The organism is Arsenicicoccus bolidensis DSM 15745 (genome assembly GCF_000426385.1).
Lineage (GTDB): Bacteria > Actinomycetota > Actinomycetes > Actinomycetales > Dermatophilaceae > Arsenicicoccus > Arsenicicoccus bolidensis.
Map to the genome: position 1 here is coordinate 1 of NZ_AUFG01000017.1, position 56907 is coordinate 56907.

Below are 56907 nucleotides of genomic sequence, written 5' to 3' on the forward strand. Positions count from 1 at the left end.
CGCGGTAGTTCTTGTCGAGCGTGGCTTGGCGCTGGGCGTGGATGGTCTCGACCTGGCCGGTGTAGACCTGCTCGGGCGTGAAGTTGGCCAGGCCACTGTGGTGGTGCTCGGCGGCGTAGCGACGCAGGTAGGCCTCGATCCAGGCGCGGGCCTCCTCGACGGTGGCGAAGAACTCGGGCATGTCCAGGTCGTACTTGATGGTCTTGAACAGGGCCTCGCTGAACGGATTGTCGTCCGATACGTGCGGGCGACTGAACGAGGCCTGTACGACCTGCTCGACGTCGTCCAGCAGCTCGGCCAGGTCCCTCGAACGCATCTGTGCCCCGTTGTCCGAGTGCAGGACTTTCGGGCGCCCGAACGCGGTGAACGCCTGCGCGAACATGTCCACCGCGTGATGACGTGACCCGTCTAGCTCGACCCTGAACCCGATCGGGAACCGGGAGTACACGTCCATCACCAAGAACAGCTGGTAGCAGGACCGGCCAGGGCCGGGCAGGGCGCTGATGTCCCAGGACCACAGCTGGTTCACCGCGGTCGCCGCGACCACCGGCGCCGGACGCCCCGACCCGCTGGCCCCGCCGTGCTGGGTACTGTGCTTGCCGCGGCGCCGGTCACCGGTCAACCCGGCCGCCGCGGCGACCCGGTAGAAGGTGCGTTCGCTGCACGCGACCAGGTCGGCGTCGAACGCCGTCCAGTACACCTGTTGCACCGACAGGTCCTGCCACTGCTCGCATCCCAGCAGGTCCAGGATGTTCTGGCGCTCTTCCTGACTCAACGCGGCCGGCTGTTCGCTGTCGACCCGGCTGCGGGCCGCCGCGTGGGCCTGCTCGTCCTCGACCCGGCCCTGCTGCTGCAGCTGGTGATACCAAGACGAGCGTGGCTGCGCGACCAGCTCGCACGCCCGGGCGGTGGGATACCCGCCCGCAATCAAGGCCGCGACCGCGTCATGGCACAACCCGCTCAGGTCACGTTGTACCTGGTCAACCACTTCTGATACTCGCTGACGCTCATCAGCGAGGGCGGGATCTGCGGGCCGGGCTCCTCGGGGGCGGCGCTGTTGAGCGTCTGCTCCAACAGCTCGTGCGCTTTTCCCATGATCACCAGACTCGCCTCAGCCGCAGCCAACCGACGACGCAGCTGTTCGTTCTCTCGCTCAGCGGCCAACAGCCTGGCCCGTTCCTCGTTGCCCATGCTCAACCTTCCAGGCTTGGATCCAGGACCCAGTCTGCCGTCCCGATACGCCTGCTCCCAGGCCCTAGCCGACCGATCATCCAGACGCCACTGCCGCAGCAGAGCCGCCCGCGCACCTCGCACTCCCGCAGCATCCAGCCACGCCCGCACGAACTGACGCTTCTCATCATTCGACCAAGACCGCTTACCCGTCGGAGTCCGACCCGGCATCCCATCACCCTCCTCGCCCAGAAACTGTCCAAGACGAGGCTGGCAGCCAACGCGTTCCCCAGGCTGATGCCTTTACCCCCGGCGGGTCTCAGCGGCGCAGGCGGCCGACGACCGGCATCGACTGCAGCTTGTCCCTCGCGTGCCCCGACTTCACGAAGGCCTCCGTGGCGTCCGTGCCCGCCTCGATCCCGTGGTGGCGACCCCGCTTCATCCACGACGGGAACCCACTCATGTCGTAGACGACGCCGTCCACGGCCAGGTAGCAGGCGGCGCCATCCGCGCAGGTCGCCGCCGTGAGCTGGTCGCCGGTGATGGTCACCGTGTCCAGGGTGTGCTGCTCGGTGCTGCTGACGGTGCGCTGCAGCTTGGTGGTGTCCCCGGCGTTCGGGTTGGGCTTGGAATAGGCATAGACGACCGCTGCCGCCACCGCGATCACGACGGCCAGGGTGATCCACATCCAGAGCTTCATGAGTGTCCTCTCCGCGATGAGACATGATGTCGCATCGCTGTCGTGAGACACTATGTCACATGACTCGCGTTCCGGCATCAGGGGGATCCCCGACCCGTCCCCGACGTCGTGGGGAGGACCCCGTCGCGGACCGCATGCTCGACGCGGCCCTCGCCCGCATCGAGGCCCAGGGCATGACGGTGAGCCTCGCCGATGTCGGCATGGAGGCCGTGATCGCCGAGGCCGGCGTCTCCCGCGCGACGGCATACCGCCGCTGGCCGAGCCGTGAGGCCTTCCTGGCCGACGTGCTCGTGGAGACCGTGCGGCGCACCTCCCTGATCCCCGAGACCGAGCAGGACCTCGTCCGCCTCCTCGAGGTCGTCGACGACCACCGGGCCGGCCTCGGCAGCGAGCAGGGGCGCCGGGACCTCGTCGTGGAGGCGCTCCGGGTCTCGGTCGACCTGGACGTACGACGCATCGTCGCCTCCCCGCGCTGGCGGACCTTCGTGTCGTTGGCGGCGACCTACCAGGGGCTGCCCGAGGGGGCCGTCCGTGAGGCGGTGGGGTCGGCGCTCGCCGAGGCGGAGGAGGCGTTCGTCGCCCGGCGGGCCGAGATTTACGCCAACCTCGTCGGGCTGATCGGTTATCGCCTGGCGCCGCCCCTGCAGGGGGACGACGGCTTCCGTGCGCTGTCCGGCGCGACCGGGGCGATGATGACCGGCGTGGTCCTGCGGGCCCTGCCGCGACCGGCGTGGCTGGACGAGCGGCATACGGCCCGCTTGCTCGGCGCGTCTCGAGAGGCGCCCTGGTCAGAGCCCGAGCGGCTGCTGGTGGGGCTGCTGCTCAGCCATCTCGAGCCGGACCCCGACCTGGCCTGGGACGACGCGACGATCGAGGGCCTCCTGGCCAGGCTCGAGGGTCAGGTCGCGGAGCTGCTGTCCCGTCCGTCACGGCCTGCAGCCCCCCGGTGAGACCCGCCCGCCGACCGCCCAGGACCGGCCGGCGGTAGAGGCATCAGCCTGGGGGACGACGGCCGGTCGATGCCTCTACCGCCGGCGGGACGGGGCGGAGGGCCACCAGACGCGGTCGCCGAGCTCGCGCACCAGCGCCGGCACGAGCAGCGAGCGCACCACGAAGGTGTCCAGCAGCACCCCGAACGCCACGATGAACGCGATCTGCACCAGGAAGCTCAGCGGCAGCACCCCGAGCGCCGAGAAGGTCGCGGCCAGCACGATCCCGGCACTGGTGATGACACCGCCGGTGACCGCCAGCCCGACGAGCACGCCCTCGCGGGTCCCGCGCTTGCGGCTCTCCTCGCGCACCCGGGTCATGAGGAAGATCGAGTAGTCGATCCCCAGCGCGATCAGGAACACGAAGCCGTACAGCGGCACGGTCGGGTCGAAGCCGGGGTAGTCGAGCACCCAGGTGAACAGCACCGCGAAGACCCCCATCGTCGCGGCGAAGCTCAGCACGTTGGCGAGGGTCAGCAGCACCGGCGCGACGATCGAGCGCAGCAGGATCACGAGCACCACGAAGACGACGAGCAGGATGGCCGGCCCGACCGTCCGCAGGTCGTGCACCCCGGCGTCGCGGGAGTCCAGGCCCTGGGCGGCGACGCCTCCCACGAGGGCCCCGTCGTCGATCGGGTGCACGACGGACCGTATGCCGCGCACGACGTCCTGCGCCTCCGGCGTGTCGGCGGCCGGTGTCGTCGTGGCCTGGAGCAGCACACGACCGTCGACCACCTTGGGCGGCGCGCCCTGACCGGGCCGTCCGCCACCCGTGCTCCCGGCCTGCTCGGTGAGCGGCACGACCGACGCCACCCCGTCGACGCCCTGGAGGGCGGTGGTGACCTGGGCGGCCTTGGCGGAGGGCACGATGACCTGCACCGGCGAGCCGGACCCGCCGGGGAAGTGCCGGGCCAGGGCCTTGTTGCCCGTGACGGACTCGACCTCGGTGGTGAAGTAGGTCGACTGGGGCGCACCGTCCGCGCGCAGCACGGGCACGAACGCCGCGCACACGGCGAGCCCCAGCGCCGACAGCACCCAGGCGCGACGCGGGTGGCGCCCGACCAGGCCGGCGACGCGGCCCCAGACGCCCCGCTTCGCACCCGCCGAGGTCGTGGCAGCAGAGCCGGCCTCGCCCGCCGGAGCCGCCGCGACCGCGTCCTCGGAGTGCACGTGGTCCACGCGGGGGATGGCCGGCCAGAAGATGCGCCGACCGGCGAGCAGCAGCACCGCGGGCAGGAAGGTGAGGGCGGCGAGCATGGCGCCCACGATGCCCAGGGCGCCGATGGGGCCGAGGCTGGCGTTGTTGCCGAGGTCGGACAGCAGCAGGCAGAGCAGCCCGAGGATGACGGTGCCGCCGGAGGCGACGATGGGCTCGACCGTGCCGCGCCAGGCGCGCCGCATGGCCACGCGGTGGTCCTCGTCGTCGTGCAGCTCCTCCTTGTAGCGCGCGACCAGCAGCAGCGCGTAGTCGGTCGCCGCGCCGACCACGAGGATCGACAGGATGCCCTGGCTCTGCCCGGACAGGGTGAGGTGGCCGCCCTCGGCGAGGGGATAGATGACCAGCCCCGCGGCGGCGAGCCCGAAGACCGCGGTGGCGAGGACGGCGAACGGCAGGACGGGGCTGCGGTAGACGACGAGCAGGATCACCAGCACCACGCCCAGCGCCACGAGCAGCAGGACCCCGTCGATCCCGCCGAAGGCCTTGACCAGGTCGGCCGTGAAGCCGCCGGGCCCGGCGACGTACGCCTGCAGGCCGCTCCCGGCGAGGACGGCGTCCCGCTGGGTGCGGAGCGCCTCGGCCACCGCGCCGACGGGCTTGACCCCGTCGATCTCGGTGTCGGTCTTGGTCGAGTCCACGCTGACGGGGACGAGCAGCGCCTTGCCGTCCGGGGAAGGGATCGCGACGGTGGGCCCAGCGAGCAGGGACTGCAGCCTGACCTGTGGAGCGCCGGGGAGGGTGAGCGAGGGGATCGAGTCGACATAGCTCTTGGCCGCGGCCCGGTCGGCGGCGGTGAGCCCGGTCTCGCGCTCGACCACGACGAAGAACGGCAGCGTCGACTGCTCCTGGAAGCGCTCGGCCACCTCGCGGGCCTTGGTCGACTCGGCGCTGGCGGGCAGGAAGGCCGCCTGGTCGTTCTTCTGCACCGAGGACAGGCCGCCGATCTTGGGGCCGCCGAGCCCACCGACGGCGAGCCAGGCGACGACCATCACCAGCGCGGCGAGCAGCCACCGGCCTGGTCGCCGTCCTCCGGTCCCGGATCGATGGGGGCGGTGGCGACCAGGCTGCGGGCTCATTCCACCAGTGAAACAAATGTCGCGTGGCGGCGCGCGCCGCCACGCGATCCTTGGATCCACCTGGGACGAGCCTGTATGCCGTCCGCGGCCCGGATGCCGTACGTCGCGAGCGGGCGGGCCCGGCATACGGGCTCGATAGGGTGAGGTCCATGACTGCACGCCACGACGGGCGCACGCCCGACCAGCTCCGCGACGTCCGCATCAGCCGCAACTGGCTCGACCACGCCGAGGGGTCGGTGCTCGTGGAGTTCGGGCGCACGCGGGTCCTGTGCGCCGCGAGCTTCACCGAGGGCGTGCCGCGCTGGATGAAGGGGCAGGGCCGCGGCTGGGTCACGGCGGAGTACTCCATGCTGCCGCGCTCGACCAACACCCGCTCGGACCGCGAGTCGGTCAAGGGCAAGATCGGCGGGCGCACGCACGAGATCTCGCGCCTGGTGGGGCGTTCGCTGCGGGCCGTGGTCGACCTGGACCAGCTGGGGGAGAACACCATCGTCCTGGACTGCGACGTGCTGCAGGCCGACGGCGGGACCCGGACGGCCGCGATCACCGGCGCGTATGTCGCCCTCGCCGACGCCATCGCCGGTGGGGTCACGAGCGGCGCGATCGCCAAGGGCGCCAAGCCCCTGCGCGACTCGGTCGCCGCCATCTCGGTGGGCGTGGTCAAGGGGGTGCCGGTGCTCGACCTGGACTACCCCGAGGACTCGACCGCCGACACCGACATGAACGTCGTCATGACCGGCGACGGGCGCTTCGTCGAGGTGCAGGGGACCGCCGAGGCCGAGCCGTTCGACAAGGCCGCGCTGGACGCCCTGCTCGCGCTGGCGGCCACGGGCTGCGAGCGGCTGACCGAGCTGCAGCAGTCGGCGCTCGACGCCACGCCGCGGGAGCGCGTGCAGTGAGCCGGATCGTCCTCGCCACCCGTAACGCCGGCAAGATCCGCGAGCTCGAGACGATCCTGCGCGCCTCGCTGCCGGACGTCGAGGTCGTGGGTCTGGGGGAGTTCCCCGACCTGGAGGACGTCGTCGAGTCCGGCGTGACCTTCGAGGCCAACGCGACGCTCAAGGCTTCCTACGCCGCGCGCATGACGAATCTGCCTGCCGTGGCGGACGACTCGGGGCTGGCCGTCGACGTGCTCGGCGGTGCCCCTGGCGTGTTCTCGGCCCGCTGGTCGGGCCGGCACGGCGACGACGCCGCCAACCTGCGGCTGCTGCTGGACCAGCTCGCCGACGTGCCCGACGAGCATCGTGGGGCACGCTTCCGGTGCGCCGCGGTGCTCGCCCTGCCGGGCGGCACGACCGTGTGCCGCGAGGGCGACTTCCCGGGAACGCTGACCCGAGAGCCGCGCGGCACCAACGGTTTCGGCTACGACCCGATCCTGCAGGTCGAGGGCCGCACCCGCACCGCAGCCGAGCTCTCCGCCGAGGACAAGAACGCGATCTCCCACCGCGGCAAGGCCTTTCGCGCGCTCGCGCCCGAGATCGCCCGCCTGCTGGCCTGAATCCTGCTGCGGCGTCGCAGGGCTCGGATCCCAGGGCTCGGGGCGCAGGTGTCGGGTCGCAGTCCAGGGGCGCAGGTGTCGGGCCCGGCCCCGCGTCGCGCGAGACGTCAGTCGTCGGCGCGGGTCACGCGCCCTCGACCGGACTTCACGTCCGCACGGCGCGACTTGGCGGCGAGGCGCCGGCGCTGAGATCCCTTGGTGGGCTTGGTCGCCCGCCTCGGTGGTGGTGGGGGAGCCAGGGCCGCGCGGATGCCCTCCGCCAGCCGGTGCCGCGCCGCCTGGCGGTTCTGGCGCTGGGACCGGTGCTCCGAGGCGTCGATCGTGATCACCCCGTCGACGAGCCGCGGCTCCAGGGCCGCGACCACCCGCGCCCGCTGCGCCTCGCTGAGGGCGGTCGAGGTGGCGGGCGCCCACGAGAGCTGCACGCGCGAGTCCGTCGTGTTGACGCCCTGGCCGCCGGGGCCGGACGCGCGCGAGAACCGCTCCGTCAGCTCCGACGCCGGCACCACGATCCCGCGGGGGATGCCCGGGCCGGAGGGGACGCGGAGGTCGGCGGTCGGCATACGACCACTCTCTCAGAGGTGCGCACGGCGGGACTCGAACCCGCACGCCGGAGCACAGGAACCTAAATCCTGCGTGTCTGCCAGTTCCACCACGTGCGCGGGGCCCGGTGCACGACGGCGGCCGGGCGGGAGGCCAAGGCTACTCGGCGAGGCTCAGGGCCTTGGACAGCGAGGCGACGTGCCCCTTGGCCTTGATGTTGTACTTCGCCAGCTCGACGCGGCCCTGCTCGTCCAGCACGATCGTGGAGCGGATCACGCCCTCGATCGTCTTGCCGTAGTTCTTCTTCTCGCCGTAGGCGCCGTAGGCCTTGAGCACGTCCAGGCCCGGGTCGCCGAGCAGGGGATAGGTGAGCCCCTCCTTCTCGCGGAAGGTCGCGAGCTTCTCCGGCTTGTCCTTGGAGATGCCGACGACCTCGTAGCCCGCCGCCTGCAGCGACCCCAGCGAGTCCCGGAAGTCGCAGGCCTCGGCGGTGCACCCGGGCGTCATGGCCGCGGGGTAGAAGAAGATCACGAGCTTGCGCCCGCGCAGGTCGCTCAGGGACACCTGCTCGCCCGTGTCGGAGGGGAGGGTGAAGTCGGGGGCCTGGTCACCGGGGTCGAGGCGGGGCATGGCGGATCCTTCCGGGCGGGCTGGTCGGGATGCAGCACGAGCCTACGGGGTATGCCGAACCCCAGCCGCGCAGGCGGATGCTCCGACGAGGGGCGCCCCACCTGCGTTATCGTCGACGCAAGACCTGCGTCCGCGCATCCCCCCACGCTAGGAGAGCATCGTGACCGAGCAGCCCAACAAGTCCGTGTCCGACCTCGAGTCCGACATCGCCAAGAGCCGTGAGCGCCTGGCCGCCACGATCGACGAGCTGGCCTTCCGCGCCCAGCCCAAGAACATCGTGGCCGACCAGAAGCGCCAGCTGCGCGAGACGGTCATGGCCAAGTACCACTCGCTGATGGGGACCTCCGCCGGCGCGACCACGGGGCCGAGCCGCTACTCCGCGACCACCACCACCACCCACGCCGACGCCTCCGTGGCCGACCAGGCCAAGGCCAAGGCCGAGGAGCTCAAGGCGACGGCGACGCTCAAGGCCGAGGAGCTCAAGGCCACCGCCACCGCCAAGATCGACGAGCTGAAGTCCCGGTCCGAGAGCCAGGGCCAGCACGCCGACCCGTCGTCGCAGACCTCCTTCGCGGACCTGAAGTCCCGCGCCCAGGTCAAGGCCGACCAGGCCCGGCTCAAGGTCGACGAGGCCACCCACGACGCCGACGGCGAGCTGCGCCTGGAGCGCGTCGCCACCGGGCTGGCCGCCGTGGGCGCCGTCCTGATCAGCCTGGGCGTCGCGCGCCGCAACCACGGCTGAGCCCGCACGTTTCCACTGTCGAGGTGACCCCGTCGCGACGGGGTCACCTCGATTTCATGTCGGCCCGCTGACCTGGTAAGGTCTTACCTCGTTGCGCCGCTAGCTCAATGGCAGAGCAAGTGACTCTTAATCACTGGGTTCGGGGTTCGAATCCCTGGCGGCGCACCAGAATGAACGAAGGCCCTGGTCATCCGACCAGGGCCTTCGTCGTGCCCGGCCAGTGACAGTCCTTCCTGGCGAGGATGACGCACGCCGCGATTGCACCCGATGTTGCACGCATGGAGACGGCGCATCACTGGCCCTCCCAATCGATGAAGGCAATCCACGCGAACTCACCGAGGGCGGCCGCCACGGCACCGTCCACCGCCCGCCGGCCGAGGTAGAAGTCCTGCGTCATTGACACGCGCGAATGCCCGAGCTGATCGGCGATGAACCGCGCGGACAGGCCCGACCCGTCGATCAGGGTGGCGACCGTCTTGCGGTAGGTGTGCGGCACGACCCAGTCGAAGCCGGCCCACGCGCGGACGGTCCGAAGTTTCACTCGACGTTGTTGCGGGCCCGCCAGCCGCCCCGAGCATCCGGGAAGACCGGACCATCACCCGTCAGGCGCCGGCGACGCTCACGCAGCAGGACGACGCACCACGGCGGCATGAGCAGGGTCCGCGCGGACGTGGTCGACTTCGGCGCCTTGGACACCAGGCCCTGACCCTTGACCCGATCCGCAGCACGCCCCGGTCGAGGTCCACGTCATCCCACGTGACCCCCAACGCCTCACCGATCCGCACACCGTCGCGAGCAGGAACCGCACGAGGTCCGGAAGGTCCTTCCGCCGGGCGAAGTCATCGCCGTCGAGGCAGCCAACCACCGGCGCAGCTCGCCCTGGGTCAACGCCCGGGCGCGCCCGTCCGAGGCACCCTCCAACGGCGTCGTCTCGCGCACCGGGTTGGCGCGCAGCGCGTCCTACCGCACCAGCCACGAGTAGATGCCCGAGACAACCGTGCGGCACCGCTTCGCCACGGCGTAGGAGTCCCGACGCAGCCGGTCCTGCATGAAGGTGTCCACCGTCGCCGACGAGAGCTCCGCCAGCCGCAGGGCACAGAGGTAGGGCAGCACGTGCAGCCGGAGCACCCGCCGATACAGATCCACAGTCGTCGCCGACCGGCGACCACGCGCCACGAGCTCGTCCACCGTGACCAGCCAGCCGGCGGCAGCCACGTGGAACGTGGTGTGCGCGGTGAACATGCCACCGCCCGCCTCCTACGCCTCCTGATAGGCGCGCAGGACACGACGGCGCATCTGCCTTGGACCGGCCCTTGGCGGTGACGCGCTTGCGCCTGCCCGTGCGGTCCCGGTAGTTCACCAAGGCCTGAATGCCCCCGTTCACGTCCCGGAAGAAGACCTCACCGCGCCCACCGAGGCCGAGACGAGGGCGGCTCACGCGCCCACGAGCTCAGCCGCCAGGGCAGCGACCCAGGCGCGCACGTCCTCGGGCCGATAACGCAGGTAGCGACCGACGCGGCGACCAGCCGGGCCACGGTCGAGGGTCCGCCACTGGTGGAGCGTCTGCTTCGGGATGCCCAAGTAGTACGAGACCTCGTCGATCGTCCACAGACGATCGTTAGGAAGGCCGGTCTTGGTGCTCACAATCAGTCCTTTCATCGGGTGGGGGAGTGGGTGCGGGTCTGGGCACGCCATTGGTCGTACTCGCGGGCGCGTGCGGCTGCGGCGGTGGCGAGGGTGGCGTCTCCGGGGCGTGGCCATCCGGTGCCGACGTAGGTCCACGACCCGACCACGAGGGTGGTTTCGTCCTCGTCGTCGGAGAGTAGCCGTGCTTCGAGGTCGCGGGTGTCCTGGGGACGGCCTTCGCGGGCGGTCTGGGCGGTGAGGCGTTGGAAGCGTTGCCGTGCGCGTCGTAGCCGGCCCAACGTCACGGAGTAGCGCCGGGGCTTGGTGGCGAAGTGGCCGCGGAAGCCGAGCATGTGGGCCCACTTCCCCATGAACGCGTAGGTGTCCCGGTCCGTCTTGGGATTGACGGCTCCGGCGGCGGATGTCTTGCCGAGGCGTCGTCGGGCGTCGCAGATGGCGGCGAGGAGGCCGAGGTGTCGGGCGTGCTCGGCGAGTCGGGTGAGGTGGGGTCGGTGGCCGTGGGCGCACAGGTCGGTGGCGTCTTTGGTGGCGTACTTGGCGAGGTAGCCGGCGACCTGCCCGGGGCTCAGCTCGTCCGAGGTCCGTAGGTGGTCCGGTCCTTTTGGGTGACGATGCGCACGTCGAGCTGCGAGCCCCCGGCGAGCGTCCGGGGGGTGTCCCAGGTAGCGGCCGGCGGGGCGGGGTACGTCACGCCGCCTGCGGCGTCGCGGACGACGTGGGGGAGCATGTCGCCGGTGATGGGCGCGGCCGAGCCGGGGCCGTCGGGTCCGTCGAGGCGGATGAGGGCGTGGAAGTGGACGGCGCCTCGTGCTTGGTACTCGGCGCGCTTGGCGAACTGCAACGACGCCACGTCCCCCAGGCGCGAGGGCGCGACGCCGAGGGCCGCGGCGAGGCGTCGCCGTATGGCGATGGCGGTGCCGCGCCACAGCTCGTGGGCGCGCCACTGCCACACCACGGCCGTGGTCCAGTCACAGCAGTCGACGCACAGGGGTGCGCCGACGGCGGGGTCTTCCTCGTCGTGCGCCACGTCGCACGCGAGGCGGTGGCCGTGGGGGCAGCGTTCGACCCGGTCGGACGAGCGGGGCCGGCACTTCCCACCGCCGGGGCGGGTGCCGTGGACGAGCCCGAACGACGGCGCGGTGAAGGTCGCGAAGATCAGGGGAGAGCGGGCGACGTCGGCGGGGAGGGTCTTGCCGCCGACGACGCCGGGGCGGATCAGCTCGAACGTGTCCCGGGCGTAGACGCGGGAGCAGGCGGGGCACCAGGAGGCGCGTCGGTTCCCACACGGCAGGAACACCTGCCCGAGCGGCGCGTCCGACGAGGAGAACGTCGAGAGGACCTCACCCGTCGCCTTGTTGACGGTCGAGGACGTGCCCGTGAGCGCCCGCACCGTCGACATCGTCCGGCGACTCATGCCGGTGCTGTACGTCCCGAAGCGGGGGATGGCGTCAGGGGCTCGGTCAGGCTAAGGGGCGCCATACCACGGTGATTCGCTCGGCGATGTGGTCGCCGGCCGGAGTTGGCATCAGCGTTCTGGGGTTACGCCCCGACGTTTGCAAGCACGGGCGCGGAACGCCCTAAGCCATTTCAGGGCGTGAGTTCCCTCAAGCGCGACCCGAGGCGCGAAAATCCTTCAACTGCAAAATGGCTCGTCGAATGGATCGGTAGTCGTCGGCCGGAACCTCCACGTAGGCCTCATCCTCGCTCTCCTCCTCTTCGGAGAGAACGGAGAATAGGCCTTCCGGTGCGCGGGCGGTGCTGATGAGCTCGACGTAGCACCCATAGTCCAAGGCGTAGACGTCGAAGCGGATGCCGGGCTGATCGTGAGCAGCCACCCCACGCTTGATGACGTGAAGGACCCGTGCATCGTACAGTGCATTGATCAGCGAGTCGGTACCCTCATCCTGTCGCAGAAGAAACGCCCTAGCCCGACGGGCGCCGATTACCTCGTCGATAACCCAATGGAGCAGCGCCCGGGCGGCCGGGTTCGAATTGATCGGGCGGTCTTTGTCCCGCAGGTACCATTTCCTGGCCGCGCCGCGAACGATAGGAACGCTCAGCAAGTCGTCGTCCGCTGTCTGTGCCGCAATCCGGATGATATTGATAGCGTCTCGGGGGACGCCTTCGGCGGCCCGCACTAACTCGTCGAATGCGTTTATCTGCGTGAAGGCTTCGCGGACAAATGCTTCAGCGTTTCGTGGCCCTCCCTCTAACTCTGGGAACTCAAGGCGCACATGTCGATAAAACAGTTCCCGGAAGAAGGCCGCGGCCTTGCTTGAATCGTTCCCAAAGACCATGAAATCGTCTAGGTCGACGTCTGCCGCAATATCTGGACCTAGCTCAAACCCGATGTAGCCAACGTTGCCGTCCATTTCGATGAAGTTGGACCGCTGCTCGATGGCGGCGACCTTAACGGTCACCCCGTTGACGACCATTAGCGAGCGCCGAAGCAGGTCGGCCAATAGTGGCTGAAGATCCATCGGCACGTCGCTCCACTCGTCCATGAGAACCCAGAGCCGACCGGGCAGCGCGGTCACCAGCGCGCCCACAGTCTGCGAGATTGCACCAAAGTGCACACGGTGGCGGATGGGGCCTCGCGCGGCGCTCCGCAGGTTGGTCGAGTCCTCGTGACTGGCGGTCGACTTGAAGTTGAGGGTTGCGGAGGGTGAGTCGGACAAGGAAAGGTTTACCCCACCCTCATTCGCTGTCCTTCCAACCGTCGAAGTCTTGGCCTCTACCTCGTGGTCCCCGGTCACCCGAACGTCGGTGAGAGCGTCGCCTAGTCGGTCAAGGTGCGTCATCGCGGCCGTGAAGTCTGCGTCTGACTCGTAACTCGCCTCCAACATTTCGTTTTGGAGGGTGTTGTAAACGTGTGACATGGTGTCGGCCAGAAGGCGCGTACCCCGCTCCGTCAGCGGAATGCTCGGATCGGCGTAAATACCCCCGCTTGAGCCGATCGTGCGCATGTCAACATAGGCGACCATGTCTCCCTGGGCCCGCACGCTCTGCGCTAGGTACTGCAGGACGTGCGTCTTCCCGGTCCCGCGACGCCCGTACATCACCTGATGGTCAAGGGACGAGAGGATCGTGAACAGCGAACCAGCGTCGACGAAAGTATTGACAAGAGTGGCGGGATCGTTCGCTTCAGCGCGCCGAACCAGTTGCAGGATGGCGTTGTTCATCGAACTCGTCATGGGATGACCCTAGGGGCAGGTATGCCCCCTTGCATCCCGAGCGCGCTGTCCGTTCACCTGCGGTGCTGCCCCTGACATGGAAACCTGGGTGCGGTCGGCTACAACTTACTGTTCTGGCTCAAGGCGACGCTTCGCGGCGCGGCGCCGGCCGCGCCAGCTCGCCGGCCCTAAGCACGACGAAGGGCGCCCCGTCCAGTCAGAACGAGGCGCCCTCACCCAGGACCGCTACAGCGGACGCCGCAGGAACGCCGTAAGCGCGATCATGCCGACGACGAACGTGACCATCACGACGAGGGCGGCCACCACGAACCCGGTCGCGTGTTCAAACCGAATGCCGGACACGAGGCAGACCGACAGCCAGCACAGCCCCATGACCAGAGCAACGGGCGACCTCAGCGGGGCCTTGCCGTCATCCATGCGCCCATCTTGCCCCGGGCTTCGCAGCCCGGACCCGCGACCCGACGCGATCCGCCGAAGTTGAAGCCACGCCGCACCGGCACGAAAAGCCGGCGGATCCCGCCGGACTGGGTGCGAGCTGACGCCGACTCTGCCAGCCAGTCGGCCGAGATCCGCGACGGGACACTTTCGGGGACACTTTGACGCGAAAACCAGCCACAACTGCCGACAACCGAGCATCGATCGACGGCCGCCCCTGAGCACGAAATCGCGCCTCTGAGACCAGTTCGACTGGCCCCCGATGGATATCACTGGCTTCGAGGTTCGAATCCCTGGCGGCGCACCAGATCCGAAGGGCCCGGTCCACTGGACCGGGCCCTTCGTCGTGTCCGGGGCGCCGCCGTCGCGCGGGTGCCCCTTCCCCGAGCGCGACGGCAGGGCTACCATGGCCAGATGTGACGCGGGTCACATGCTCGAGGCCGGGGAGGATCTCATGGACCGCAGCTCGCCCCAGGGATGGCGTCCGATGCTGTGCGCGTTGGTGGCCGCCGTCCTCGCCGCCGCGGTCCTGGTGCAGCTCCCGACCGTCACGGCGGGGGCGGCCACCACCCCCACGGTCGTGACCCTCACCTTCGACGACGGCGACGCGGACCAGCTGGCGGCTCAGCGGACCATGCGCGCTGCGGGCCTCGCCGGCACCTTCTACGTGGTGTCGGGGTGGGTCGGGGCGCCCGGCTACCTGTCGCGAGCGGACCTGACGGCGATGGCGGCCGACGGCAACGAGATCGGGGGTCACACGGTGACCCACCCGGACCTCGTCCAGATTCCGGCCCAGGAGGTCCGTCGGCAGATCTGCAACGACCGGGCCACGCTCGACGAGTGGGGGTTCCGTCCGGTGAGCTTCGCCTACCCGTTCAGCGACGCCAACCCCGCCGTGGAGCAGGCCGCCAAGGACTGCGGCTACACCACCGCCCGTGGCCTCGGCGACGTGCGGAGCCCCTTCGGCTGCTCCGGCTGCGTCCGGGCCGAGACGTCCCCGCCGCCCGACCCCTACTACCTTCGCGCGCCGGACCAGGTCGACGCCCGCTGGACGCTCGCCGCCCTCAAGAGCCAGGTCACGGCCGCGGGCACGCGGTCGGGAGGATGGGTGATCCTGACCTTCCACCGCGTCTGCGCTCCGCTGGGCACCGCGGATTGCCCGGCCGACCGCTCGGTCACCCCGCAGGTCTTCGGCCAGTTCACCACCTGGCTCGCGGCCTACGCGCGGACGGCCTCCAACAACACCACGGTCCGCACCGTCGACCAGCAGGTGCGGGCCTACCTCGGTGCCGCATACCCCGCCTACTCCGTCCCCGTCCCCGTGCCGGGGACACCACCGACGCAGCCGGGGGTCAACGCCCTGACCAACCCCTCGCTCGAGGCCGTCGACGGGTTCACCGGCTTCCCCTCGTGCTTCCAGCCCGGCGGCTGGGGGACCAACACCCCGAGCTGGGCCCGCAGCACGGCGAGCCGCACCGGCGCGGCCGCCGAGCAGCTGACGATGACGGGGTACCAGGACGGGGACGCCAAGCTGCTGCCCACGCTCGACCTGGGCACCTGCTCGCCGTCGGTGGTGCCGGGTCGCACCTACGAGGTCAGCACGTGGTTCACGTCGACGGCCGTGTCCCAGATCGCGCTCTACTACCGCGACGGGTCCGGCGCCTGGCGCTACTGGACGTCCAGCCCCTGGATCGCGGCCGCCCCCACCTGGCAGCGCGCGGCCTTCACCACCCCGCCCGCACCGGCGGGGGCGACCGGCCTGAGCTTCGGTCTCGCGCTCATCGCGAACGGCGTGCTCACGACGGACGACTACGCCCTGACCGAGGTCCCGGCCACGTCCCCGACAGCGACCCCGTCCGCGCGCCGGCTCGTCGTCAACGCCCCCAGCCTCGGCGCCACCCCCGGCCGTCGCCCGACGCGGGCGAGACCGGCGCAGGCCACCCCGCAGGGCGCCACCACCTTGCGACGTCAGGACGCGGCAGCCAGCACCTACGTGCCGGGACCGGGTGAGGTGCCCGAGGGCACGCGCATCGCACCGGCCACCCCCCTCGCGCGTCGGTGAGGGTGGGCCGTCACCTCGCGGCGGGCAGGGTCGGCATCCGCACGGCCACCGTCCTGATCGCGATCGCGTGCGTCGGGCTGCTGGCTGTGGCGCTCGCGCGGATGGCCGTGGAGCGGCCCCCGAGCTCCGGAGCCTCGGCGCCCCCGACTCGGGCGTCCAGCGCAGGCACCCCCACCGCAGCCACCCCCACCCCTCGCGGGCCGGGCACCAGCGCCGCGGCCGGCATCGGCAGCACACCGCCCGGGTCGGCGGCCCCCTCTCGTCCGGTGGCGCCCAGGCGCAACGTCGCGCCGCCGCCCCGACGCACCTACCCCTGGCACACGGGGATCACCTCGACCACCTTCTGGGTCGGCGAGATCTTCGACCCGACGGCGCCGGACGGGTCGCAACGCATCTCGACCTACGACGCGCGCTGGTTCGAGCACTACGGCGGCTGCGACGGCGTGGTCGTCGCCGGGGAGTGCCGCACCGAGCGCCGGACGGCGGCGGCGGGGTGGTTCCCGACCCGGATGACGCCGCGGGAGAACCCCTTCTACCTCGACGTGCCGTTCGACGACCTCAACGGCCCCGTCGGGTGGGAGAGCCGGTGCCGGGTCGTGCCCTGGGCCGACAACCCGGGGTACGCCGGGCGGTGCACCGACCGGTCGTTCTCCTACCTCAAGAACCGCTGGGTGCGGCTCGTGGGACCGAACGGCGCCACGTGCTACGGGCAGGTGCAGGACGCCGGACCGGGTGAGTACCACGACGCCGCCTACGTCTTCGGGCACGCCGATGCCCGCCCGGCCAACCGTCGCTACGGCGGGGCGGGGATGGACGTGTCGCCGGCGCTCAACGGCTGCCTGGGCTTCGCCGAGCTCGACGGCGACACGGACCGGATCCGGTGGCAGTTCGTGGAGGCCTCGGAGGTGCCTCGTGGTCCCTGGACGCGTCTGGTGACCACGTCCGGGGTCACGACGGACTGAGCGCGTATGGCGTCGCGCGGGTCACCGACTCGCGTCGGTCCGCCATACGGTCTGCGGCAGGTCCCAGATCGACGGGTCCTCGCGCCCGAGCCGCCACAGAGCGACCCCCGACACCTGGTGGGCGGAGGCGAGCCGCAGCTTCTCTCGCACGCTGCGGGCGTTCTCGTACCACACCTCGTGCCGGGCACCGCCCTGCTCGTAGGCCAGGTGCGGCGACTGGCTGGCGACGTCCCACAGCTCGTCGCTGCGGCGCACCTGCGCCTGCTCCGTGATCTGCCGCCACGTCAGCACCTGCGTCCTCGGCCCTCCCCAGTCGTAGCCGAACAGCCCGACACCGAGCACCAGCTTGTCGCGAGGCACCTGCGTGACGGCATACCTGATCACCCGGTCCACCCAGTCCGCCGGCCCGATGGGCCCGGCGGGCCCGGTCTCCCAGTGCCAGTCGTAGGCCATGAGGACGACCCGGTCGGCGCTGGCGCCCAGCGCCCGGTAGTCCTGGGCGAGGTTGCGCACGTCGTAGCCGGCGTCGGTCTCCTTGGCGTGCACCGTCACCCACAGCACCCGGCCCCGGTCGTGCAGCCGCTCGGCGAGGGCGCGGACGGTGGCGACGTAGGCGTCCCGCCGCCGCGGCGGGACGTTCTCGTAGTCCAGCTGCAGCCCGTCGTAGCCCTGGTCCTCCACCAGACGGACCAGGGCCTCCACGTGCGCACCCCGGCGGCTCGGGTCGGCCATCACGGCGCCGATGGTGGCCTCGTCCCACAGCCCCGCGGTGGTGTTGGCGACGGTCGGGATGATCTGCAGGTCCAGGTCACGCAGGCGCTGGTTCAGCGCTCGCTCGGAGTCCGTGCTGAGCCCGGGTTGCAGGACGGGGCGACCGTCCTCGCTCACCCCGTAGGACCAGGGCGAGGCCACGGTGACCGTCCCGGGGTGCCTGGCCAACGTGTCGAGGGCGTCCGCCTGGTCCCAGTGCGGGATGGCCCCCATGACGAGGGGCCGGTCGCCGCCGAGCCACCCCCGGGGGCGCCACGGGCTCACGGCCGCCACCAGCACACCGACGGCGAGGACGACCAGGGCCACGGCGGCCAGCACGTGGGCGCGCGGACGCCGGCGAGGCCGCCGTGTGGCACGGCTGCGGTCCCCGTCGGCCATCCGTCCCTCAGCGCGTCCGACCGGAGTCGGCGGGCCCGGCCAGCGCGACCTCCTCCGCGCGACCGGCGGTCATCGGCGCTGGGGAGGGCGCCGGCGCCGGGGCGGTGGACCGCCGTCGCTGGTCGGCCGCGACGAGCCGGATGATCTCGTCGATCCCGGTCCGGGCCTCGAAGCCCACGAGAGCGCGGGACTTCGCGTTGTCCGGCACCCGCCGGCGCATGTCCTCGTAGCCCGGCCCGTAGGCCTGGTCGTACGGGACGAGGACGATCTCGCTGCGGCTGCCCAGGACGTCGATGATGCGTGCGGCGAGGTCGAGGATCGAGATCTCCAGCGCACCACCGAGGTTGAAGGCGTCGCACCGCGACGCGGGCGCCTCCTGGATGGCCACCATCGCGGGCACCACGTCCCCCACGTAGGAGAAGCAGCGGGTCTGGTGGCCGTCGCCGTAGACCGTGAGCGGCTCGCCCCGCAGCGCCTGCCCCACGAGGTTGGGGACGACCATCCCGTAGCGACCGGTCTGGCGCGGCCCCACCGTGTTGAACAGCCTCACGATGGAGACCGGCAGGCCGAACTCCGTCCAGTAGGCATGCCCCATGGCCTCGTCGAGCCCCTTGGCGGCGGCATAGCTCCAGCGGGACAGCAGGGGTGAGCCAAGGGTCATGTCGGCATCCTCCGAGAGGGCGTCGGCGGTGTTCTTGCCGTAGATCTCGCTGGTGGAGGTGATGAGCAGCTCGGCGCGCTCGGCCAGGGCGGCCTCCAGCACCGTCTCGGTGCCGTGGATGTTGGTGCGCAGGCTGGTCAGCGGGTCGTCGACGATCCGGTGGACCCCCACGGCGGCCGCGAGGTGAAAGATGCGGTCGGCGTCCCGCACCGCCTCGCGCACCACGGCCTGGTCGAGGACGCTGCCCCGCAGGAACGTGAACGCGGCGCAGGCCGACGCGGCGTCCAGGTTGGTGAGGGACCCGGTCGACAGGTCGTCGAGCACGACCACCTCGTCGCCCATCGCCAGCAGGTGGTCCGTGAGGTGGCTGCCGATGAAGCCGGCGCCTCCGGTGACAACGGTGCGCATGGTCGTGCCTCTCGTGGTGGGGTCAGAGGGTGTCCCACCCGTGCGACGACGCGAGCCGGAAGGTCGCGTCCAGCACGAGCGGGACATCGGTGGTCCAGGACAGGTCGTCCTCGGCGTGGTGGCACACGAGGACGGCCAGCTCGGGGGAGTGCTGGGTCGGTGACTCCAGGCCGTATGCCGTGCTGCCGTCCGCCAGGCGGATGCTGGGCACGAGCGGGTCGTAGAACGCTACGTCGGCCCCGGCGTCGCGCAGCCCGGCGTAGATCTCGAGGGCAGGGGACTCACGCACGTCGCTGACGTCCGGCTTGTAGGCCACTCCACTGACCAGGACCCGTGTGCCCGGGAGCCCCCGTCCGTGGTCGGACAGGACCTCCCGCACCCGGTCGACCACCTGTCGGGGACGGGACGCGATGCTCGCCATGGCCTGCTCGGTGACGGGGGTCCGCATCCGGTGTCGCCGCAGCTGCCACAGCAGGTAGTGCGGGTCGCAGGGGATGCAGTGCCCACCGACCCCGGGGCCGGGGTAGAAGGGCATGAAGCCGTAGGGCTTGGTCGCCGCCGCCGCGATGATCTCCATGACGGGCAGGTCGAGGACCCGGCACACGTCGGCGAACTCGTTGGCGAGGGCGATGTTCACGGCGCGGAAGGTGTTCTCCACCAGCTTGACCATCTCGGCCGCGGCGGGGGACGGCACGGGGTGGACCCGGGCGGCGTAGCCACCGAGCAGCGCCGAGGCGCGCCGCGCGCACTCGTCCGTCACACCGCCGACGACGCGGGGGACGTCCTCCAGCAGGTGCACGTCGTTGCCCGGGTCGATCCGCTCGGGGCTGAAGGCCACGAACACGTCCGTCCCCGGCTCGAGGCCCCGGGCGCGCAGGGGCTCCACCAGCAGGTCGGCCGTGCACCCGACGTAGGTGGTCGACGTCAGCACGAGGACCTGGCCCGGCCGGGCACGCTCGACGACGGTGCGGCAGGCCCCTCGCAACGGCCCGAGGTCGGGGACGAGGTGGTGGTCGATCGGCGTGGGGACGCAGACGATCACGGCGCCGGCCTCGGCCAGGCGGCTGGGGTCGTCCGTGGTGACGAGGCCGCCGCCACCGTCGTCCTGGTCTGCGACCGGCTCCCTGCCCTGGCCGACGACGTGCGCCTCGGGCAGGCGCAGGAACCTCGACAGCCGCTGCCGGTCACGCGGGAGGAGATCCGCCTCCCCGGCGGCGATCGCCGCCAGCCGCGCAGGGCTGGCGTCCAGCCCCAGGACCGAGTGGCCGGCCGCCGCGAACGCCAGGGCAGTGGGGAGCCCGACATAGCCGAGACCCACCACGGCGACGTCGTGGGCGGGGGAGGGGCCCGGCTCGACGATCCTGAGGATGGGGGCCGGGGCGGCGTCAGGGGTGGGGGCGGCGTCCGGGGTGAGCACGACAGCGCTGGCGGACGGGGGTGCGGCGGCCAGGTCCGCCGGTGGCTCGTCCCTGAGGTCGATCAAGCTCATGCGGGCACCTCTTTTGGTCGTGTGCACGACGGCAGCGGACCCCCGGGGCGGCGTGCTTGGCGAGTGACTTTCGTCACATCTGTCCCTGTTTGCGCAGCGTATGGAGGGACTCGCGCGGTGGTCAACGATCCTGCGACCGCCATCCCCCGTGGGGGTGCCCGCGGCGACGCACCGCGACGGACGGTCGCGCTCGGCTCACCGTCAGCGTGGTGTCGAGGCATCCATGACCTGGCGGCGGGCGGGGCTGACCCATCGTCCGGTGGATGGTGCGGCCCAGGCGCGACCCAGCGCGGTCAGGCACAGGGCCGCATCGAGGATCCGCAGGAGGGGGAAGGCCACGGCATACAGCAGGTAGGACGCTCGACGGGTGCTGACCGCGGCCAGGACCGACAGGATCAGGTCCGGGAGCAGCACCCCCAGCAGCACGTCCCTGACCGTGAGGAGGCCACCGAGCCAGACGAGCCACCCGGGAGGACCGGCCACGGCACCGGCGAGCGCGCTCGCCAGCAGGCTGCACGCCAGCAGGGGGACGACGAGCAGCCACACGAGGGACGCGACCACCACCTCCACCACGAAGGCGCCCAGCGCCGTCCAGAACACACCGCGGTGCAGTCCGTGCAGGCGCACCGTCTGCCAGAAGCCGAGCATCCACCGGCGCACCTGGTGGCGGTAGTCCCGCAACCGGTCGGGGTCCTGCGTGTAGGCCGTCGCGGACCGCGGGTGGAAGTCGATGCGGCCGAGGCCCTTGCGATGCACCTCGAAGGTCATGTTGAAGTCCTCGATCACCAGTCCCGGCGCCGCCACGTCGATCTCGCGCAGGGCGCTGGTGCGATAGAGGCTGGCGAAGCCGGGGACGATGGGCACGGCGTTGGCCGCGCGCGCGGCCTGGCCGTACTTGAGGAGCAGCTGCACGGCGACGTAGAGGCGCTCGCGGTAGGCGACGAGGAGGCGCCCGAGCAGGGTCGGGGAAGGCGGGTCGAACAGGGTCCGGGCGCGCCCGGCGACGGCCACCACGTCGGGGTCGGCGAGGTGCGGCAGCGCGGTGGACAGGTAGTCGTCGGCCGGCTGGGTGTCGGCGTCGAGCAGCATCACGACCTCGTAGCGGTCGCAGAGGCCGAAGTGCTCGATGCCGGCGGCGAGGGCGCCGGCCTTCCCGCGGTTGGGGTGCAGGTCCAGGACGTTGACGCCGCAGGCCCGGGCGAGCTCCGCGGTGCGGTCGTGGGAGCCGTCGCTGACGATGTGGATCTGCTGGGGCGGGACCAGGGCCGAGGCGCTGCGGATGGTCTGCTCGATCACGAGCTCCTCGTCGTGCGCGGCCACGAGGACCGCCACCTGGTCCAGGCCCGGCGGGTCCGTGTGCGCACGGTGGGACCCCTGATGCGTGCGGCTGGTCGTCCTGCGTCGCCCGGCCACCAGACGGCCGACACCGACCAACGACCACACCGTCGTGGAGATGCCCACGACCAGCACGGCCAGCACCAGACCGGTCATCCGTCACCGCCTCGGTCCCGCCGCCGCGACCATGCCGGACGGCCCGGGCGCACGGCGGCGATGGACAGACCATGCCTTGCTCACCCGAGGGCAGGGGAGGGCTGGCCTGGGCGAGGCGGCTCAGAGCCCCCCGGGTGGCGGACGACGACCACGCTCGGTCAGGGGCGGCCACCCTCGTCGCCGGCGCGGCGACGACGGGTCAGGCGGCTCAGACTCACCAGCCCCCCTACGGCGAGGACGAGGGCCAGACCGACCCACAGCCACGGGGAGCTGCCGCCGGGGGGCGGGGACGCCAGCGGGCTCGGAGGCTGGGCGGTGGCGCCGGCGTTCGTCGACGCCGGGCTGGCTGACGTGGGGCTCGACGAGGCGGGCGCGCTCGTCGTCGCGGTGGACGAGGTGGATGAGGTGGACGTGGGAGCCCCGGACGTCGCGAGCGTGAAGTGCAGCTCGCCGGCGATCCGGTGGGTGTCGGCGCTGACGACGCTGTAGACGACGCGGTAGCGGCCGTCGACCAGCCCGGCAGGGAGCCTGGCGCTGACCACGGGGCCGGCGACCGTGGCCGCCTCGGCGACCTGGCGACCCTCGGGGTCGGTGACGATGACCTTGCTGAACTGCCCCTTGACGTCCTCGTTGAAGGTCAGGGTCACCGCCGTCGGCGCGGTGCGCAGGGTGTTGCCGTCGGCGGGGTCGGCGGACACGAGGGCCGAGTGCGCGGACGCCGGCCCGGCACCGAGCAGGGCGAGCGCTGCGGTGAGGAGGATCAGCAGCGGCAGGGCGACGTGGCGGGCTGGGCTGACGTGGGTGGGCATGGTTCCTTCCGGTCTGGACCCGTCTCGCGGCCGAGTTGTCCACAGGTCGTCGCGATCCGGTCGGCGTGGTCCCCAGGCAGAGCGGGTGCGTCCCGGGGTGGTGCAGGTCCTTCCTAGCATCCTCGCCAGGGCCGTCCATGGGAGGACGGCGCGGCGGCGGAGGTGAGCATGGACGGTGGTCAGGTCGTGGCGTGCGCGGCGGTGCTGGAGCAGCACGCGGCGGGCATGGGGCGGGCGGCGGAGCGGCTCGCGCAGGCGGCCGCGGTGGTGGACTGGCAGTCCCCGGCCGCCCAGGCCGCCCGGGACCGGGTCGACGACCTCGTCGCGGGCCTGCGTGCGGGGTCCGAGCAGGTGCACGACGCTGCCGTGGCGGTCCGCGCCCACGGTATGGCGGTCTCCGCCGCCTGGGCTGAGCTCGTCTCGACCACGGCCGCTGTGAGCGAGGCCGCCGAGCAGGGGGCCGAGGCGGTCCGCCGGACGCTGCGCGGCGAGGTGTCGGGCCCGGCAGGCTTGGCGGCCTCGTCGGCCTCGTCGGTCTCGTCGGTCTCGGCGGTCTCGGGGGTCTTGGCGGTCCTGGGGGGCCGTCATGGGTGACGAGCCCCTGCGGATCACGGGCATCGACGGTGGCGCCGGCGGCATACGGGTGGTCGCTGACGACGTCCTGATGCTGGGCGTCCTGTGCCGAGGCGTGGGCGCCGAGCTCGACGAGGTCGGCGTCGCGGGCGCCCTGGCGGGGGCGGTCCTCGCGGTCGAGGCGACTGCCGTGCTGGCGCCAGCCACGGCGCTTCTGGCGGGCGCAGCGTTGCAGCGGTCGGCGCTCGGCCCCCACTCTCCGATCGTCGTCGGAGGTGGAGCCCGGGTGCTCGGCAACGCCCTCGTGACGGCGGCGAGCGGCTACGACCTGACCGAGGCGGCCAACGTCGCCCTGTGGGACGCGGGCGACGCGGTGGGCCTGGTCGTGTCCGTCAAGGACGTCCTCACCGACCCGGCTGGTGCGTCCGTCGCGGTCGCGCACGCCTATGCGGCGGAGGTGATGCGGGCCGGGGAGCCGCTGGACCCCCAGGACGCGGCCGACCGCTGGGCCGCGGCGCACGCCGGGGAGCTGGAGCACCGGATCAATGGAGCGGCCGTGCTCGCGGCCCCAGGGGTCGCCGGCGCCCGGCTCGGCCAGGGCGAGGACGTTCTGGGGGAGCACGCGTCCTGGGCCCCGGTCGCCGTGGTCGCGCACGCGGCGGCGCCGCTGTGGGTGGACGGCGAGCCCGTGGTGGGGGTGACCGGGCCGGCGACGGTGGGGTCCGCGCCGACGCGGACCGCCGATGTCGTGCGCGGCCTCGCCGCCACCAACGAGAGGGAGGACGGCACGATCGCGGTGCGGCGGATCACGAGCCGGCAGGATGGGGTGGAGCGGCAGGCCGTGCTCGTCGACGTCCCCGGCACCGACGCCTGGAGCCTCCCCGGCGACGAGACCGACCAGGTTCGCGACCTCGGCGGCAACGTGGGCCTCCTGGGCGGCGACGCCACGGCCTACGCGCGAGGGGTCGAGGCAGCGGTCGTCGCCTCGGGCGTCCCCAAGGACGTGCCGATCGCGCTCGCGGGACACTCGCAGGGCGGGATGGCCGCGGTCGTGGCGGCCGACCGGCTGCGGGGGCAGGGCTATCGCGTGACGCACGTCGTCGCGGTCGCGGCGCCGATCGCCCACCTGCGGCAACCGCGTGGCGTGACCACGTTGGCCCTGGACGGCGACCGGGACGTCGTCACCAAGCTCGACGGTCGACCCAACGGTGACCGCGCCCGGCGGGTGACCGTGCGGTTCGACAGCGGCCTGGAGGGGACGGGTCCCAACCACGACCTGCGGACCTACGCCCGCGCAGCGGACGAGGCCGACGACCTCGCGGCGACCGACCCGTCGCTGGCTCGCGTGGTCACCGAGATGCGCGACGCGGGCGTCCTCACCTCGGGCGGCACCTCGGCCTCGATGGAGACCGTCCACGTCCGCATCACCGCCGACCGCGGACGCTGAGGGGTCTCAAGACGTGCGAGAGGCCCCGGATCAGGACGATCTGGGGCCTCTCGCTGACTGGGGTGAGTGACGGGACTTGAACCCGCGGCCACCTGGACCACAACCAGGTGCTCTACCAGCTGAGCTACACCCACCATGCACCTCGACCACGGTCACCCGCGTCGAGCAGCGCGGACCATACTACCGTGGATCTGGCGTGCTTCCGACCACGTTCCGCACGGGCGGAGCCGGGAGCTCAGCCCTGCGCGGAGCCGCCGCCCTCGTACTTCGCCGCGATGCCGCGCGCCTGATCGGTCGTCGGGCCCGGCTGGGGCACGAACACCGCCTCGCGGTAGTAGCGCAGCTCCGCGATGGACTCGGTGATGTCGGCCAGGGCACGGTGGCCGCCGACCTTCTTGGGGGAGCTGAAGTAGGCCCGCGGGTACCACCGGCGGGACAGCTCCTTGATGGAGGAGACGTCGATGATCCGGTAGTGCAGGTAGGACTCCAGCTCGACCATGTCCCGGGCGAGGAAGCCGCGGTCGGTGGCGACGGTGTTGCCGCCGAGGGGGGCCTTGCCCGGCTCGGGCACCCACTCGCGGACGTAGTCCAGGACCCGCGTCTGGGCCTCGGCCATCGTCAGGCCCGAGTCGAGCTCGACGAGCAGCCCGCTCGTGGTGTGCATCTCGCGCACGAAGTCGTTCATCTGGTCCAGGGCGGCCTGCCCGGGGCGGATGATCACGTCGACGCCCTCACCGAGCTGGTTGAGCTCGAAGTCGGTCACCAGGGCGGCCACCTCGATGAGTGCGTCGTGCTCGAGCGACAGCCCGGTCATCTCGCAGTCGATCCAGACGATCCGGTCGGTCAGGGCCTTGTCGGTGGCAGCGCTACTCACCCGCCCCACTGTAGCCACCTCACCTGGACGGCTAGCCTGCAGGCATGAGTCGGTCGCCCGGGGGACCCCCGCTGTCCATGGCCGCGGCCGTGCCACCGCGTCGGATGACACTCCGTCGCTGGCTGATGGTCGGCCTGCTGATGATCGGGTTCGGGCTGTGCTCGCTCGTGCTGCTCGGCGCGGTCGGCATCTCGACCGGCGTGGGGGCGGGGCTGCTGGGCCTGGTGTTCGCCGCGCTCCCGCTGGGGGTGGTCGTGCCGGCGTTCCTGTGGATCGACCGGCTCGAGAGCGAGCCGCGGCGCATGCTGGTCCTGGCCTTCGCCTGGGGAGCGGTGGTCGCCACGGCGGTCGCCCTCGTCGCCAACACGGGGACCATGGCGATCATCGCCGGGGCCACCGGCACCGACCCGACGTCGCTGGGTGCCGTGGTGGTGGCCCCCGTCGTGGAGGAGAGCGCCAAGGGACTCGGGCTGCTCGTCATCCTGTGGCTGCAGCGGCGCGAGTTCGACGGCGTGGTGGACGGACTCGTCTACGCCGGCCTGGTCGCGGGCGGGTTCGCCTTCGGCGAGAACATCCTCTACCTCGGCCGCGCCTTCAACGAGGCGGGAGGCGCGGGCCTCGTCGCGACGTTCGTCCTGCGAGGCGTCGTCGGCCCGTTCGCGCACCCGATCTTCACGTGCTGCACGGGGGTGGGGATCGGGGTCGCGGTCTACCGCAGGCGCGGCCCCCTGCGCCTGGTCGCGCCGGTGGTCGGGTGGGCCGTCGCGGTGGCGCTGCACGCCGCCTGGAACCTCTCCGCCGTGGCCGGTCTCGAGGGCTTCCTCACGGGTTATGTCCTCCTGCAGGTGCCCTTCTTCGCGGCGTTCGTGGCCCTGGCCGTGTGGGCCCGGCGCCGGGAGGCACGGATCATCTCGGTCGAGCTGACGCGCTACGCCAGGGCCGGGTGGCTGGCCCCGACGGAGGTCGCCATGCTCTCCTCCGTTCCGGCGCGGCGCCAGGCCCGGGAGTGGGCGCGCGGCATCGGGGGCCGCCGCAGCCAGGCGGCCATGGACCGGTTCCAGGACGCGGCCAGCGACCTCGCGATGCTCCGGCACCGCATGGGGCTCGGCGACGTCGACGACGGCGTGCTCGCACTGGAACGTCACCTGCTGGCCACCATGATGGAGTGTCGGTCGCAGTTCGTCGGCTCGCGCGCCCTGTAAGGTCTGGGCCGTCGGTCCGCGTCGCGGTCAGGGAGCAGAGCAGGGACGTCATACGTGGCAACGGCACAGCTGATCGGCGGCAGCACGCCGCCCGAGCGCACCCTGGTCGACCTCGTCGACGAGGTCGTCCGGGACCACCCCGACGCACCGGCCCTGGACGACGGCACGACGGTCCTGTCGTATGCCGAGCTGCGCACCGCCGCCTCCCGGCTCGCCGACCGGCTGCGCGACGAGGGAGTGCGCCGCGGCGACAAGGTCGGGGTGCGCGTCCCGTCGGGCACCTGCGACCTCTACGTCGCGATCGTGGCAATCCTGCTCGCCGGGGCGGCCTACGTCCCGGTCGACGCCGACGACCCGATCGAGCGGGCCGAGCTCGTCTTCTCCGAGGCGGGGGCGGTCGCGGTGGTCGGCGCGGGCCTGCGGCTGCAGCTGCTCGACCTCGAGGCCGACCGGCCCGCCGACCAGCGCGGACGTCCCACGCCGGACGACGACGCGTGGGTGATCTTCACCTCCGGGTCCACCGGCACCCCCAAGGGCGTGGCGGTGACCCACCGCAGCGCGGCGGCCTTCGTCGACGCGGAGGGACGCATGTTCCTCCAGGACGCACCCCAGGGCCCGGGCGACCGGGTCCTCGCCGGCCTGTCCGTCGCCTTCGACGCCAGCTGCGAGGAGATGTGGCTCGCGTGGGGCCACGGCGCCTGCCTCGTGCCCGCACCGCGTGCCCTCGTCCGCACGGGCATGGACCTCGGCCCCTGGCTCGTCGAGCGCGGGATCACCATCGTCTCGACGGTCCCGACGCTCGCGGCGCTGTGGCCCGCCGCGAGCCTGGACGCCGTGCGGCTGCTCATCTTCGGCGGCGAGGCCTGCCCGCCCGAGCTGGCCGAGCGGCGGGTGCGCCCCGGCCGTGAGGTGTGGAACACCTACGGTCCCACCGAGGCCACGGTCGTCGCGTGCGGTGCGCGGATGACCGGCGAGGGTGCCGTCTCGATCGGCCTGCCCCTCGACGGCTGGCAGCTCGCGATCGTCAGGGACGGCGAGCTGGTCGCCGAGGGCGAGGTCGGCGAGCTGATCATCGGCGGCGTCGGCCTGGCCCGCTACCTCGACCCGGCCAAGGACGCCGAGAAGTACGCCCCCCTGCCCCTGCTCGGCTGGGACCGCGCCTACCGCTCGGGCGACCTCGTCCGCTACGAGCCCGACGGCCTGACCTTCATGGGGCGCGCCGACGAGCAGGTCAAGCTCGGGGGCCGCCGCATCGAGCTCGGCGAGGTCGACGCGGCCCTGCAGGCGCTGCCCGAGGTGGCCGGCGCCGCCGCCGCGGTCCGCACCACCGACGCGGGCAACCAGATCCTCGTCGGCTACGTCGTGCCGAACGACCCCGACGGCTTCGACCGCGCCCAGGCCCGCAGCGAGCTCGCGAGCGTCCTGCCCGCCGCGCTGGTGCCCCTCATCGCCGTCGTCGACACCCTCCCCACCAAGACCTCCGGCAAGGTCGACCGGGACGCCCTGCCCTGGCCGCTGCCCGACCTCGCGCCGAGCGCCCCGGGCGCTCCGGGTGGCACGAGCGAGCTGACCGGCACCACGGCCTGGCTCGCCGAGCAGTGGTCCTCGGTGCTCGGCTCACCCGTGACCAGCCCGGACGACGACTTCTTCGGCCTCGGCGGGTCCAGCCTCACCACCGCTCAGCTGGTCTCGGTCCTGCGCTCGACCCACCCCGAGATGACGGTCGCCGACGCCTACGCCCACCCGCGCCTCGCGGACCAGGCGTCCTACCTCGACGTCATGGCGGCGCGCCTGCGCGCCGACGACACCCCACCGCGCACCGTGACCCCCGTGCCCCGGCGGGCCCAGCTCGTGCAGCTGCTTCTCGGCATACCCCTGTCGACGGTCACGGGGCTGCAGTGGCTGGTGGGGGTCGCCGCCGCCAACTCCGTCGCCGCCCTGGTCTGGGACATCCCCTGGGCGCCCACCGCCCCGTGGTGGGCGATCCTGCTCGGCTGGTTCCTGCTGCTGACGCCCGTCGGGCGGATGGGCATCACGGTCGTCGGGGCCCGCCTGCTCCTGCGCGGAGTCCGCCCCGGCAGCTACCCCCGCGGCGGCTCGGTGCACCTGCGCCTGTGGGCCGCCGAGCGGCTGGCCGAGGCCGTCGGGGCGGTGACCATGGCCGGCGCGCCGTGGATCGTCTACTACGCCCGCGCCCTCGGCGCCAAGATCGGCCGCGACGCCGACCTGCACACCCTGCCTCCCATCACCGGCCTCCTGTCGCTCGGTCGCGGTGCCTCGATCGAGCCCGAGGTCGATCTCGCCGGGCACTGGCTCGACGGTGACGTCCTGCACGTCGGGCAGGTCACGGTTCGCCCTGGCGCGGTCGTCGGAGGCCGTTCCACCCTCGGGCCCGGCGCAGTCGTGGGCCGCGACGCGGAGGTGCTGCCCGGGTCCTATGTCACCGGGGTCGTGCCCGACGGCGAGCTGTGGGCGGGCTCGCCCGCCACCAAGGTCGGCCGGGCGCGCCCGACCTGGCCCACCGAGCGTCCGGCCCAGTCGCGTGCCTGGCTGACGGCGTATGCCGTGAGCTCGGTCCTGCTCGGCCTCGTCCCCACCCTCGCCGTCGTGCCGGCCGCCGCGCTGGTGCTCTGGGCCGTCCACGACGCGCCGACGCTGTCCGAGGCCCTGCTGCGGGCCCTCGTGTGGACGCCACCGGCCACCGTGGTCGCGATGCTCACCCTCATGCTGCTGACGCTGGTCTGCGTGCGGCTGCTGGGTCTGGGGCTGCGCCCCGGCTACCACCCCGTCCGGTCCCGCATCGGCTGGCAGGTGTGGGCCACCGAGCGACTCCTCGACAGCGCCCGCACCCAGCTGTTCCCGATCTACGCGAGCCTCTTAACGCCCGTGTGGCTTCGACTCCTCGGCGCCCGCATCGGCAAGAACGTCGAGGCCTCGACCGTCCTGCTGCTGCCCGCCATGACGCGCGTCGGCGAGGGTGCCTTCCTGGCCGACGACACGATGATCGCGTCCTACGAGCTCGGCGGTGGCTGGGTCCACATCGAGCGGGCCAAGGTCGGCAAGCGGGCCTTCCTCGGCAACTCCGGCATGGCCGCCCCCGGCCGCAGCGTCCCCAAGAACGGCCTCGTCGCCGTCCTGTCCGCCGCCCCCGCCAAGTCCAAGTCCGGCTCGTCCTGGCTCGGCAGCCCGCCCGTGCGCCTGCAGCGTCAGGCGACCGACCACGACGTCTCGCGGACCTATCACCCGACGACCGGCCTCAAGGTCGCCCGCGCCCTCGTGGAGCTGTGCCGCGTCATACCCGTCATGTGCACGATCGCCCTCGCGGTGCTGGTGGTGGCGACCCTCGAGGGGCTGTGGGTGCAGGTCGGCTGGTGGGCCGCCGCCTTCCTCGCGGGCGTCGTCCTGCTGCTGACCGGGGTGCTGGCCGGTGCGATCACCGTCGCGGTCAAGTGGCTGCTGGTCGGCCGGCTGCGCGTCGTGGAGCACCCGCTGTGGAGCACCTTCGTGTGGCGCAACGAGGTCGTCGACACCTTCGTCGAGATGGTGGCCGCGCCCTGGCTCGCCTGGGCCGCGACCGGCACGCCGGTCCTCAACGTCTGGCTGCGCGCCCTCGGGGCCAGGATCGGTCACGGCGTCTGGTGCGAGAGCTACTGGCTGCCGGAGGCCGACCTGGTCACCCTGCGAGACGGGGTGAGCGTCAACCGTGGATGCGTCCTGCAGACCCACCTCTTCCATGATCGGATCATGCAGATGGACACCGTCACCCTCGACGCCGGCGCCACCATGGGCCCGCACGGCGTGATCCTGCCCGCCGCGGGCCTCGGCGAGTCCACGACCGTCGGCCCCGCGTCCCTCGTGCTGCGCGGCGAGCAGGTGCCGGCCGGCACCCGCTGGATCGGCAACCCGATCGCGCCGTGGGCGGGCTCCGCATGAGGCCCCCCGCCCTGCCGCGCCCGCGCACCTCGGCCGAGCTCGAGCCCGACCCCTACGTCCCGGCGCACGGCGACACGAGCTACACCGTCGCCCACTACGACCTGGAGCTCGACTACCGCGTGGTGAGCAACCGCCTGGCCGGGCGCGCCCGCATCCACGTGCGCACCACCCGCCGCATCGACCGGCTGGCCCTCGACCTCGCCGGCCCGCTGGCGGTCGCCAAGGTCCTGGTGGACGGCAAGCGAGCCCGCTACGCCCACCGCGCGGCCCGGCTCACCGTCACGCTCCCGGGTCAGGTCGCTGCCGGGGCGGCGCTCGTGGTCGAGGTGCAGTGGTCGGGCAACCCGCGCCCGAGCCGCGGCCTCTGGGGCGAGGTCGGCTGGGAGGAGCTGACCGAGGGCGTGCTCGTCGCCGGCCAGCCCGACGGCGCGCCCACGTGGTTCCCCTGCAACGACCACCCCGGCATCAAGTCGACCTACGCGACGACGGTGACCTGCGACTCGCCATACACCGTCGTCACCAACGGCGTGCTGGTGCAGCGGGTCGTGCGGGGCTCACGGACCAGCTGGACCTACGAGCAGCGCGAGCCGATGGCGCCCTACCTCGCGAGCGTGCAGATCGGTGCCTACACCGCCGCGCGCATCGCCGACGCCCCCGACGTCCCGCAGACCCTGCACGTCCCGCCACGGCTCAAGGCCGAGGCGCTGCACGACTTCGGGCGCCAGCCGCAGATGATGGCCGTGTTCACCGAGCTCTTCGGGCCCTACCCGTTCCCCGCCTACGACGTGGTCGTGACGGACGACCCGCTCGAGATCCCGCTGGAGTCGCAGGGGTTCTCGACGTTCGGGGCCAACTACTGCACCGGGCGCCGGTCCGAGGAGCGGCTGGTGGCGCACGAGCTCGCGCACCAGTGGTTCGGCAACGCCGTGGGGGTGGCGACCTGGCAGCACATCTGGCTCAACGAGGGCTTCGCCTGCTACGCCGAGTGGCTGTGGTCGCCGCACGCCGGCGGTCAGTCCACCGACGCCCACGCCCGCCGCTGGCACGCGTCCCTCAAGCGTCAGCCGCAGGACCTGGTCCTCGCCGACCCGGGGGCGCGCGACATGTTCGACGACCGCGTCTACAAGCGCGGCGCCCTGACCCTGCACGCGCTGCGGATCACGGTGGGGGACAGCGTCTTCGGCGAGCTGGTGCAGTCCTGGGTGGCCGACCACCTGCACTCCGTCGTCACCACCGACATGTTCGTGACCCACGCCCAGCGGTATGGCGGAGCGACCGCCCGCTCGCTGCTCAAGGCGTGGCTCGAGCAGCCGACCCTGCCTGAGCTCCCTCGCCGCTGACGCTGCTGCCGGTCGGCTGGGTCCGGCCGACTCGCCGGCGTGTGCACAACTGCTGCACTCTGGTCGGTCTCTCACGTGAGTCCCGTTGTGCCGCAACAGGTGGATCCCGACTGCCCTCCCTATGTGCAGCACGTGTGCCCGCCGCTGGGGCGGGTGGCACCTCGACGGCGGCCTGCGCCTGTCACGGCTGCCATCGCACGGAGGTTGGACGGGCGCAGCTAGTCGACGCGGAGGAGCTCGTCGCCGTCGAGCTGGGTGACGTCGATCGCCGCGACCCGGTCGTCCACGTCGTGCAGGGCCACGGCCGCGGCATACGATCCTGGCACCCTCAGGTCCGCGAGATGCACCGTGGGGGAGGGAGACTCGGGCCAGGCCAGCAGGGCCGGCTCCTCCGTCGGTGGGGTCACGCGCACGCTCGTCGGGTCGATCGTCATGCCGTGGCCGGTCGCCTTGAGGGCGGCCTCCTTGCGGACCCACCAGGTCGCCCGCGCCCAGTCGGCGTCGCGCTCCGACACCTCCGCCAGCTCCTCGACCTCGGCAGGGTGCAGGGACACCTCGGCGAATCCCTCGAAGCCGCAGGCGGACTCGACCTCCACGTCCACGCCGACCGGGGCGGTGGGGGAGAGGGCCACCACGACGAGGTCGCCGGCGTGGCCGAGGCTGACGTGCTGGTCCAGGTCCGGGGCGAGCACCTTGCCGTGCTCGGTGGATCCGCAGGTGGGGCAACGGCGCTCGAGCACGACCTCCAGGGCGTCGACGCCGCAGCGGGAGGCCAAGGCGAGGCGCAGGAGGGCGTGCGAGGTGACGAGCCGAGCGCGGTCCGCCGGCCGGTGCAGCCCGTCCAGTCGGCGCAGCTCGTCGTCGTCGAGCAGCCCGCGCAGCGCGGGTATGTCGACCACATGGGCCAGGTGGACCTCGACGTCCCCGGTGATCATGGCGTCATCGTCGCACCGCAGGTCACGGGGTGCAGGCAGCGGCGCGACCGGCCACTAGACTGGATGGCCGGCCCCCATAGCTCAACGGATAGAGCATCGGCCTTCTAATCCGACGGTTGCAGGTTCGAGTCCTGCTGGGGGCGCTTCAGGACAGGTCCGGCGGACCGAACACGTGATAGCCGTCGGTGCCGGGCTCGTAGGAGTAGCCCGACGAGAAGACCTGGCGCGTCAGCATGCTCATGTCCAGGGACACGGCGCCGGCCAGCCCGTCGACCCGGTTGAGGGTCGCCAGGGCGGCGAGCCACCCGCGGGACTCGGCCTGGTCGAAGACGAACTCCTCCAGCGTGGCGACGTGCCCGCGATACCGCGCCTCGAAGTCGTGCTCGGACATGCCCTGCTGGAAGGTCATCTCGGCGTAGGCCGCGTAGGCCTCGCCGTGCCGGTCGATGCCCTGCGCGACGGCGTTCATGGTCCACAGCTCCGGCTGCGCCATCGGATAGACGTGGTAGAAACCCATCCGGCCGTGGACCTGCCACTGGGTGTCGGCGGGGTCGCCGGGCAGCGAGCCGAGCGCCTGCTCGACCTGGCGCTCGGGGCGGGTCATGTCGATCCACTCGCCGACGCTGCACCCGGACCGGGCGACGTAGAGCATGGGGCGAGGTTGACGCTCGGCCTCCCGCCCGACCCAGCCGACCCGGATCGCCGACGCGCAGAAGCCCCGCAGGGCCTCGGTCCAGCTGGCGTGGCCGCAGGGGCGCAGGGTGGGGAGCTGGTCGAGGACGGCGTGCGGGTCGAGGATGTCGTAGATCACGAACTCGCCGAGCGGAGACTCTGCCTCCGGCTCCAGGTGCTCACCGATCACGTGGCACAGGGCGGCACCGGGACGACCGTGGACGGCCAGGTCCGACTCGAGGGCGGCGTCGGTCCACGCGGCCGTGCGGCGGTGCTCGCGCATCCAGCTGAGCTCGGCGACGTCCTCGGGGAGCGGCTGGGGGCGGTGTCGGTAGCTGTCGCTGAGGGGGGTGCCCGACATCCTCGCCTCCGTCTCTGTGATCTCGTGCTGCTCTGGCGCTGGTCTCGCGCCTCCGGCAGGGCGCCGGTCGCCCCTGCTGTCTGGTCCGTCAACGACCGTAGGGGCCCCCGGTCGTCGCGGTCCCCGCACCTGCGGAAAGGAGAGGCATTTGTCCGACGATGACCGCCCGGTCGGCGCGCACGGATCACGCAGGGTGACCGACGGTGGCGGCTCCACGGGCGGCCCGGCACCCTGTTCACCGGGCCGATGCCGCGATGTCACCCGGTGGCGGTCTTGACGGTCTGTCGGAGGCCGAGGCTAGCGTTCATCTCGCCGGCCCCCACCCCAGGGGCCGGACCACCTGCACGCTCCCGACGACGAGAGCGTGCCGTCCACTGGGAGTGACATGTCTCGAGTGCGCACCACGCGTGCCGCCGCCGCCCTCGCGGGGCTGGTGCTGGCCGCGTCCGCCACCACCGCCGCCGCGGCGCCCGCCGACCAGGGCGGAGCCGACGCCAAGGGCAAGAAGCCCGGCAAGGACAAGCTGGTCGACCTGCAGATCCTCGGCTTCAACGACTTCCACGGCAACCTCGAGGGCCCGACGGGCTCCAGCGGCCGGGTCGTCGTGGACCACCGCCTCGACCCCACCACCGGCAAGCCGGTCGACGTCACGGTCGACGCCGGCGGGTCGGCATACCTCGCCACCCACCTCAAGACCCTGCGCGAGGGCCAGACCCGCACGATCACCGCCGCGATGGGCGACCAGGTCGGCGCCTCCCCGCTGCTGTCCGCCGCGTTCCACGACGAGCCGACCATCGAGGCCATGAACCTCATGGGCGTCGGCGTGGGGACCATCGGCAACCACGAGTTCGACGAGGGCTACCGCGAGATGCTGCGCCTGATCAAGGGCGGCTGCCTCGACGACGGCGACGGCAAGGACAACCAGAACTCCTGCGCCGCCGGCGATTTCGAGGGCGCGGACTACCCGATGGTCGCGGCCAACGTGTTCTACAAGGGCACCAACCGCACCGTCCTGCCGGCCTACACGATCAAGGAGGTCGGCGGCGTCAAGGTCGGCTTCGTCGGCGCCGTGCTCAAGGACACCCCCAACATCGTCACCCAGGCCGGCGTGGCCGGTCTCGAGTTCCGCGACGAGGTGTCGACGATGAACGCCGCGGCCCGCGACCTGCAGCGCAAGGGCGTCAAGGCGATCGTCGCGATGGTGCACCAGGGCGGCTCGCTCAAGCAGCAGCAGTGGAAGGCCCCCGACGGCAAGACCTACCCCGTCAACCCGGCCTACGACGCCGTCTGCGGCAAGGGCGGCGAGCTCGACCCCAACAGCGACATCCTGCCGATCGCCCGCACCCTCTCGCCCAAGATCGACCTCGTCATGACCGGGCACACGCACCAGTCCTACGTGTGCGACGTGCCCGACCCGGACGGCCGGCCGCGCTACGTGACCTCGGCGCTGTCCTTCGGCCGGCTCGTGACCGACGCCCGGATGAAGTACGACACGAAGTCCCGTGACATCGTGCGCAGCTCGGTCCGGGTCGACAACCGCATCGTCACCCGCACCGTCACGCCGGACCCCGCGGTCAGCTCCCTGATCGCGAAGTACAAGGAGCTGGTCAAGCCCATCGCGAGCAAGGTGCTCGGCCGCATCACCACGGACGTCACCAGGACGCAGAACCCCGCCGGCGAGTCGGCGCTCGGGGACCTCATCGCCGACGCCCAGCTCGCCGACCCGTCGGTGGTCAGCAACGGCGTCAAGCCGGTCGTCGCCTTCATGAACCCCGGCGGCATCCGCACCGACCTCACCTACAAGGCGTCGGGCGCCGAGGGCGACGGCGTGGTGACCTACGAGGAGGCCTTCCAGGTCCAGCCGTTCAACAACTACCTGGTCTCGATGGACATGACGGGCGCGCAGATCTACACCCTGCTCGGCCAGCAGTTCACGGGCACCAACGCGTCCTTCCCCAAGGTGCTGCAGGTCAGCAAGGGCTTCCGCTACGAGCGGACCGCGGCGGGGGCGATCAGCAATGTCACCATCGGCGGCCAGCCGGTCGCCAACGGCGCGAGCCAGACCTACCGCATCGTGACCAACAACTTCCTGTCGGACGGTGGCGACGGCTTCCCGGTCTTCAAGGAGGCGACGGGCAAGCTCATCGGCGGCCTGGACATCGACGGCTTCGCGGCCTACCTCGCCGCGAGCTCGCCCTACACCCCGGGCCCGCTGGACCGCATCGTCCTGCGCTGACGATGCACGGGCAGGTCGTTCTCGTCGTCCCTGCCGTATGACGAGGCGCCCCGCTCCCGGGCTCACCGGGGGCGGGGCGCCTCGCTGCTCGGTGGGCGCAGCGGCGTGCCTCAGCGGCGTGCCTCAGCGGCCTGCCTCAGCGGCGCGGCGCCAGCGCCCGGCCGAAGACGAGCAGGATGAACAGCAGGACCGTCGCGACGTGGATCACGGTGCACCACAGGCAGATCGCCCCGATCCCGAACAGCTCGGCCCATACGAGGTAGAAGACCATCAGGACACCGACCCCCAGCAGGACGAGGCGCGGCAGGTCGAGGTCGGCACGACGCCACGCGGCCGGCAGGCAGAGCAGCGTCACGACGACGAAGTAGGCGAGACCGACGAGCGCCACGGGCAGGCCGAGGAAGGTCGCGTACTGGCTCTCGGTCACCTTGGCGCAGTTGAGCACCTCGCCCTCGGGGCAGGCGAGCGTCGCGCTCGCGGTGAAGTGCTCGTAGGTCAGGTAGGCCGACGCGAGCAGACCCACCAGCGACAGCAGCAGCGCTCCCGAGCGCAGCCAGCCGGGCAGACCGGACGTCACTGGTGGTCCTGGATCTTGGCGGCACCCGCCTTGACAGGGGCGGAGGAGCAGACGTCGGCGGGCTTGTTGCCGGTCTGCTCGCAGATGGCGGCCGTGATGACGTTGGCGCCGGAGAGGATCTGCTTGGTCGTCTCGTCCTGCGGGTCCTTGAGCGCGGTCGCGATCTGCTGGGTGGTCTTGCCCTCGAGGACGCGGACGTCGAAGATGCCGCCGGACTGGAAGGTCTTGCCCCCGATCGACAGGAACGGGATGGAGCCACCGCTGCCCTGCACGTAGGGCGGGAAGTCGTACTTCTTGAAGGTCGCGTCGTCCTCGCCCTCCAGGGTGTCGAGCTTGACGTACTGACCGTTGCGCTGCTCGGAGGTGGTCGTCTCGTAGCCGTTGAACGCCAGGGTGTCGCTCGTGTACGCAGCGCCGTGGTTCTGCTGGCTGAAGGACACGGTCGACAGCGGGTCGAGGCCGGACTCCTGGATGGACTTGCTCTCCGTGAGGGAGGTCCACTGGCCGAAGCGCCCGAGGGCCACCGCCGTGGACCAGCGCAGCCCGGCGCAGTACGGGCAGTACTCCGCACCGACGTACAGCACCTGCGGCTTGCCCTCGCGGGTGGCGGCGGGCGCGTCCTTGACCCGCTTCGGTCCGTTCGTGATCTGGTCGCTCACGCCCGCGGCGGCGAAGGCCGTCGCCGGGACGTCGTTGATCGCGGAGAGCGCGGCGGCGTCGAGCTTGACCGCACCCGCGGCGGCGGGGGAGGGCTTGTCCTTGTTGAGCACGGCCACGGCCACGATGGCGCCGATGATGGCGAGGACCACGAGGGAGGTGACGGCGGCGATGAGGAGCCGCCGCTTGCGCTCGGCCGCCTCCTGCTGGGCGCGGATCTCGGCGGCACGCTGACGGGCGGCCTGCTTGGCGTTGTTCGCGCGGTTCTTCTTGGCGGACAAGGGGGCTCCTGCACGGGTGGGGTGTGGACGCCGGGCGGGTCACGGTCCGTCACGCGCGTCGGCCTTCCGGGGGAGTGTATCGAGCCCACCAGGGGAAACCCCGGAGGGACTCGTCAGGGCGAAGACCCGACGAAACGGGGAGGTTCCTGTCAGAATGTGCGCAACGCCCAGGGCCCGAACGTGTCGTGCCGTGGTGACGATCCGTGATCGCAACCCGTGGGGGACTCGTGGAGATGGTGGACAGCCCGGCGCCTGCTGGCAACGACCGGCTGCCGGATGCCGTGGCACACCTCAAGACCGTCGTCGAGCGGGCGCAGTTCCCGATCGAGCTGGCCTCCACCGCCGAGGCTCGCGCCGCCCGCACCAGCCTGGTGACCCAGCTCGACGACTACGTCATACCGAGGCTGGCGGCGCTGGACGCGCCGCTCCTGGTCGTCGTCGGCGGGTCCACCGGCTCGGGCAAGTCCACCCTGGTCAACTCCGTGGTGCGCGAGACGGTCTCGCGCAGCGGCGTGCTGCGGCCCACGACCCGGGCCCCCGTCCTCGTGCACCACGAGGCGGACCGCGAGTGGTTCGCCACCAAGGTCCTGCCGCGCTTCGGCCGGCTCACCGGCCGCAGCGACAGCCAGGGCACCGTGGACGACGACATGAGCTCGGTCCGCCTGGTGACCTCCGACTCCCTCCCCGCCGGGCTGGCCCTGCTCGACGCCCCCGACATCGACTCCGTGGTCGCCGCCAACCGTGAGCTGTCCCGGCAGCTGCTCAACGCCGCCGACCTGTGGCTCTTCGTGACCACGGCGGCCCGGTATGCCGACGCCGTGCCCTGGGACCTCCTGCGAGAGGCGGGGGACCGCGGCACCTCGGTCGCGATCGTGCTGGACCGCGTGCCCGACGAGGCCGTCGTGGAGGTTCGCGAGGACCTTGCGCGGATGCTGGCCGAGCAGCGGCTGGACGGCGCCCCCATCTTCACGGTCCGCGAGACCGTCCTCGAGGAGGGCGGCCTGCTGCCCGAGGGCGAGGTGGGTCCGCTGCGGCGCTGGCTGGCCACCCTCGCGGAGGACGCCGGGGCCCGCCAGACGGTCGTCCGGCGCACGCTTTCGGGCGCCCTCGACTCGCTCTCGGGCCGCGTCACGGGGCTCGTCGAGGCGAGCGACGACCAGCAGATGGCCGCCTCGGGGCTGCGACGCGCGGCCGACCGGGCCTACGACGACGCCCTGGAGGGGGTCGAGCTCGGGGTCAGCGACGGCACCCTCCTGCGGGGCGAGGTGCTCGCCCGCTGGCAGGAGTTCGTGGGCACCGGCGAGTTCCTGCGCACCATCGAGTCCGGCATCGGCCGGATCCGCGACCGGATCACCGCCGCGGTCAAGGGCCAGCCCCAGCCCGCCGACCAGCTCGGCGAGGTGCTGCAGTCCGGTGTCGCCTCCCTCATCCAGGCCCAGGCCGACCGGGCCGCCTCCGACGTCCGTCGCCAGTGGCGCAACGCGCCCGGCGGCGAGGTCCTGCTGGCGCACCGCACGGGGCTCGGCATGTCCTCCGTCGACCTGCCCGACCGCGTCGACCGCCTGGTCCGCGACTGGCAGTCCGACCTGCTCGCGATGATCCGCGAGGAGGGCCAGGACAAGCGCACGACCGCGCGCGTCCTCGCCTACGGCGTCAACGCGCTGTCCGTGGTGCTGATGCTCGTGGTCTTCACCCACACCAGCGGGCTCACGGGCGCCGAGGGCGGGATCGCCGCGGGCTCCGCCGTCCTCGGGCAGCGCATCCTGGAGGCGATCTTCGGCGACCAGGCCGTGCGCGACCTGGCCCGCAAGGCTCGCCGGGACCTGATGGACCGGGTCCAGGCGCTGTACGCCGACGAGGAGCGCCGCTATCTCGAGGCGGTCGACGACGTCGCGGTGGACACCAACCAGTCGAGCGACCTGGCCCAGGCCGCCGTGAGCGTGAGGGCGGCCCGATGACCAGCATCCTGCGACGTCGCACGACCGAGGAGACCGCGCTCCCCGCTACCGAGCGCGCGCGGATCCTCGCCGAGGCGCTGCAGACCGGCGGCGCCGAGCTCAGCGAGCAGGCGGTGGCGCCGGCCCGCCGGATCGTCAACCAGACCCGCGAGCGCACCGCCCTCGTGGGGTCGCACACGGTCGTGGCGCTCGCGGGCGCCACCGGCTCGGGGAAGTCGTCGACCTTCAACGCCCTGGTCGGCGAGGACGTCTCGCGGGTCGGCGCCCGCCGGCCCACGACCTCGACGGCCAGCGCCGCGGTGTGGGGCGACGACCCCGCGACGCCGCTGCTCGACTGGCTCGGCGTCGGAGCCCGCCACCGCGTCGCCACCGACCCCGTCCACGGGCGCGCGGCCGACCTCGACGGGCTCGTGCTGCTCGACCTGCCGGACTTCGACTCGCGCACCCAGTCGCACCGGGCCGAGGCCGACCGCGTCCTGCAGCTGGTCGACGTCTTCGTGTGGGTCACGGACCCCCAGAAGTATGCCGACGCCCGCCTGCACGACGACTACATCCAGGTGCTCTCGGAGCACGACGCGGTCACCGTGGTCGTGCTCAACCACGCCGACCGGCTGTCGCCCGAGGGGGTGGAGCAGTGCACCGCCGACCTGGGCCGCATCCTCGCGGACGACGGGATCCCGTCGGCCGAGGTGATCCCCACGTCGGCCCGCACCGGGATGGGCCTGGACGTCCTGCAGCAGCGGCTCGCGGAGGCGGTCTCGTCACGCACGGCCGCCGAGCGCCGGCTCACGGGTGACCTGCGCGCCTCCGCGGAGGAGCTGCGCGACGAGGTGGGGTCCACCGACCCGCAGCTCCCGGACGGGCCCTCCGACGAGCTGGTCGCCGCCCTCGGACGCGCGGCCGGCGTGCCCGTCGTCCTCGAGGCGGTCGAGCGGGACTACCGCCGCGAGGCCGCTCAGACCACCGGATGGCCGTTCACGCGCTGGGGTCACGCCCTGCGGCCCGACCCGCTCAAGCGGCTGCGCCTCAAGGAGGACAACGACCTGGGCATCCAGGCCACCGACGTGCGCCGCACCATCGGCCGGTCCTCGCTGCCGCCGCCCACCCCGGCCGCCCGCGCCTCGGTGGACCTGGCCACCCGCCACCTGGCCGACGTGGCCTCCGAGGGCCTGCCGACCCGCTGGGCCGACGCCGTGCACCGGGCCGCCGCCCCCGAGGACAACGACCTGGTCGACTCCCTCGATCAGACGGTGCTCGAGGTGCCGCTGCGGGCCCGACGGCCGCTGTGGTGGAGCGTGTTCAACGGGCTGCAGTGGTTGTTCGCGCTCGTCGCGGTCGCGGGCCTGGTCTGGCTGCTGGTCCTGATGGGCCTCGGCTGGGCCCAGCTGCCGGTGCCCGAGCCCCCCACGGTCGGGATCCTGCCGTACCCGCTGCTCATGCTGGTCGGTGGCATCCTGCTCGGGCTCCTGCTCGCGGCGCTCGGCCGGGCCATCGCCCGGGCCGGCGCCCGGCGCCGCCGCGACGGCATAGGCCGGCGCTTCGACGCGGCGATCCACGACGTCGCGCAGGAGCGACTGGTCAGCGAGGTGCACGCGGTGCTCGCCCGGCACGCCCGCACCCGCGAGCTGCTCGACCAGGCGATCAAGAGCTAGCTGTACTCGGCCAACCGGTTGGCCGAGTGCAGCTAGCCGACTAGCCCAGCCAGCTCAGCCAGCTCAGCCAGCTCAGCCAGCTCAGCCAGCTCAGCCAGCCCAGGCATCGCCAGGGCTCCGGCCCGGAGCGGCGCCGTCGTCCACAGGGGACGGCGGCGTCGCGGCATTCCGCGTCGTCGTCCACAGGCTGCCGGCAGGCCCTGGCACCCGCGCCCTGCCCGTCCGACCCTGGGTCCACGACGTCCTTCCGACGAGGAGGACCCGACCAGGAGGACACCTCATGCACGAGACCATGATCACCGTGACCGGCAATCTCTGCGCCGACCCGGAGCTGCGGTTCACCCAGGGCGGCGACGCGTTCGCCGCCTTCCGGATCGCCTGCACCGAGCGCAAGCGCAACCGCGAGGGCGGCTGGGGCGACGGTCACACCAACTTCGTCCGGGTCACGGCTTTCCGGTCGCTGGGCCAGAACTGCGCGGCGACGCTCAAGCAGGGCACGCGCGTCATCGTGCGCGGCCGCCTGCGCGTCACGGACTGGGAGCAGGGCGAGCGCCGCGGGACCAACGTCGAGATCGACGCCCACTCCGTGGGCCCGGACCTCACCTTCGCCTTCGCCGACGTGACCAAGGGGGTCCACAGCTCCGGCACCGACCGCATGGCCGACCCCGAGGTCGCGGCGGCCAACGACCGCGGCGCCCTGCCCGACGGTGCGGAGCCGTCCGGGCTGCCCGAGGCGGACGGCTACGGCGGGCACGCCGGCAGCGGGCTCGAGGGCGAGCTGCCGGAGGCCATCGGCGTGGGGGCGGGCGTCGGTGCTGGCGTCCACGTCGCCGACGTCGACGACGAGGAGGACTACGACGTCGATGCCGACGGTGTCGTCACGGAGCGCGAGCCGTCGTTCGCCTGAGGTGTCCGGGACGCCCCGGTCGCGCGGTGCCCGGCCCCTGACCGGGGCACCGCGCGACCAGCGTCGACGGATTCGTTGAGCCTGGCCGGCGACCGATAGCCTGAGGGGCATGGCGGAGTTCATCTACACCATGTCCAAGGCCCGCAAGGCCGTCGGTGACAAGGTCATCCTCGACGACGTGACGATGTCGTTCTTCCCCGGAGCCAAGATCGGGGTCGTCGGCCCCAACGGTGCCGGCAAGTCGACGATCCTCAAGATCATGGCGGGGCTGGACCAGCCCTCCAACGGCGAGGCCCGGCTCTCCCCGGGATACAGCGTGGGGATCCTGCTGCAGGAGCCGCCCCTGACCGAGGACAAGACCGTCCTCGGCAACGTCGAGGAGGGCGTCGGCGAGATCAAGGCCAAGGTCGACCGCTTCAACGCGATCTCCGCCGAGATGGCCGACGAGGGCGCCGACTTCGACGCCCTCATGGAGGAGATGGGCAAGCTCCAGGAGGACATCGACCACGCCGACGCGTGGGACCTCGACTCCCAGCTCGAGCAGGCCATGGACGCCCTGCGCTGCCCGCCCGGCGACGCCGACGTCACCGTCCTGTCCGGTGGTGAGCGCCGCCGCGTCGCCCTGTGCAAGCTGCTGCTGTCCAAGCCCGACCTGCTCCTCCTCGACGAGCCCACCAACCACCTCGACGCCGAGTCGGTGCTGTGGCTGGAGCAGCACCTCGCGTCCTACCCCGGCGCCGTCCTGGCCGTCACGCACGACCGGTACTTCCTGGACAACGTCGCGGAGTGGATCTGCGAGGTCGACCGCGGCCGCCTCTACGGCTACGAGGGCAACTACTCCAAGTACCTCGAGTCCAAGGCCGCGCGCCTCGAGGTCCAGGGCAAGAAGGACCAGAAGCTCCAGAAGCGACTCCGCAGCGAGCTCGAGTGGGTCCGCTCCAACGCCAAGGGCCGCCAGGCCAAGTCCAAGGCCCGCCTGCAGCGCTACGAGGAGATGGCCGCGGAGGCCGACCGCACGCGCAAGCTGGACTTCGAGGAGATCACGATCCCGCCCGGCCCGCGCCTCGGCAGCACCGTGATCGAGGTCAACGACCTCAAGAAGGGCTTCGGCGACCGGGTCCTCATCGACGGCCTGTCCTTCTCGCTGCCCCGCAACGGTATCGTCGGCGTCATCGGCCCCAACGGCGTCGGCAAGACGACGCTGTTCAAGACCATCGTGGGCCTGGAGGAGGCCGACTCCGGCAGCGTCCGCGTCGGTGACACCGTCGACATCTCCTACGTCGACCAGAGCCGCGCCGGGATCGACCCCGACAAGAACCTCTGGGAGGTCGTGTCCGACGGGCTCGACTACATCCAGGTCGGCAAGGTCGAGATCCCGTCGCGCGCCTACGTCTCGCAGTTCGGGTTCAAGGGCCCGGACCAGCAGAAGAAGGCGGGCATCCTCTCCGGTGGCGAGCGCAACCGCCTCAACCTCGCGCTCACCCTCAAGCAGGGCGGCAACCTGCTGCTGCTCGACGAGCCGACGAACGACCTCGACGTCGAGACCCTCGGCTCCCTCGAGAACGCCCTGCTGGAGTTCCCCGGCTGCGCCGTGGTCATCAGCCACGACCGGTGGTTCCTGGACCGCGTCGCGACGCACATCCTGGCCTACGAGGGCACCGAGGAGGACCCCTCGGCGTGGTACTGGTTCGAGGGCAACTTCGAGGCCTACGAGAAGAACAAGATCGAGCGCCTTGGCGAGGACGCCGCCCGTCCGCACCGCGTCACCTACCGCAAGCTGACGCGCGACTGACCTCCGCGGTCGCGCGAGAGCCGCACCCCGAGCCCGCTTCCGGGCGTCCGGGGTGCGGCTCTCGGCATACGAGATGGTCCGCGCCGTCGGCGATGAAGGCTCGCGGGGCGGGGTAGGGGGAGGGGGACGCCGCACGTCCGCGACGCCGACCGTCCTACTCCCAGGAGGTTCGTGCATGGCCAAGCCCACCGTCGCCGACCAGCTCGTCGCTCACCTGAAGTCCCTTGGGGTGCAACGCATCTACGGGCTCGTTGGGGGACAGCCTCAACCCCGTCACCGACGCCATCCGCCGGGATGGTGAGATCTCCTTCTTCGCGGTCCACAACGAGGAGGCCGCCGCCTTCGCCGCCGCCGCCGAGTCCCGCCTCACCGGCCGGCTCGCCGTCTGCGCGGCGTCCTGCGGCCCCGGCAACACCCACCTCGTCCAGGGCCTCTACGACGCCAACCGCGGCGGCGCCAAGGTCCTGGCCATCGCGAGCCACATCCCGTCGCCGCAGATCGGCACCTACTTCTTCCAGGCGACCCACCCCGAGCAGCTGTTCGCGGAGTGCAGCCACTACGCCGAGGTCGCCAACAGCCCTCGCCAGGCCGCCCGGATCCTGCACATCGCCACCCAGACCGCCATCGCCCGCAGCGGCGTCTCGGTCCTGGTCCTGCCGGGCGACGTCGCCGAGGAGCCGGCGGTCGACGCCCCCGCCCTCGGTCACACCTCGGAGCGCCCGCCGCGCCACGTCCCGGACCCTGCGGTGGTCACGGACCTGGCTCGCCTGCTCGACCGGGCCAAGAAGCCCATGCTCTTCGTCGGGGCCGGGGTGCGCGGCGCCCACGACCAGGTCATGGCGCTGGCCGACGCGCTGAAGGCACCGGTCGGACATGCCCTCGGCGGCAAGGAGTGGATCCAGTTCGACAACCCCTACGACGTCGGCATGAGCGGGCTGCTCGGCTACGGCGCGTGCGCCGAGGCGATGGATCAGGCCGACCTCGTCCTGCTCCTCGGCACCGACTTCCCCTACGACCAGTTCCTGCCGCAGGACACGGTGATCGTGCAGGTCGACCGGTATGGCGAGCGCCTGGGGCGTCGCGCCACGCTGTCCCTGGCGGTCGAGGGGGACGTGGACGCGACCATCGAGGCTCTGCTGCCGATGCTCGGGCGCGAGCGGGACGGTCGCTTCCTGCAGCGGATGCTCAAGGAGCACGCCTCGACGCTCGACAAGGTGGTCAAGGCCTACACGCGCGACGTGGACACGATGGTCCCGATCCACCCGGAGTACCTCGCCTCGATCCTCGACGACCTGGCCTCCGACGACGCCGTGTTCACCGTCGACACGGGCATGTGCAACGTGTGGGCGGCACGCTTCCTGACGCCCAACGGGAGACGCCGGGTCCTCGGCTCCTGGCACCACGGCACGATGGCCAACGCCCTGCCGCACGCGATCGGCGCTGCCGCGAGCCAGCCCGGGCGACAGGTGATCTCGATGTCCGGCGACGGCGGGCTGTCGATGCTGATGGGCGAGCTGGTGACCGTCGCCGAGCACCAGCTGGACGTCAAGATCGTGGTGTTCAACAACTCCACGCTCGGCATGGTCAAGCTCGAGATGCTCGTGGACGGCCTCCCGGACTACGGCACGGACCGCGCGCACGTGGACTACGCCGCCATCGCTCAGGGCTGCGGCATCACGAGCATCCGCATCACCGACCCCAAGGACGTCCGCGAGGGTCTGAGCCGGGCGCTCGCCACGCCCGGACCCGTGCTCGTCGACGTCGTGACCGACCCCAACGCGCTGTCCATCCCGCCCGAGATCACCCTCGAGCAGGTGACGGGCTTCGCGTCCGCAGCCACCAAGACCGTGCTCGACGGCGGCGTCGGCAAGATGGTGGACATGGCCCGGGCCAACCTGCGCAACATCCCCCGCTGACCGAGTCACCTGCGGGGCGGACGCCCGCGGCTCGAGCGCCCGGCTCGGGCGCCCTCGGCGGGGGTGCTCGAGCGCCCGGAGCCTGCGGCCCTGACGGCGGCTCAGCCCTTGAGCCGGAGCATGCCCTCCTGGGCGACGGTGGCGGCGAGCCTGCCGTCGGGCGTGAACATGTGACCCATCCCGAGACCGCGGCCGCCCTGCGCGCTGGGGGAGTACTGCGTGTAGAGCATCCACTCGTCCGCGCGAGCCGGCCGGTGGAACCACATGGCGTGGTCGAGGCTCGCGGCCCGCAGCCGCCGGTCGACCCACGCGATCCCGTGACGCCGGATGACGGGCTCGAGCAGGGCGTAGTCGCTGGCGTAGGCCATCACGGCCGCGTGCACCAGCGGGTCGTCGGGCAGCGTGCCGACGGCACGGAGCCACAGCTCCTGGTGGGCGACCTGCTCGGCGGCGGGCTGGGACCAGAGGTCCTCGCGCACGTGCCGCAGGTCGATCGGCCGGCCGTAGGCCAGGTGCTTGGCCGCGGGGTGGTCGACGTGGCCGTACTTGTCGGCGACGCTCGGGAGCGTCTCCGGCCCGGGCACGTCGGGCATCGTGTCCTGGTGGTCGAGCCCGCCGGCGGGCTCCTGGAAGGACGCCGTCATCGACAGGATGACCTGGCCCTCCTGCATGGCGTGCACCCGGCGGGTCGAGAAGGACCGCCCGTCGCGCATCCGCTCGACGGAGAACCTGATCGGCCTGGCCACGTCCCCCGGTCGCACGAAGTAGCCGTGGAGCGAGTGGATCGGGCGGGGCACCCCGCCCGCGTCGGTGCCGACGGTGCGCCCGGCCGCGATGATCGTCTGCGCGAGCACCTGCCCTCCGAAGACCCGCCGGTGGGGCTGCCACTGGCTCTTGCCCTCGAAGATCTCGCGGTCGGGGTCGCCGAGGATCTGCTCGGTGAGGAAGGACTCGGGGCCGGCGTCGGTGCGCGCGCTCACGGTCATGCGCGCGGTCCCGAGGTGGTCCAGGTCGAGGATCTCGAGCAGCTCGGCGAAGGGGTCCGGGTGGGGTGGCGTCACCTGCAGCACGATAGTCGCCGCAGGGCCATCCAGATGACGTCCAGGCAGTGTTCGAAGCAAGTCCGTCCGGGGGTCTCACCCCGGGGGCTACGGTGAGCGCGCCGAGCGTCACTCGTGCCCGGCCCTGACACCGTCGTCATCGTCATCTGGGGGATTCATCATGTCCGCTCTCACCCGCCGCCTCGCCGCCGCCACGACCGCCCTCGCCGCGGTCGGCGCCGTCTCGGTCACCACCCTGCCCGCCGCCGACGCTGCGACCTCCTGCCGCGTGCGCTGGGGCTCGCAGAACAAGGCCATCAACCTGTCCAGCCCGGTCACCGGCACGCCCGTCGCCGACCTCCGCACCGGGCACCACGCGTGCTACGACCGCGTGGTCTTCGAGCTCAAGGGTCGCACCGGCGCGACGGTGGCGGGCTACGTCGGCACCGCCCGCTCCCCGCAGGTCATCGCCGTCGGCTCGCGCACCAACCTGGTGCCGATGGGCGTCAAGCCGGGCCAGGCGCTGCCCACGCGGTTCTCCACCGTGCGGGGCGTCGTCTACGCCGGCAAGGTGGACGGCCTCGACGCCGTCGGCATCGTGACCCGGGCCCGCCTGCCCTACCGCGTCTTCGTCGTCAAGGGCCCGGGCGCCAACAACCGGGTCGTCGTGGACGTCGCGCACCGCTGGTGACCCGGCCGCCCTGGCCGGCTCACCCCGAGACGGCCAGGGCGAACGGCAGCACGCTCGTGGCGCCCGCCTCACGCAGGGCCCGCCCCGCCACGGTCATGGTCCAGCGGGAGTCGACCAGGTCGTCGACGAGCAGGACTGCCCCGGGGCTCAGCTCGAGCTGGTCGCGGACCATCGCTCCGGCCTGCACCCGGTCCCACACGCCCGCGAGGCGATAGGCGCTGTTGCCTCCCCGGTCGCCGATCGGGCCGCCGTCGACGAGCTCCATCGGTCCGAGGTCGACCATCCGCCCCATCGACGCGAGCCCTCGGGCGAGGGACTCGACGAGCTGTGGTCGTGATCGCGAGGGGATCCACGTCACCGCGAACGGCCGCTCGGCCCAGCCCCAGTCGCGCAGCACCGGCACGCACCCCCGCAGGAGCGCCTCGTCGACCGGAGCGTCCGGGGCCGCGAGCAGCGTGCGCACGCGCTGCCCCCACCCCAGGTCCGTGAGCCGTGCCAGCGCCCGGCCGGGCTCCACCTGCTCGGCGGGCGCGATCCGTCCCTTGACCTCGACGCCCAGGCGCGGCATCCCGCTCGGCCACTGGGCGCGGGGCTCCACGAGCACCCCCGGCCGGTCGAGCCGGGTGCGGGCCTCGACGACGGCGCCCTCGGGCACCCCCTCGGGATACCACGGCCCCGCGCAGACGTCGCACCGGCCGCACGGCGCGGCCGTGGGGTCGTCGAGCACGCGCTGGAGGAAGGCCATGCGGCACTCCTCGCCGCGCTGGTAGGCGAGCATCAGGTCCTGCTCGCGCTCGCGGGCCTCGGCGACGCGTGCGTAGCGCTCCGCGTCGTAGGTCCACGGCGCCCCGGTGGCCGTCCAGCCACCCTGGACCCGGCGGACCGCGCCGTCGACGTCGAGGACCTTGAGCAGCAGCTCGAGCCGGGTGCGGCGGACGTCGACCACCGTCTCGAGGGCGGCCGTCGACATCGGACGGTCCGAGGCGGACAACGCCGCGATCACGGCGTCGGCCTGCTCGGGCCGGGGCATTGAGGCGCTCGCGAAGTAGGACCAGATGTCGCGGTCGGAGGCGGACGGCAGCAGCAGGACGTCGGCGCGTGCGACACCGCGACCGGCGCGGCCGACCTGCTGGTAGTAGGCGACGGGCGAGCTGGGGGAGCCCAGGTGCACCACGAACCCGAGGTCTGGCTTGTCGAAGCCCATGCCGAGCGCGCTGGTGGCGACCAGCGCCTTGACCTGGTTGGCGCGCAGCATCCCCTCGAGCTGCTCGCGGTCGGCGGGGTCGGTGCGCCCGGTGTAGGCCCGGACCTCGTGCCCGGCCTGGCGCAGCGCCTCGGCCACGTCCTCGGCGGCCGAGACGGTCAGGGCATAGACGATGCCGCTGCCCGGGAGCTCGGCGAGGTGCGCGGTGAGCCACCCGAGCTGCTGCTCGGCCGAGCCCAGGCGCAGCACCCCGAGCCGCAGCGAGTCGCGGGCCAGCGAGCCGCGCACGGTCAGGACCTCGTGGCCACCCACCTCGAGCTGCTCGGCCACGTCGGACACCACGCGCGCGTTGGCCGTGGCGGTGGTCGCCAGCACCGGCACGTCGGTGGGCAGCTCGGTGAGCAGGTCCTTGATGCGGCGGTAGTCCGGGCGGAAGTCGTGACCCCAGTCGCTGACGCAGTGCGCCTCGTCGACGACCAGGAGGCCGCACCGGGCGGCCAGCCCGGGGAGCTGCTCGTCCCGGAAGCGAGGGTTGTTGAGCCGCTCCGGGCTCACCAGCAGCACGTCGACCTCGTCCGCCGCCAGGGCCGCGGCGACCTCGCCCCAGGTGTCGGCGTTGGCCGAGTTCATGGTCACCGCCCGCACGCCGGCGCGCTGGGCCGCCGCGATCTGGTCGCGCATGAGTGCCAGCAGCGGCGACACGATGATCGTCGGCCCCGCCCCCGCCGCGCGCCGCAGCGACGTCGCCACGAAGTACACCGCCGACTTGCCCCAGCCCGTGCGCTGCACCACGAGCACGCGCTGGCGCGCCGACACCAGCGCCGCCACCGCCTCGAGCTGGCCGTCGCGGAAGTCCACGTCCTCGCGCCCGACCAGGCGTCGCAGCGCCGCCGTGGCGTCCCCGCGCACGGCCTCGGTGTCCACGTCGACGGCGGGCGCGCTCGGCATACGGGCCTGGTTGCTGGTCATGCCCACACGCTAGACGCCAGGGCCGACAGACCCGGCCGTGCGTGATGATGGGCCCATGCCCGACGCCCCCAGCGACCCCCGCCCGACGAGCCTCTATCGCGTCGCCGTGCCGCTCCGGTGGAGCGACATGGACGCCTACGGCCATGTCAACAACGTGGAGTACCTCCGGCTCCTGGAGGAGGCTCGCGTCGAGGCCTTCCGCGCGTGGTTCGGCAACCACGACCCGGTGCTCGGTCGCGGAGTCCTGGTGGCCCGCAGCGAGATCGAGTACCTCCGGCCGCTGGAGTTCCGGCACGCCCCGGTCGCCGTCGACATGTGGGTTACGCGGCTCGCTGGAGCGTCCTACGACCTCGGCTACGTGATGCGGGACCCCGAGAGCGTCGGGGACCAGGTCTACGCGCGGGCCGAGTCGACGATGGTGATGTACGACTTCGCCGGTGCCCGCCCCCGTCGCATGACCCCCGAGCAGCGCGAGACGCTGGGACAGTACCTCGGCGAGCCGGTCGACCTGAGGCGGCGCCGGTGACCGGCACGCTCGCCCTGGTCGACGCGGGGACCGCCTCGGACCTGCGCACCTTCGTCGCCCGGGCCGCCGCGGCGGACCGCGAGGGCGCCATGCGGCTGCAGGCCCAGGGGACCGTGCTGGCTGCGTATGCCGCGGTCCTGCCCGGGTCCGGGCTGGCGGCAGAGGGACTCGTGATGGGTCTGCGCACGATGCGTCTCGCGGAGCCCGCCGACCTCGACGTCACCGTCTCGCTGGGCTCGCTCCTGGACCGGTTCGCCCACGACCAGGGGACCCGCCTCGCGGTGCCGCCGACCGAGGTCCGCGCGCCCTGGGCCGGGCAGAGCGCCCCGCGCGCCGGCTGGGTGCCGATCGGGCGGGTGACCAGCGCCGAGCTGCACGACGCGGCGCAGGCGGGCATCGCCGACGTCGCGCGCGGAGTGGGGAGCGGCGCCGGGGCCCTCGCCGTCGCCGAGCTGCGGCACGCGGTGTGGGCCCGGCCGATGGCAGCGGCTGAGGCCGAGGGCATCCCGTCGGGGCTGGCCTTCGGGGCGCACGCCCTGGGCTTCCTCACGGGAGAGGCGGGCACGCTGCACCGCTGCGGCCGGTGGTTGCGGCTGTCCGTGCCGGTGGGTCACGTCCTCGCGCGCTGAGCGTCGACCGGGCGGGCCCGCGAGCCGGCCAGGACCACCAGCGCGGCCGAGGCCGCGCACAGCACCCAGATCAGCGTGTAGGCCGCTCCGTCCTCGCCCGGCGAGCGGTGCAGCCCGGCGAAGACGGCGCCCGTCAGCGCCACGCCGAGCGCGGAGCCGAGCGTGTCCGCGAGCTGCAGCGAGGACGAGACCTCGCCGTGCCGCTCGATGGGCGTGAGGTCGAGCCCGAGCACCGAGACCGTGGACATGGCCAGGCCCATGCCGACGCCCATGGCGGCGGCGGCGACGGGCACGAACCACTCGGACAGCCCGAGGCCGGCGATGGCGGCGAGCCCCAGCAGGCCGACGGCGAGCGACGCCCCGCCGGCGCCGAGCAGGCGGAACCGGTCGCGCACGAAGGCATCTCGTCCCTGCAGAGCGGCGCCCACGGACCAGCCGAGGGACCCGAGCGTGAGCATGACCCCGGCCACCGTGCTGCTGGTGCCGCGCTCGTTGACGAGCATCAGCGGGATGAAGGTGATGGCGCCGTTGAACGCGGCGGCCAGCAGGAAGCGCGACATGGTGACGGACGGGAGCCCCCGGGCGAGCCGGACGGTCCCCTGCGGGACGAGCCTCGGCGCGACGACGGCCACGACGACCAGACCGGCCGCCGCGAGGGCGACGGGGAGGAGCTGGAAGGGCTCGACGTGCTGCGAGCCCCACTGCAGGACACCGGCGGCCACGGCGACCAGGGCTCCCGCCACGGCGGCTCGCCGGTGCGTGCTGCGCTCGCGGCCCGAGCCCACGTGCCCGGGGGGCGACACCGTGGCGCGGCGCGACCAGGTGAGGACGGCGGTGACCAGGATCGGTGGCACGACGACGAGGAAGACCCAGCGCCAGGACAGCGCCTCGGTGAGCCAGGCGGCGAGCAGCGGGCCGACGATGGCGGGCAGCACCCAGGCGGCCGACACCCAGCCGAAGACCTTGGGCCGCAAGGACTCCGGGTAGGCGCGACCGATCATGACGTAGAGCGCGACGACGAGCAGGCCGCCCCCCAGCCCGGCGATCATCCGCCCGACGAGCAGGACGGCGAAGCTGTCGGCCATCCCCGCGATCAGGGAGCCGATCGCGAGCCCGGCCTGGCCCACCAGGGTGGCGGGCAGCGGCCCGCGCAGGTCGGTCCAGGTCCCCGACAGCACCGTGCCGAGCAGCTGCGCGGACAGGAACAGCGAGAAGGCCAGGCCGTAGGACCGCACCGCGTCCAGCTCGGCGGCGACCGCCGGCATCGCGGTCGTGACGGCCATCGACTCGAAGGCGACGAGGGTCACCTGGGCGATCATGACGATCGTGACCAGCCGGTATGCCGGCCCCATCGGTCCCTGCGTGGTCGGTGTCTCGGCGGGGCTCACCGCTCCACGGTATCGGGGCCACGGGGTGGTTCCTGCCACGCGCCGCGCTCGACCAGGACCGAGCGCAGGGTGTCGATGGCGTCGCTGACCAGACCGTCCACCCCGAGGTCCAGCAGCTCGTGCATCTCCTGCGCGTCGTCGATCGTCCAGACGTGGATGTGCTTGCCGCGCCGGTGGGCCGCCTCCACGAGCGCCGGGGTCACGAGCTCGACCGACCGCCCGGCGAGGGTGTAGGTGCGGGGGATCTGCAGCACCGGTGCCGGGGTGCTGAGCCACTGGGTCACCAGGCGCGGCAGGAACCGCAGGCTGGCCACCCCCGCGCCACCGGCGGCCGTCGCCAGGCGTGGCCCGAGCAGCTCGCGCACGTGGCGCAGCCGGCGCTGGGAGAAGGACCCGACGCAGACGCGATGCAGCGCGCCGGCCTGCAGCAGCACCTGCGCGGTGGGGACGACCGCGCCCGGCGACTTGATGTCGATGTTGAACCTCGCGTCCGGCAGCTCCTCGAGCAGCTCGGTGAGCAGCGGGACGGACTCGCCCGCGATGCGCGCCTGCTGCACGTAGTCCCACGGCAGGTCCGCGATCGCGCCGCGCCGGTCGGTGACCCGGTCCAGCCGCGCGTCGTGGAACGCGACGACCTGCCCGTCGAGGGTGGCGTGGACGTCCGTCTCGAGATAGCGGTAGCCCAGGTCGTAGGCGGTGCGGAAGGCCGCCAGCGTGTTCTCCCGCCCGTGGTTGGGCGCGTAGGCGGCACCACCGCGGTGGGCCAGGGCCAGCGGCCGGGGAGCGTCGAAGTACGGGAACTGCTCAGCCTTCACGGGGCCAACCTACGACGCGCGGGGCGACGACTCGGGCAGGTCGCAGATCTTCGGGCTCGAACCCGAAGATCTGCGACGCGCCCGGCCGTCTTCCGCGGGCGGGCACCCGGCCGTCGTCAGCGGGGCGGGCACCCGGCCGTCGTCAGCGGGTGCGCGCCCAGACCGTGGTGTCCGTCGGGACGAGCCCCTCGGGGGTCAGCGGGCCGCTGGCCACGACGACCTCGGCCCCGTCGGGCAGCGCGACCGGCTCCTCGCCGAGGTTGGCGAGGACCAGCAGCCGGTCCGTGCCGCGCGCGTTGACGACGGCGACCACGTCCTCGCCATACCCCTGCTGCCAGTCGAGGACGCCGACGCCGAGGTCGAGCTCGCGGCGGGTGGCGAGCAGCGCGCGATAGAGCTCGAGCGTCGAGCCCGGCTGCCCCGCCTGGAGGTTCGCCGCGAGGGCGGCATACGCGTCGGGCTGGGGGAGCCAGGTGCGCTCCGAGGGACCGAACCCGTTGCCGGGCGCGCCCCCGACCCAGGGGAGGGGGATGCGGCAGCCGTCGCGACCGATCTCGGCCTCGGGGGTGCCCTTGGTGCGGTGGTGCGCGGGGTCCTCGCGCAGCTCGTCCGGCAGGGTCGTGTGGTCGGGGAGCCCGAGCTCCTCGCCCTGATAGAGGTATGCCGAACCGGGCAGCGCCAGCATGAGCGCCGTGGCAGCCCGGGCCCGCCGCAGGCCGAGGTCGGCGTCCGGCTGGGGGCAGGTCGCGTCGATGCCGTTCATGCGGGGCGAGCCGACGGGATAGCCGAGCCGCGTCGCGTGCCGCACGACGTCGTGGTTGGACAGGACCCAGGTCGTGGGGGCGCCGACGCTCTGCGCCGCCTCGAGGGAGCGCGTGATGCGCTCGACGAGATCGGTTGCGCGCCAGGGGGAGTCCAGGAAGTCGAAGTTGAACGCCTGGTGCATCTCGTCCGGCCGGGTGTAGGCCACGAGCCGCTCGATCGGGGACACCCAGGCCTCGGCGCACAGGATCCGGTCGCGCTGGGGGTCGCCCTCGGGGTTGTAGGAGTCGAGGACGTGGCGCCACCCGCGGTAGATGTCGTGGACGCCGTCCTGGTCCCAGTAGGGGCTGGCGTTGGTGGGGCGGGCCTCGCCGTCGCCCGAGATCATCTCGGTGTGGGCGTCCCAGTCGCGGAAGCTCGGGTCCTTGGCCAGGCCGTGCGCCACGTCCACGCGGAAGCCGTCGACGCCGCGGTCGAGCCAGAAGCGCAGGATGTCGTGGAACTCCTCGCGCACCTCGGGGTGCTCCCAGTCGAGGTCGGGCTGCTTGGAGTCGAACAGGTTGAGGTACCACTGGCCCGGCTCGCCGCCGGACTCGGTGACCCGGGTCCATGCGGAGCCGCCGAAGACCGAGCGCCAGTTGGTGGGCGGCAGCTCGCCGTGCTCGCCACGGCCGTCGCGGAAGATGTAGCGGGCCCGCTCGGGGGAGCCGGGGCCCGCGGCGAGGGCGGCCTGGAACCACGCGTGCTCGTCGCTGGTGTGGTTGGGCACGAGGTCGACGACGACGCGGATGCCGAGCTCGTGGGCGCGCGCGACCAGCTGCTCGGCGTCGGCCAGCGAGCCGAACCGCGGGTCGACGTCGCGGTAGTCGCTGACGTCGTAGCCCGCGTCGGCCTGCGGGGAGGTGTAGAAGGGGGAGAGCCAGACCGCGTCGACGCCGAGGTCGCGCAGGTAGGGCAGCTTGCCGGTCACGCCGGCCAGGTCACCCATGCCGTCGCCGTCGGCGTCGGCGAAGGAGCGGGGATAGACCTGGTAGATGACGGCGTGCCGCCACCAGGCAGCAGGGTCAGCGGTGGATGCGGTGTCAGTGGTGTCGGCGGCGTCGGTGGCTGGGACGACGGCAGAGACGGCGGTGTCGGGGGTCACCCATCCATGCTGAGGCATCGTCGCGCCCGTGTGAAATCGACTGCAACATCTGCAAGAACTTGCACCACAGTGCCCTGCCGCAGGGGCTCGACGACCGCGTCAGTCGAGGCGGTTGACCAGCGAGTGCGCCGCCCGCACGAGGTAGTCGCGCAGGAGCAGGTCGTGCGTCTCGTCCAGGTCGAGGGTGTCGACCGCGGCGAGCATGTGGTGCAACCAGCGGTCGCGCATGTCCGGGGTGACGGCGAAGGGCACGTGCCGCATCCGCAGGCGAGGGTGGCCGCGCTGCTCGGAGTACGTCGTGGGTCCGCCCCAGTACTGCTCGAGGAACATCCGCAGCCGGACCTCCGCCGGGCCGAGGTCCTCCTCGGGATAGAGCGCCCGCAGCTCGGGGTCGCCGGCCACACCGCGATAGAACTCGCGCACCAGCTGCTCGAACGTGGCTGCGCCACCGACCTCGTCGTAGAACGTCACCGCGCCAGTCTCTCGCACCTGATCACTTGGCGGTGCTCCCGCCGCCCCCGGGCAGCACGCCGGGACCGAAGGTCGGCATGGTCGGCAGCGAGATCCCGCTGGCGCCGAGCTGCGCCATGACCCGCGAGCGCACCTCGCGGCCGACCGGCACGTTCTCGTTGGGCGCGCACTTGACGATGATGCGGACCGTCGCGACGCCCCCCACGATCGACTCGACGCCACCCACCTCGGGCTGCTCGATGATCTTGCCGAACCAGTCCTCCTCCTTGTCCATGCCGCGGACGGCGCGGGAGATGATCGGCATGACCTTCTCCATGGACTCGGTGACGGGCACGGGGATGTCGACGAGGGCGGTGGACCAGCCCTGGGAACGGTTGGCGATGCGCAGGATCTCGCCGTTGCGGATGTACCAGATCACCCCGTTGAAGTCGCGGATCGTCGTGAGCCGCAAGGAGATGTCCTCCACCGTGCCGATGACCTCGCCGGTGTCGACCACGTCGCCGACGCCATACTGGTCCTCGATGATCATGAACATCCCCGACAGGTAGTCCTTGACCAGGCTCTGCGCGCCGAAGCCGAGCGCGACGCCGCCGACCGAGGCCGAGGCGAGCAGCGGGGCCATGTTGAAGCCCAGCTCGTCGCCGACCATCAGCGCCGCGACGAAGGCGACGGTGACCGTCGTGACCGAGCGCAGGACGGCGCCGAGCGTCCGCACCCGCTGCTCCTGGCGCGCGCTGCTGACGATGCTGGGGTCGCTGAAGATCTTGGCCGCCTTGCGCGCCTGCCGGCGGATGATCGGGAGCTCGGCGGTGTCGACCCGGGTGACGTTGACCGCAGCGGCCTCCACCCGTTCGGACCGCAGCAGGAGCCCGTTGACGAATCCGTTGATGGCGCGGTGGACCAGCCACCGGGTCGCGATGGCCCCCAGGATGATCGCGACGATCGTGAGGGGTGCCCCCTGGGCCCAGGTCCACGCCGACTCCCAGGTCACGGCGAGCGGTTGCAGGACGGACGAGGATGTGCTGGCACTCATGCCTCCATCATGGCGGGTCGACCTTGGCGAACGCTGTCACGGCCGTGA

50 protein-coding genes, 4 tRNA genes and 1 pseudogene are annotated in these 56907 nt (G+C 72.4%); 22 read left to right on the forward strand and 33 right to left on the reverse strand.

What is annotated here, in order from left to right; all coding sequences use genetic code 11:
• The 3 genes from K313_RS0110660 to K313_RS23945 all read right to left on the reverse strand — a co-directional run.
• Positions 1 to 931, reverse strand: a 931-nt coding sequence (locus K313_RS0110660; protein WP_034252856.1) for a DDE-type integrase/transposase/recombinase, incomplete at its 3' end; no start/stop codon positions are given.
• A 29-nt stretch (positions 932 to 960) separates the two neighbouring features.
• Positions 961 to 1191: a hypothetical protein gene (locus tag K313_RS22395; protein WP_019291286.1), complete on the reverse strand. Its 231-nt coding sequence runs from the start codon at positions 1189 to 1191 to the stop codon at positions 961 to 963.
• A gap of 298 nt (positions 1192 to 1489) precedes the next feature.
• Positions 1490 to 1870 carry a cytochrome b5 domain-containing protein gene (locus K313_RS23945; RefSeq protein WP_029211609.1) on the reverse strand — a complete coding sequence of 127 codons (381 nt, stop codon included), beginning with the start codon at positions 1868 to 1870 and terminating at the stop codon, positions 1490 to 1492.
• Between the two features lie 59 nt (positions 1871 to 1929).
• On the opposite strand from K313_RS23945, the gene K313_RS0110675 reads away from it, so the two are divergent.
• Entirely contained in the window at positions 1930 to 2820 is an 891-nt protein-coding gene (locus K313_RS0110675; protein WP_029211610.1) for a TetR/AcrR family transcriptional regulator, read from the forward strand.
• 75 nt (positions 2821 to 2895) lie between these two features.
• Here the strand turns inward: K313_RS0110675 and K313_RS0110680 are convergent, their stop codons facing one another.
• Complete coding sequence (locus tag K313_RS0110680; protein ID WP_029211611.1) at positions 2896 to 5154, reverse strand: MMPL family transporter; 2259 nt, start codon at positions 5152 to 5154, stop codon at positions 2896 to 2898.
• Positions 5155 to 5303: 149 nt separating this feature from the next.
• On the opposite strand from K313_RS0110680, the gene rph reads away from it, so the two are divergent.
• Both rph and K313_RS0110690 read left to right on the forward strand, forming a co-directional pair.
• A complete protein-coding gene (gene rph, locus K313_RS0110685; RefSeq protein ID WP_034252850.1) occupies positions 5304 to 6053 on the forward strand; it encodes a ribonuclease PH in 750 nt (249 codons plus the stop codon).
• Positions 6050 to 6652: an XTP/dITP diphosphatase gene (locus tag K313_RS0110690; RefSeq protein ID WP_029211613.1), complete on the forward strand. Its 603-nt coding sequence runs from the start codon at positions 6050 to 6052 to the stop codon at positions 6650 to 6652. Before rph ends, K313_RS0110690 begins: the two co-directional genes overlap by 4 nt.
• 107 nt (positions 6653 to 6759) lie before the next feature.
• Here the strand turns inward: K313_RS0110690 and arfB are convergent, their stop codons facing one another.
• From arfB to bcp, 3 genes are all read right to left on the reverse strand, one after another.
• Positions 6760 to 7215: an alternative ribosome rescue aminoacyl-tRNA hydrolase ArfB gene (arfB, locus tag K313_RS0110695; RefSeq protein ID WP_029211614.1), complete on the reverse strand. Its 456-nt coding sequence runs from the start codon at positions 7213 to 7215 to the stop codon at positions 6760 to 6762.
• A 19-nt stretch (positions 7216 to 7234) separates the two neighbouring features.
• Positions 7235 to 7314 (reverse strand) — tRNA-Leu (locus K313_RS0110700).
• A gap of 40 nt (positions 7315 to 7354) precedes the next feature.
• Positions 7355 to 7825, reverse strand: coding sequence for a thioredoxin-dependent thiol peroxidase (gene bcp / locus K313_RS0110705; protein WP_029211615.1), 471 nt, complete (start codon positions 7823 to 7825; stop codon positions 7355 to 7357).
• Between the two features lie 160 nt (positions 7826 to 7985).
• Between bcp and K313_RS24230 the strand changes: the two genes are divergently transcribed.
• Both K313_RS24230 and K313_RS0110715 read left to right on the forward strand, forming a co-directional pair.
• Positions 7986 to 8567 (forward strand): DUF3618 domain-containing protein, encoded by a 582-nt coding sequence (locus tag K313_RS24230; RefSeq protein WP_029211616.1) that lies wholly within the window; start codon positions 7986 to 7988, stop codon positions 8565 to 8567.
• 93 nt (positions 8568 to 8660) lie between these two features.
• A tRNA-Lys gene (locus tag K313_RS0110715) sits at positions 8661 to 8735 on the forward strand.
• 124 nt (positions 8736 to 8859) lie between these two features.
• Here the strand turns inward: K313_RS0110715 and K313_RS24235 are convergent.
• The 8 genes from K313_RS24235 to K313_RS0110750 all read right to left on the reverse strand — a co-directional run bounded on the left by K313_RS24235 (position 8860) and on the right by K313_RS0110750 (position 13825).
• Entirely contained in the window at positions 8860 to 9063 is a 204-nt protein-coding gene (locus tag K313_RS24235) for a site-specific integrase (protein ID WP_205621850.1), read from the reverse strand.
• Positions 9064 to 9104: 41 nt separating this feature from the next.
• A complete protein-coding gene (locus tag K313_RS24240; RefSeq protein ID WP_205621851.1) occupies positions 9105 to 9263 on the reverse strand; it encodes a hypothetical protein in 159 nt (52 codons plus the stop codon).
• A 264-nt stretch (positions 9264 to 9527) separates the two neighbouring features.
• Positions 9528 to 9809, reverse strand: coding sequence for a hypothetical protein (locus K313_RS23515; protein ID WP_029211618.1), 282 nt, complete (start codon positions 9807 to 9809; stop codon positions 9528 to 9530).
• 192 nt (positions 9810 to 10001) lie between these two features.
• Positions 10002 to 10211: a helix-turn-helix transcriptional regulator gene (locus tag K313_RS0110735; RefSeq protein ID WP_029211619.1), complete on the reverse strand. Its 210-nt coding sequence runs from the start codon at positions 10209 to 10211 to the stop codon at positions 10002 to 10004.
• A gap of 11 nt (positions 10212 to 10222) precedes the next feature.
• Positions 10223 to 10876 carry a replication initiator gene (locus tag K313_RS24795; protein WP_338021329.1) on the reverse strand — a complete coding sequence of 218 codons (654 nt, stop codon included), beginning with the start codon at positions 10874 to 10876 and terminating at the stop codon, positions 10223 to 10225.
• The gene (locus tag K313_RS22420; RefSeq protein WP_156911323.1) at positions 10780 to 11628 is read right to left on the reverse strand and encodes a replication initiator; all 849 of its coding nucleotides are present in this window, start codon (positions 11626 to 11628) and stop codon (positions 10780 to 10782) included. The genes K313_RS24795 and K313_RS22420 overlap by 97 nt, the downstream gene beginning before the upstream one ends.
• A gap of 190 nt (positions 11629 to 11818) precedes the next feature.
• Positions 11819 to 13408, reverse strand: a complete 1590-nt coding sequence (locus K313_RS0110745; RefSeq protein ID WP_029211620.1) for an ORC-CDC6 family AAA ATPase — start codon at positions 13406 to 13408, stop codon at positions 11819 to 11821.
• Positions 13409 to 13633: 225 nt separating this feature from the next.
• On the reverse strand, positions 13634 to 13825 hold the full coding sequence (locus tag K313_RS0110750) for a hypothetical protein (RefSeq protein WP_029211621.1): 192 nt from the start codon (positions 13823 to 13825) through the stop codon (positions 13634 to 13636).
• Between the two features lie 472 nt (positions 13826 to 14297).
• Here K313_RS0110750 and K313_RS22425 point away from each other — a divergent pair, with 472 nt between their 5' ends.
• Both K313_RS22425 and K313_RS0110765 read left to right on the forward strand, forming a co-directional pair.
• Positions 14298 to 15905 (forward strand): polysaccharide deacetylase family protein, encoded by a 1608-nt coding sequence (locus tag K313_RS22425; protein ID WP_169516836.1) that lies wholly within the window; start codon positions 14298 to 14300, stop codon positions 15903 to 15905.
• On the forward strand, positions 15902 to 16867 hold the full coding sequence (locus K313_RS0110765; protein WP_156911325.1) for a hypothetical protein: 966 nt from the start codon (positions 15902 to 15904) through the stop codon (positions 16865 to 16867). The genes K313_RS22425 and K313_RS0110765 overlap by 4 nt, the downstream gene beginning before the upstream one ends.
• A 21-nt stretch (positions 16868 to 16888) precedes the next feature.
• On the opposite strand, the gene K313_RS0110770 is transcribed toward K313_RS0110765, so the two are convergent.
• From K313_RS0110770 to K313_RS20855, 5 genes are all read right to left on the reverse strand, one after another.
• Entirely contained in the window at positions 16889 to 18016 is a 1128-nt protein-coding gene (locus tag K313_RS0110770; RefSeq protein WP_029211625.1) for a glycosyl hydrolase family 18 protein, read from the reverse strand.
• 7 nt (positions 18017 to 18023) lie between these two features.
• The gene (locus K313_RS0110775) at positions 18024 to 19085 is read right to left on the reverse strand and encodes a GDP-mannose 4,6-dehydratase (RefSeq protein ID WP_029211626.1); all 1062 of its coding nucleotides are present in this window, start codon (positions 19083 to 19085) and stop codon (positions 18024 to 18026) included.
• Between the two features lie 22 nt (positions 19086 to 19107).
• Entirely contained in the window at positions 19108 to 20574 is a 1467-nt protein-coding gene (locus tag K313_RS0110780; protein ID WP_029211627.1) for a nucleotide sugar dehydrogenase, read from the reverse strand.
• A gap of 201 nt (positions 20575 to 20775) precedes the next feature.
• The gene (locus tag K313_RS0110785) at positions 20776 to 22065 is read right to left on the reverse strand and encodes a glycosyltransferase family 2 protein (RefSeq protein WP_029211628.1); all 1290 of its coding nucleotides are present in this window, start codon (positions 22063 to 22065) and stop codon (positions 20776 to 20778) included.
• A gap of 158 nt (positions 22066 to 22223) precedes the next feature.
• Entirely contained in the window at positions 22224 to 22874 is a 651-nt protein-coding gene (locus tag K313_RS20855) for a copper resistance CopC family protein (protein WP_029211629.1), read from the reverse strand.
• Between the two features lie 168 nt (positions 22875 to 23042).
• Between K313_RS20855 and K313_RS0110795 the strand changes: the two genes are divergently transcribed.
• Both K313_RS0110795 and K313_RS0110800 read left to right on the forward strand, forming a co-directional pair.
• The gene (locus tag K313_RS0110795; protein WP_156911329.1) at positions 23043 to 23468 is read left to right on the forward strand and encodes a hypothetical protein; all 426 of its coding nucleotides are present in this window, start codon (positions 23043 to 23045) and stop codon (positions 23466 to 23468) included.
• Entirely contained in the window at positions 23461 to 24894 is a 1434-nt protein-coding gene (locus K313_RS0110800) for a thioesterase domain-containing protein (protein WP_029211631.1), read from the forward strand. Before K313_RS0110795 ends, K313_RS0110800 begins: the two co-directional genes overlap by 8 nt.
• Positions 24895 to 24952: 58 nt before the next feature.
• On the opposite strand, the gene K313_RS0110805 is transcribed toward K313_RS0110800, so the two are convergent.
• Together K313_RS0110805 and orn are read right to left on the reverse strand one after the other, a co-directional pair.
• Positions 24953 to 25028, reverse strand: a tRNA-His gene (locus K313_RS0110805).
• A gap of 101 nt (positions 25029 to 25129) precedes the next feature.
• Positions 25130 to 25768: an oligoribonuclease gene (gene orn, locus K313_RS0110810; RefSeq protein ID WP_276203034.1), complete on the reverse strand. Its 639-nt coding sequence runs from the start codon at positions 25766 to 25768 to the stop codon at positions 25130 to 25132.
• A gap of 44 nt (positions 25769 to 25812) precedes the next feature.
• Here orn and K313_RS0110815 point away from each other — a divergent pair, with 44 nt between their 5' ends.
• Genes K313_RS0110815 through K313_RS0110825 form a run of 3 tightly spaced genes read left to right on the forward strand, consistent with a single transcriptional unit; the run spans position 25813 to position 32243 of the window.
• Complete coding sequence (locus K313_RS0110815; protein WP_156911331.1) at positions 25813 to 26970, forward strand: PrsW family intramembrane metalloprotease; 1158 nt, start codon at positions 25813 to 25815, stop codon at positions 26968 to 26970.
• A gap of 54 nt (positions 26971 to 27024) precedes the next feature.
• A complete protein-coding gene (locus K313_RS0110820; RefSeq protein ID WP_029211634.1) occupies positions 27025 to 30903 on the forward strand; it encodes a Pls/PosA family non-ribosomal peptide synthetase in 3879 nt (1292 codons plus the stop codon).
• Positions 30900 to 32243 carry a M1 family metallopeptidase gene (locus K313_RS0110825; protein WP_029211635.1) on the forward strand — a complete coding sequence of 448 codons (1344 nt, stop codon included), beginning with the start codon at positions 30900 to 30902 and terminating at the stop codon, positions 32241 to 32243. Before K313_RS0110820 ends, K313_RS0110825 begins: the two co-directional genes overlap by 4 nt.
• 218 nt (positions 32244 to 32461) lie before the next feature.
• Here K313_RS0110825 and K313_RS0110830 read toward each other — a convergent pair whose 3' ends face one another.
• Complete coding sequence (locus tag K313_RS0110830) at positions 32462 to 33178, reverse strand: 4'-phosphopantetheinyl transferase family protein (RefSeq protein WP_029211636.1); 717 nt, start codon at positions 33176 to 33178, stop codon at positions 32462 to 32464.
• 70 nt (positions 33179 to 33248) lie between these two features.
• On the opposite strand from K313_RS0110830, the gene K313_RS0110835 reads away from it, so the two are divergent.
• A tRNA-Arg gene (locus K313_RS0110835) sits at positions 33249 to 33321 on the forward strand.
• Between the two features lie 2 nt (positions 33322 to 33323).
• Here K313_RS0110835 and K313_RS0110840 read toward each other — a convergent pair.
• Positions 33324 to 34211 carry an antirestriction protein ArdA gene (locus K313_RS0110840; RefSeq protein WP_029211637.1) on the reverse strand — a complete coding sequence of 296 codons (888 nt, stop codon included), beginning with the start codon at positions 34209 to 34211 and terminating at the stop codon, positions 33324 to 33326.
• Between the two features lie 385 nt (positions 34212 to 34596).
• Here K313_RS0110840 and K313_RS0110845 point away from each other — a divergent pair, with 385 nt between their 5' ends.
• Positions 34597 to 36447, forward strand: a complete 1851-nt coding sequence (locus K313_RS0110845; RefSeq protein ID WP_029211638.1) for a bifunctional metallophosphatase/5'-nucleotidase — start codon at positions 34597 to 34599, stop codon at positions 36445 to 36447.
• A gap of 136 nt (positions 36448 to 36583) precedes the next feature.
• On the opposite strand, the gene K313_RS0110850 is transcribed toward K313_RS0110845, so the two are convergent.
• Complete coding sequence (locus K313_RS0110850; RefSeq protein WP_029211639.1) at positions 36584 to 37024, reverse strand: vitamin K epoxide reductase family protein; 441 nt, start codon at positions 37022 to 37024, stop codon at positions 36584 to 36586.
• Positions 37021 to 37962, reverse strand: a complete 942-nt coding sequence (locus tag K313_RS0110855; RefSeq protein WP_029211640.1) for a DUF929 family protein — start codon at positions 37960 to 37962, stop codon at positions 37021 to 37023. The genes K313_RS0110850 and K313_RS0110855 overlap by 4 nt, the downstream gene beginning before the upstream one ends.
• Positions 37963 to 38165: 203 nt before the next feature.
• Between K313_RS0110855 and K313_RS0110860 the strand changes: the two genes are divergently transcribed.
• The 5 genes and pseudogenes from K313_RS0110860 to K313_RS20865 all read left to right on the forward strand — a co-directional run bounded on the left by K313_RS0110860 (position 38166) and on the right by K313_RS20865 (position 46187).
• Positions 38166 to 39920: a dynamin family protein gene (locus tag K313_RS0110860; RefSeq protein WP_240483971.1), complete on the forward strand. Its 1755-nt coding sequence runs from the start codon at positions 38166 to 38168 to the stop codon at positions 39918 to 39920.
• Complete coding sequence (locus K313_RS0110865; protein ID WP_029211642.1) at positions 39917 to 41572, forward strand: GTPase; 1656 nt, start codon at positions 39917 to 39919, stop codon at positions 41570 to 41572. Before K313_RS0110860 ends, K313_RS0110865 begins: the two co-directional genes overlap by 4 nt.
• Positions 41573 to 41852: 280 nt before the next feature.
• Positions 41853 to 42479: a single-stranded DNA-binding protein gene (gene ssb, locus K313_RS20860; RefSeq protein WP_029211643.1), complete on the forward strand. Its 627-nt coding sequence runs from the start codon at positions 41853 to 41855 to the stop codon at positions 42477 to 42479.
• A 109-nt stretch (positions 42480 to 42588) separates the two neighbouring features.
• A complete protein-coding gene (gene ettA, locus K313_RS0110880) occupies positions 42589 to 44271 on the forward strand; it encodes an energy-dependent translational throttle protein EttA (protein WP_029211644.1) in 1683 nt (560 codons plus the stop codon).
• Between the two features lie 175 nt (positions 44272 to 44446).
• Positions 44447 to 46187: pseudogene (locus K313_RS20865) on the forward strand (pyruvate dehydrogenase).
• Between the two features lie 101 nt (positions 46188 to 46288).
• On the opposite strand, the gene K313_RS0110890 reads toward K313_RS20865, so the two are convergent.
• Positions 46289 to 47254 carry an acyl-CoA thioesterase gene (locus tag K313_RS0110890; RefSeq protein WP_420804907.1) on the reverse strand — a complete coding sequence of 322 codons (966 nt, stop codon included), beginning with the start codon at positions 47252 to 47254 and terminating at the stop codon, positions 46289 to 46291.
• A 154-nt stretch (positions 47255 to 47408) separates the two neighbouring features.
• Here K313_RS0110890 and K313_RS0110895 point away from each other — a divergent pair, with 154 nt between their 5' ends.
• Positions 47409 to 47918 carry an AMIN-like domain-containing (lipo)protein gene (locus tag K313_RS0110895; protein WP_019287763.1) on the forward strand — a complete coding sequence of 170 codons (510 nt, stop codon included), beginning with the start codon at positions 47409 to 47411 and terminating at the stop codon, positions 47916 to 47918.
• A gap of 19 nt (positions 47919 to 47937) precedes the next feature.
• Here the strand turns inward: K313_RS0110895 and K313_RS0110900 are convergent, their stop codons facing one another.
• Positions 47938 to 50091, reverse strand: coding sequence for a RecQ family ATP-dependent DNA helicase (locus K313_RS0110900; protein WP_084412728.1), 2154 nt, complete (start codon positions 50089 to 50091; stop codon positions 47938 to 47940).
• A 55-nt stretch (positions 50092 to 50146) separates the two neighbouring features.
• Between K313_RS0110900 and K313_RS0110905 the strand changes: the two genes are divergently transcribed.
• Together K313_RS0110905 and K313_RS0110910 are read left to right on the forward strand one after the other, a co-directional pair.
• Positions 50147 to 50617, forward strand: a complete 471-nt coding sequence (locus K313_RS0110905) for an acyl-CoA thioesterase (RefSeq protein ID WP_019287765.1) — start codon at positions 50147 to 50149, stop codon at positions 50615 to 50617.
• Positions 50614 to 51246, forward strand: a complete 633-nt coding sequence (locus K313_RS0110910) for a DUF8185 domain-containing protein (protein WP_019287766.1) — start codon at positions 50614 to 50616, stop codon at positions 51244 to 51246. The genes K313_RS0110905 and K313_RS0110910 overlap by 4 nt, the downstream gene beginning before the upstream one ends.
• On the opposite strand, the gene K313_RS0110915 is transcribed toward K313_RS0110910, so the two are convergent.
• From K313_RS0110915 to K313_RS0110935, 5 genes are all read right to left on the reverse strand, one after another.
• Complete coding sequence (locus K313_RS0110915; RefSeq protein WP_029211647.1) at positions 51228 to 52634, reverse strand: MFS transporter; 1407 nt, start codon at positions 52632 to 52634, stop codon at positions 51228 to 51230. The genes K313_RS0110910 and K313_RS0110915 overlap by 19 nt on opposite strands.
• Complete coding sequence (locus K313_RS0110920; RefSeq protein ID WP_029211648.1) at positions 52631 to 53449, reverse strand: glycerophosphodiester phosphodiesterase family protein; 819 nt, start codon at positions 53447 to 53449, stop codon at positions 52631 to 52633. The genes K313_RS0110915 and K313_RS0110920 overlap by 4 nt, the downstream gene beginning before the upstream one ends.
• 142 nt (positions 53450 to 53591) lie before the next feature.
• Positions 53592 to 55373, reverse strand: coding sequence for a glycoside hydrolase family 13 protein (locus K313_RS0110925; protein ID WP_084412730.1), 1782 nt, complete (start codon positions 55371 to 55373; stop codon positions 53592 to 53594).
• An 81-nt stretch (positions 55374 to 55454) separates the two neighbouring features.
• On the reverse strand, positions 55455 to 55826 hold the full coding sequence (locus tag K313_RS0110930; protein ID WP_084412732.1) for a globin: 372 nt from the start codon (positions 55824 to 55826) through the stop codon (positions 55455 to 55457).
• Positions 55827 to 55848: 22 nt separating this feature from the next.
• Positions 55849 to 56859: a mechanosensitive ion channel family protein gene (locus tag K313_RS0110935; protein WP_029211651.1), complete on the reverse strand. Its 1011-nt coding sequence runs from the start codon at positions 56857 to 56859 to the stop codon at positions 55849 to 55851.
• Between the last annotated feature and the right edge of the window lie 48 nt (positions 56860 to 56907).

Excerpts from the sequence above, each read along its gene's own strand:
- K313_RS22395 (WP_019291286.1), bottom strand. The coding sequence starts at position 1,191 with ATGGGCAACGAGGAACGGGCCAGGCTGTTGGCCGCTGAGCGAGAGAAC.
- K313_RS23945 (WP_029211609.1), bottom strand. The coding sequence starts at position 1,870 with ATGAAGCTCTGGATGTGGATCACCCTGGCCGTCGTGATCGCGGTGGCG.
- K313_RS0110675 (WP_029211610.1), top strand. The coding sequence starts at position 1,930 with ATGACTCGCGTTCCGGCATCAGGGGGATCCCCGACCCGTCCCCGACGT.
- K313_RS0110680 (WP_029211611.1), bottom strand. The coding sequence starts at position 5,154 with ATGAGCCCGCAGCCTGGTCGCCACCGCCCCCATCGATCCGGGACCGGA.
- rph (WP_034252850.1), top strand. The coding sequence starts at position 5,304 with ATGACTGCACGCCACGACGGGCGCACGCCCGACCAGCTCCGCGACGTC.
- arfB (WP_029211614.1), bottom strand. The coding sequence starts at position 7,215 with ATGCCGACCGCCGACCTCCGCGTCCCCTCCGGCCCGGGCATCCCCCGC.
- bcp (WP_029211615.1), bottom strand. The coding sequence starts at position 7,825 with ATGCCCCGCCTCGACCCCGGTGACCAGGCCCCCGACTTCACCCTCCCC.
- K313_RS23515 (WP_029211618.1), bottom strand. The coding sequence starts at position 9,809 with ATGTTCACCGCGCACACCACGTTCCACGTGGCTGCCGCCGGCTGGCTG.
- K313_RS22420 (WP_156911323.1), bottom strand. The coding sequence starts at position 11,628 with ATGAGTCGCCGGACGATGTCGACGGTGCGGGCGCTCACGGGCACGTCC.
- K313_RS0110745 (WP_029211620.1), bottom strand. The coding sequence starts at position 13,408 with ATGACGAGTTCGATGAACAACGCCATCCTGCAACTGGTTCGGCGCGCT.
- K313_RS0110750 (WP_029211621.1), bottom strand. The coding sequence starts at position 13,825 with ATGGATGACGGCAAGGCCCCGCTGAGGTCGCCCGTTGCTCTGGTCATG.
- K313_RS22425 (WP_169516836.1), top strand. The coding sequence starts at position 14,298 with ATGGACCGCAGCTCGCCCCAGGGATGGCGTCCGATGCTGTGCGCGTTG.
- K313_RS0110770 (WP_029211625.1), bottom strand. The coding sequence starts at position 18,016 with ATGGCCGACGGGGACCGCAGCCGTGCCACACGGCGGCCTCGCCGGCGT.
- K313_RS0110775 (WP_029211626.1), bottom strand. The coding sequence starts at position 19,085 with ATGCGCACCGTTGTCACCGGAGGCGCCGGCTTCATCGGCAGCCACCTC.
- K313_RS0110780 (WP_029211627.1), bottom strand. The coding sequence starts at position 20,574 with ATGAGCTTGATCGACCTCAGGGACGAGCCACCGGCGGACCTGGCCGCC.
- K313_RS0110785 (WP_029211628.1), bottom strand. The coding sequence starts at position 22,065 with ATGACCGGTCTGGTGCTGGCCGTGCTGGTCGTGGGCATCTCCACGACG.
- K313_RS20855 (WP_029211629.1), bottom strand. The coding sequence starts at position 22,874 with ATGCCCACCCACGTCAGCCCAGCCCGCCACGTCGCCCTGCCGCTGCTG.
- K313_RS0110795 (WP_156911329.1), top strand. The coding sequence starts at position 23,043 with ATGGACGGTGGTCAGGTCGTGGCGTGCGCGGCGGTGCTGGAGCAGCAC.
- K313_RS0110800 (WP_029211631.1), top strand. The coding sequence starts at position 23,461 with ATGGGTGACGAGCCCCTGCGGATCACGGGCATCGACGGTGGCGCCGGC.
- K313_RS0110815 (WP_156911331.1), top strand. The coding sequence starts at position 25,813 with ATGAGTCGGTCGCCCGGGGGACCCCCGCTGTCCATGGCCGCGGCCGTG.
- K313_RS0110825 (WP_029211635.1), top strand. The coding sequence starts at position 30,900 with ATGAGGCCCCCCGCCCTGCCGCGCCCGCGCACCTCGGCCGAGCTCGAG.
- K313_RS0110830 (WP_029211636.1), bottom strand. The coding sequence starts at position 33,178 with ATGATCACCGGGGACGTCGAGGTCCACCTGGCCCATGTGGTCGACATA.
- K313_RS0110840 (WP_029211637.1), bottom strand. The coding sequence starts at position 34,211 with ATGTCGGGCACCCCCCTCAGCGACAGCTACCGACACCGCCCCCAGCCG.
- K313_RS0110845 (WP_029211638.1), top strand. The coding sequence starts at position 34,597 with ATGTCTCGAGTGCGCACCACGCGTGCCGCCGCCGCCCTCGCGGGGCTG.
- K313_RS0110865 (WP_029211642.1), top strand. The coding sequence starts at position 39,917 with ATGACCAGCATCCTGCGACGTCGCACGACCGAGGAGACCGCGCTCCCC.
- ssb (WP_029211643.1), top strand. The coding sequence starts at position 41,853 with ATGCACGAGACCATGATCACCGTGACCGGCAATCTCTGCGCCGACCCG.
- ettA (WP_029211644.1), top strand. The coding sequence starts at position 42,589 with ATGGCGGAGTTCATCTACACCATGTCCAAGGCCCGCAAGGCCGTCGGT.
- K313_RS0110895 (WP_019287763.1), top strand. The coding sequence starts at position 47,409 with ATGTCCGCTCTCACCCGCCGCCTCGCCGCCGCCACGACCGCCCTCGCC.
- K313_RS0110900 (WP_084412728.1), bottom strand. The coding sequence starts at position 50,091 with ATGACCAGCAACCAGGCCCGTATGCCGAGCGCGCCCGCCGTCGACGTG.
- K313_RS0110905 (WP_019287765.1), top strand. The coding sequence starts at position 50,147 with ATGCCCGACGCCCCCAGCGACCCCCGCCCGACGAGCCTCTATCGCGTC.
- K313_RS0110925 (WP_084412730.1), bottom strand. The coding sequence starts at position 55,373 with ATGCCTCAGCATGGATGGGTGACCCCCGACACCGCCGTCTCTGCCGTC.
- K313_RS0110935 (WP_029211651.1), bottom strand. The coding sequence starts at position 56,859 with ATGAGTGCCAGCACATCCTCGTCCGTCCTGCAACCGCTCGCCGTGACC.